The organism is Aliivibrio sifiae (assembly GCF_002954715.1).
Taxonomy (GTDB): Bacteria; Pseudomonadota; Gammaproteobacteria; order Enterobacterales; family Vibrionaceae; genus Aliivibrio; species Aliivibrio sifiae.
Genome location: NZ_MSCP01000002.1, coordinates 233,696 through 291,366 on the forward strand (window position 1 = coordinate 233,696; position 57,671 = coordinate 291,366).

At 38.7% G+C, this 57,671-nt stretch carries 48 protein-coding genes (2 of these 48 running past the window's edge); 28 read left to right on the forward strand and 20 right to left on the reverse strand.

Annotated elements, in window-relative coordinates; translation table 11 throughout:
* The 9 genes from BTO23_RS12375 to BTO23_RS12415 all read left to right on the forward strand — a co-directional run.
* Positions 1-1,452 carry the 3' portion of an IucA/IucC family protein gene (locus BTO23_RS12375; RefSeq protein ID WP_061012111.1) on the forward strand. The gene continues 324 nt to the left of window position 1, outside the view, so the window shows 1,452 of its 1,776 coding nt (coding positions 325-1,776); the start codon falls outside the window, past its left edge; it ends in the stop codon at positions 1,450-1,452.
* Positions 1,445-2,356: a GNAT family N-acetyltransferase gene (locus BTO23_RS12380; RefSeq protein ID WP_061003470.1), complete on the forward strand. Its 912-nt coding sequence runs from the start codon at positions 1,445-1,447 to the stop codon at positions 2,354-2,356. The genes BTO23_RS12375 and BTO23_RS12380 overlap by 8 nt, the downstream gene beginning before the upstream one ends.
* Positions 2,356-4,116, forward strand: coding sequence for an IucA/IucC family protein (locus BTO23_RS12385; RefSeq protein WP_105063663.1), 1,761 nt, complete (start codon positions 2,356-2,358; stop codon positions 4,114-4,116). Before BTO23_RS12380 ends, BTO23_RS12385 begins: the two co-directional genes overlap by 1 nt.
* A 12-nt stretch (positions 4,117-4,128) precedes the next feature.
* Positions 4,129-5,442 carry a lysine N(6)-hydroxylase/L-ornithine N(5)-oxygenase family protein gene (locus tag BTO23_RS12390; RefSeq protein WP_061003473.1) on the forward strand — a complete coding sequence of 438 codons (1,314 nt, stop codon included), beginning with the start codon at positions 4,129-4,131 and terminating at the stop codon, positions 5,440-5,442.
* A gap of 125 nt (positions 5,443-5,567) precedes the next feature.
* Positions 5,568-7,739 (forward strand): TonB-dependent receptor, encoded by a 2,172-nt coding sequence (locus tag BTO23_RS12395; RefSeq protein WP_060992051.1) that lies wholly within the window; start codon positions 5,568-5,570, stop codon positions 7,737-7,739.
* Positions 7,740-7,932: 193 nt separating this feature from the next.
* The gene (locus BTO23_RS12400) at positions 7,933-8,856 is read left to right on the forward strand and encodes an SPFH domain-containing protein (RefSeq protein WP_061012100.1); all 924 of its coding nucleotides are present in this window, start codon (positions 7,933-7,935) and stop codon (positions 8,854-8,856) included.
* 9 nt (positions 8,857-8,865) lie between these two features.
* Positions 8,866-9,318, forward strand: a complete 453-nt coding sequence (locus tag BTO23_RS12405) for an NfeD family protein (protein WP_061003475.1) — start codon at positions 8,866-8,868, stop codon at positions 9,316-9,318.
* 283 nt (positions 9,319-9,601) lie between these two features.
* Complete coding sequence (locus tag BTO23_RS12410) at positions 9,602-11,227, forward strand: methyl-accepting chemotaxis protein (RefSeq protein ID WP_060992054.1); 1,626 nt, start codon at positions 9,602-9,604, stop codon at positions 11,225-11,227.
* A gap of 538 nt (positions 11,228-11,765) precedes the next feature.
* A complete protein-coding gene (locus tag BTO23_RS12415) occupies positions 11,766-13,397 on the forward strand; it encodes a methyl-accepting chemotaxis protein (protein WP_105063665.1) in 1,632 nt (543 codons plus the stop codon).
* A gap of 136 nt (positions 13,398-13,533) precedes the next feature.
* Here the strand turns inward: BTO23_RS12415 and BTO23_RS12420 are convergent, their stop codons facing one another.
* The 13 genes from BTO23_RS12420 to BTO23_RS12480 all read right to left on the reverse strand — a co-directional run bounded on the left by BTO23_RS12420 (position 13,534) and on the right by BTO23_RS12480 (position 28,475).
* A complete protein-coding gene (locus tag BTO23_RS12420) occupies positions 13,534-14,469 on the reverse strand; it encodes a LysR family transcriptional regulator (protein ID WP_105063666.1) in 936 nt (311 codons plus the stop codon).
* A gap of 63 nt (positions 14,470-14,532) precedes the next feature.
* Entirely contained in the window at positions 14,533-16,371 is a 1,839-nt protein-coding gene (locus tag BTO23_RS12425) for an alpha-glycosidase (protein ID WP_105063667.1), read from the reverse strand.
* 89 nt (positions 16,372-16,460) lie between these two features.
* A complete protein-coding gene (locus tag BTO23_RS12430) occupies positions 16,461-18,434 on the reverse strand; it encodes an amylo-alpha-1,6-glucosidase (RefSeq protein WP_105063668.1) in 1,974 nt (657 codons plus the stop codon).
* An 84-nt stretch (positions 18,435-18,518) separates the two neighbouring features.
* A complete protein-coding gene (locus BTO23_RS12435; RefSeq protein WP_170066737.1) occupies positions 18,519-19,142 on the reverse strand; it encodes a hypothetical protein in 624 nt (207 codons plus the stop codon).
* Positions 19,143-19,231: 89 nt separating this feature from the next.
* Entirely contained in the window at positions 19,232-20,368 is a 1,137-nt protein-coding gene (locus tag BTO23_RS12440) for an ABC transporter ATP-binding protein (protein ID WP_105063669.1), read from the reverse strand.
* Positions 20,368-21,282, reverse strand: a complete 915-nt coding sequence (locus tag BTO23_RS12445) for a sugar ABC transporter permease (protein ID WP_061003489.1) — start codon at positions 21,280-21,282, stop codon at positions 20,368-20,370. The genes BTO23_RS12440 and BTO23_RS12445 overlap by 1 nt, the downstream gene beginning before the upstream one ends.
* Positions 21,282-22,580, reverse strand: coding sequence for an ABC transporter permease subunit (locus BTO23_RS12450; RefSeq protein ID WP_061003491.1), 1,299 nt, complete (start codon positions 22,578-22,580; stop codon positions 21,282-21,284). The genes BTO23_RS12445 and BTO23_RS12450 overlap by 1 nt, the downstream gene beginning before the upstream one ends.
* Positions 22,581-22,691: 111 nt before the next feature.
* Positions 22,692-23,825 (reverse strand): sugar ABC transporter substrate-binding protein, encoded by a 1,134-nt coding sequence (locus tag BTO23_RS12455; RefSeq protein WP_061003494.1) that lies wholly within the window; start codon positions 23,823-23,825, stop codon positions 22,692-22,694.
* Positions 23,826-24,315: 490 nt separating this feature from the next.
* Positions 24,316-25,209 carry an NAD(P)-dependent oxidoreductase gene (locus BTO23_RS12460; protein ID WP_281260286.1) on the reverse strand — a complete coding sequence of 298 codons (894 nt, stop codon included), beginning with the start codon at positions 25,207-25,209 and terminating at the stop codon, positions 24,316-24,318.
* A gap of 141 nt (positions 25,210-25,350) precedes the next feature.
* Positions 25,351-25,875: a DUF3087 domain-containing protein gene (locus tag BTO23_RS12465; protein ID WP_105063671.1), complete on the reverse strand. Its 525-nt coding sequence runs from the start codon at positions 25,873-25,875 to the stop codon at positions 25,351-25,353.
* 123 nt (positions 25,876-25,998) lie between these two features.
* Positions 25,999-27,375, reverse strand: coding sequence for an FUSC family protein (locus tag BTO23_RS12470; RefSeq protein ID WP_105063672.1), 1,377 nt, complete (start codon positions 27,373-27,375; stop codon positions 25,999-26,001).
* A gap of 12 nt (positions 27,376-27,387) precedes the next feature.
* Positions 27,388-28,251: an HlyD family secretion protein gene (locus BTO23_RS12475; protein WP_105063673.1), complete on the reverse strand. Its 864-nt coding sequence runs from the start codon at positions 28,249-28,251 to the stop codon at positions 27,388-27,390.
* An 11-nt stretch (positions 28,252-28,262) separates the two neighbouring features.
* Positions 28,263-28,475 (reverse strand): DUF1656 domain-containing protein, encoded by a 213-nt coding sequence (locus BTO23_RS12480; RefSeq protein ID WP_061012076.1) that lies wholly within the window; start codon positions 28,473-28,475, stop codon positions 28,263-28,265.
* A 357-nt stretch (positions 28,476-28,832) separates the two neighbouring features.
* On the opposite strand from BTO23_RS12480, the gene BTO23_RS12485 reads away from it, so the two are divergent.
* Both BTO23_RS12485 and BTO23_RS12490 read left to right on the forward strand, forming a co-directional pair.
* Positions 28,833-31,229, forward strand: coding sequence for a fatty acid cis/trans isomerase (locus BTO23_RS12485; protein ID WP_105063674.1), 2,397 nt, complete (start codon positions 28,833-28,835; stop codon positions 31,227-31,229).
* Positions 31,230-31,399: 170 nt separating this feature from the next.
* Entirely contained in the window at positions 31,400-32,296 is an 897-nt protein-coding gene (locus BTO23_RS12490; protein WP_105063675.1) for a LysR family transcriptional regulator, read from the forward strand.
* A 144-nt stretch (positions 32,297-32,440) separates the two neighbouring features.
* Here BTO23_RS12490 and BTO23_RS12495 read toward each other — a convergent pair whose 3' ends face one another.
* Positions 32,441-33,361 (reverse strand): permease, encoded by a 921-nt coding sequence (locus BTO23_RS12495; protein WP_105063676.1) that lies wholly within the window; start codon positions 33,359-33,361, stop codon positions 32,441-32,443.
* A gap of 106 nt (positions 33,362-33,467) precedes the next feature.
* Between BTO23_RS12495 and BTO23_RS12500 the strand changes: the two genes are divergently transcribed.
* Positions 33,468-33,773, forward strand: coding sequence for an ArsR/SmtB family transcription factor (locus tag BTO23_RS12500; protein ID WP_105063677.1), 306 nt, complete (start codon positions 33,468-33,470; stop codon positions 33,771-33,773).
* A 4-nt stretch (positions 33,774-33,777) separates the two neighbouring features.
* Entirely contained in the window at positions 33,778-34,251 is a 474-nt protein-coding gene (locus BTO23_RS12505) for a methylated-DNA--[protein]-cysteine S-methyltransferase (RefSeq protein ID WP_105063678.1), read from the forward strand.
* 14 nt (positions 34,252-34,265) lie between these two features.
* Here the strand turns inward: BTO23_RS12505 and BTO23_RS12510 are convergent, their stop codons facing one another.
* Positions 34,266-35,285 (reverse strand): LacI family DNA-binding transcriptional regulator, encoded by a 1,020-nt coding sequence (locus BTO23_RS12510; RefSeq protein WP_105063679.1) that lies wholly within the window; start codon positions 35,283-35,285, stop codon positions 34,266-34,268.
* 198 nt (positions 35,286-35,483) lie between these two features.
* Between BTO23_RS12510 and BTO23_RS12515 the strand changes: the two genes are divergently transcribed.
* The 4 genes from BTO23_RS12515 (at position 35,484) to BTO23_RS12530 (ending at position 40,436) form a co-directional block, all read left to right on the forward strand.
* The gene (locus BTO23_RS12515; RefSeq protein ID WP_105063680.1) at positions 35,484-36,944 is read left to right on the forward strand and encodes a glycoside hydrolase family 32 protein; all 1,461 of its coding nucleotides are present in this window, start codon (positions 35,484-35,486) and stop codon (positions 36,942-36,944) included.
* Between the two features lie 10 nt (positions 36,945-36,954).
* Complete coding sequence (locus tag BTO23_RS12520; protein ID WP_105063681.1) at positions 36,955-38,328, forward strand: PTS transporter subunit EIIC; 1,374 nt, start codon at positions 36,955-36,957, stop codon at positions 38,326-38,328.
* A gap of 84 nt (positions 38,329-38,412) precedes the next feature.
* Positions 38,413-39,339: an aminoimidazole riboside kinase gene (locus BTO23_RS12525; protein ID WP_105064262.1), complete on the forward strand. Its 927-nt coding sequence runs from the start codon at positions 38,413-38,415 to the stop codon at positions 39,337-39,339.
* Positions 39,340-39,389: 50 nt separating this feature from the next.
* Positions 39,390-40,436, forward strand: a complete 1,047-nt coding sequence (locus tag BTO23_RS12530; RefSeq protein WP_105063682.1) for an ion channel — start codon at positions 39,390-39,392, stop codon at positions 40,434-40,436.
* Here the strand turns inward: BTO23_RS12530 and BTO23_RS12535 are convergent, their stop codons facing one another.
* The 3 genes from BTO23_RS12535 to BTO23_RS12545 form a co-directional block, all read right to left on the reverse strand.
* Positions 40,437-41,774 carry a heavy metal sensor histidine kinase gene (locus BTO23_RS12535; RefSeq protein WP_105063683.1) on the reverse strand — a complete coding sequence of 446 codons (1,338 nt, stop codon included), beginning with the start codon at positions 41,772-41,774 and terminating at the stop codon, positions 40,437-40,439.
* Positions 41,775-41,777: 3 nt separating this feature from the next.
* On the reverse strand, positions 41,778-42,461 hold the full coding sequence (locus BTO23_RS12540) for a heavy metal response regulator transcription factor (RefSeq protein WP_105063684.1): 684 nt from the start codon (positions 42,459-42,461) through the stop codon (positions 41,778-41,780).
* 110 nt (positions 42,462-42,571) lie between these two features.
* On the reverse strand, positions 42,572-42,931 hold the full coding sequence (locus BTO23_RS12545; protein WP_105063685.1) for a DUF3316 domain-containing protein: 360 nt from the start codon (positions 42,929-42,931) through the stop codon (positions 42,572-42,574).
* Between the two features lie 236 nt (positions 42,932-43,167).
* Here BTO23_RS12545 and BTO23_RS12550 point away from each other — a divergent pair, with 236 nt between their 5' ends.
* The gene (locus tag BTO23_RS12550) at positions 43,168-43,833 is read left to right on the forward strand and encodes a response regulator transcription factor (RefSeq protein WP_060992075.1); all 666 of its coding nucleotides are present in this window, start codon (positions 43,168-43,170) and stop codon (positions 43,831-43,833) included.
* Positions 43,834-43,839: 6 nt separating this feature from the next.
* Positions 43,840-45,243 (forward strand): sensor histidine kinase, encoded by a 1,404-nt coding sequence (locus BTO23_RS12555; RefSeq protein ID WP_105064263.1) that lies wholly within the window; start codon positions 43,840-43,842, stop codon positions 45,241-45,243.
* 114 nt (positions 45,244-45,357) lie between these two features.
* On the opposite strand, the gene BTO23_RS12560 is transcribed toward BTO23_RS12555, so the two are convergent.
* Complete coding sequence (locus BTO23_RS12560; RefSeq protein ID WP_105063686.1) at positions 45,358-47,811, reverse strand: molybdopterin guanine dinucleotide-containing S/N-oxide reductase; 2,454 nt, start codon at positions 47,809-47,811, stop codon at positions 45,358-45,360.
* A 10-nt stretch (positions 47,812-47,821) separates the two neighbouring features.
* On the reverse strand, positions 47,822-48,913 hold the full coding sequence (locus tag BTO23_RS12565) for a NapC/NirT family cytochrome c (protein WP_061012067.1): 1,092 nt from the start codon (positions 48,911-48,913) through the stop codon (positions 47,822-47,824).
* A gap of 329 nt (positions 48,914-49,242) precedes the next feature.
* Between BTO23_RS12565 and BTO23_RS12570 the strand changes: the two genes are divergently transcribed.
* The 9 genes from BTO23_RS12570 to BTO23_RS12610 all read left to right on the forward strand — a co-directional run.
* The gene (locus BTO23_RS12570; protein ID WP_105063687.1) at positions 49,243-51,324 is read left to right on the forward strand and encodes a TonB-dependent siderophore receptor; all 2,082 of its coding nucleotides are present in this window, start codon (positions 49,243-49,245) and stop codon (positions 51,322-51,324) included.
* A 94-nt stretch (positions 51,325-51,418) separates the two neighbouring features.
* The gene (locus BTO23_RS12575; protein ID WP_105063688.1) at positions 51,419-52,186 is read left to right on the forward strand and encodes a DUF3450 domain-containing protein; all 768 of its coding nucleotides are present in this window, start codon (positions 51,419-51,421) and stop codon (positions 52,184-52,186) included.
* Position 52,187: 1 nt separating this feature from the next.
* On the forward strand, positions 52,188-53,543 hold the full coding sequence (locus BTO23_RS12580) for a MotA/TolQ/ExbB proton channel family protein (protein ID WP_105063689.1): 1,356 nt from the start codon (positions 52,188-52,190) through the stop codon (positions 53,541-53,543).
* The gene (locus BTO23_RS12585; protein ID WP_105063690.1) at positions 53,543-54,052 is read left to right on the forward strand and encodes a MotA/TolQ/ExbB proton channel family protein; all 510 of its coding nucleotides are present in this window, start codon (positions 53,543-53,545) and stop codon (positions 54,050-54,052) included. The genes BTO23_RS12580 and BTO23_RS12585 overlap by 1 nt, the downstream gene beginning before the upstream one ends.
* Positions 54,049-54,453, forward strand: coding sequence for an ExbD/TolR family protein (locus BTO23_RS12590; protein WP_060992082.1), 405 nt, complete (start codon positions 54,049-54,051; stop codon positions 54,451-54,453). Before BTO23_RS12585 ends, BTO23_RS12590 begins: the two co-directional genes overlap by 4 nt.
* Positions 54,453-55,073: an energy transducer TonB gene (locus BTO23_RS12595; protein WP_060992083.1), complete on the forward strand. Its 621-nt coding sequence runs from the start codon at positions 54,453-54,455 to the stop codon at positions 55,071-55,073. Before BTO23_RS12590 ends, BTO23_RS12595 begins: the two co-directional genes overlap by 1 nt.
* Positions 55,070-56,320, forward strand: coding sequence for a tetratricopeptide repeat protein (locus tag BTO23_RS12600; protein WP_245922107.1), 1,251 nt, complete (start codon positions 55,070-55,072; stop codon positions 56,318-56,320). The genes BTO23_RS12595 and BTO23_RS12600 overlap by 4 nt, the downstream gene beginning before the upstream one ends.
* A 160-nt stretch (positions 56,321-56,480) precedes the next feature.
* The gene (locus BTO23_RS12605; protein ID WP_105063691.1) at positions 56,481-57,125 is read left to right on the forward strand and encodes a PepSY-associated TM helix domain-containing protein; all 645 of its coding nucleotides are present in this window, start codon (positions 56,481-56,483) and stop codon (positions 57,123-57,125) included.
* 74 nt (positions 57,126-57,199) lie between these two features.
* Positions 57,200-57,671, forward strand: the 5' portion of a protein-coding gene (locus tag BTO23_RS12610; RefSeq protein WP_245922145.1) for a DUF2271 domain-containing protein. 11 nt of this gene lie beyond the right edge of the window; only the first 472 of its 483 coding nucleotides appear in the window; its start codon is at positions 57,200-57,202; its stop codon lies off the right edge, out of view.

Consider the following 57,671-nt stretch of genomic DNA (forward strand, 5'->3'; position numbering starts at 1 on the left):
ATCTTCCTTCAGCGAGTAACTGAGAGTTACACAAATACTTATACCGGTGTCAGTAGAAGTCCTTATGCTGAGAGATTATTTTCAGAAGCGCTGAATTTTCAGCAAGCAGAGCAAGGGTTACTGATTGGTCACTCTTTCCATCCTGCTCCGAAAAGTAGAGAGCAATTCAGTGCTGAAGATGCCAAAACGTATTCCCCAGAGCTAGGAGGTGAGTTTCCTCTGCTTTGGTTAGCCGTTAATCATTCTATTCTTATTTCTGGTTCTTCAGGAGAGAAAACGGCAGCAGAGAGATTGGATGAATTAGTCTTTGAAGATCAGTTACTGGCTTTAGCGATAAGTGGGATTGTTAATGAAAATGAAAGCGTATTCCCAGTACATCCATGGCAATGGAAAGTATTACAAGATCAAGAAGATATACAAGCTTATTTAGAATCAGGATTCATCAGAAAATTAGGGTCATTAGGCGCGACGTGGTACCCAACATCATCAACTCGTTCGCTTTATTCGCCTAAACTTCCTTATATGTTGAAGTTTTCACTTAGCGTTAAATTAACCAATTCTATTCGTAATTTATCACTTAAAGAGGTGGTCCGTGGCACTCGGTTAAACCAATTATTCACCGATACAGAAATCAGTGATGAACTAGGCTATCAACAAGGTTTTCAAGTGATGCAAGAGCCGAGTTATTTGGGGTTAATGGATAGAAATGGCGGTGTGATAGATGAGAGCCTTGTGGCGTTTCGTGATAATCCATTAAGCTCAAAACCGGAAGAAGAAGCCGTAGTGTTAGCGACATTAACTCAGCAAAACCCTTATGGTGGAGAGAGTTTGTTAGCTAAAAGAATCAAAGATTACGCTGATTCAAGTCCGTTGTCGTTATCTCAAATTGCTCAACAATGGTTTAGCGCGTATTGCCAATATGCTGTTGTTCCACTATTTAATCTCCAAGCGAATTATGGTGTTGTCTTTTTAGCTCATCAGCAGAATATTGTTATGCAGTTAAAAAGAGGGTTTCCAATTGGTATGTACTACCGTGATTGCCAAGGAACTGGCTACACAGACTTGGCTTTTGAACGTTTTCCTGAAGCATTAAATCAAACTAAGCAAGATATTGAAAATTATTGGAATAATGACAAAGTTCGTCGTTATTTTGCCTATTACCTCATTATCAATTCTACGTTTAATGTTATTGCCTCTATCGCTGCTTATTGTGACGTCAGTGAAAAGACATTAGTGAAAGAACTGCGTAAACAATTAGAAGTCTTAAGAGATAAAGGCGTTAGAGATCAACAATGTTTAAACTATGTATTAGACAGCGACGCTCTGTGTTGTAAAGGCAATTTCTATTGTTATTTACAGAACATGAATGAGAATTCAATTCTTGATCCTGCCGTTATTTATTTTGACTTGCCTAACCCATTACTTCATATAAAGGATGCTATGAATGTTTAATTATAAGACGCTACTATTAAGCTTAAATGCGAATCCAACAATTGCGATTACATTATCAAAACAGGATGTTAAAGACTCATCACTTATTACTCAATGCCTAAAAGAAATTGATCATATATTCAGTACGAATAAAACGGTTAATGAGCTTATTATCGAGTCAGAAGTCCCGATCCTGTTAGCTCATTCGTTACCATCACTTTATAAGAATAGCTTGTCACGCCAAGGCTTTTATCAACAAGTGCAACCGTGGCATTTGCATACGCCTTCTACCCTATTTCCTTGGGTAGAGGTGCAATCATCATTGCAATATCGACATCATCCCGTTCGTCCTGAAATGCCTGCGGGGAAGGTGTACCAGCGTTATGATCATAATATTGATGCGGAAATTAGCTTCAGATTGTTCGATCTCAACAAAGACATTGAGCGTTTTACTGCTTGGATGAATGATCCTAGAGTGGCAAATTTCTGGGAGCAAGCGTGGAGTTATGAAAAACTTGCCGAGTTTATTAAAGAACGTTTAAGTGATGATCATATCATTCCGTTAATTGGTGAATTTAATGGCGAACCTTTTGGTTATGTTGAAGCGTATTGGGTTAGTGAGGATAGATTAAGTCCATATTATGATGTTCAACCTTATGACCGTGGCATCCATCTCTTAGTGGGTGAGCAGGCGTTTCGAGGCCCTGATTATTTCAATTGTTGGATGAGAGCTATTAGTCATTATCTGTTTGTGGATGATGTAAGAACTCAGCGCATTGTTTTAGAACCGAGAGCGGATAACCAGCGTTTATTTAATCGTATTCAAGAAGTTGGCTATAAAAAATGTTTCGAGTTTAATTTTCCTCACAAACGCTCGGCATTAATGATGCTTGAACGAAAAGCCTTTTTTATGGAGCAATGTTGATGGATCAAATAGCATTACATGCTCACTGGCCAGCGGCAAACCGGAAAATGGTAGCAAAGTTGATCAGTGAATTGGCGTATGAACAAGCGTTTACTATTGAAGAAAATAACGCTGAGTTTTCGTTCACTCCTTCTCAAGGTGTTGGATATTATTTCTCTGGTAAACGCAATATTTGGGGGCAAATTGTAATTGTTCCTACGTCATTAGAGCGTAGAACGAATGGGAGTCCGTCAGAGATAACAGCAACGCAATTTATGCGTGATATTCAATGTTTAATTGATATTACTGATGATGCATTAGCCGAACATTTTGAGGATCTTAATGCGACCTTACTTGGCGACTGCAAACTTGCATTACGTAAAGCCAACATGTCGGCAAAAGATCTTGCTTTTTTGTCGTGTGAACAGCAACAGCTTTTGTTTGATGGACATCCTAAATTTGCTTTTAATAAAGGACGAAGAGGATGGGGAAGTGATGATCTTGCATTATATGCGCCAGAATCTGAACGTGCTTTTCAATTAAGCTGGGTTGCGGTGCATCATTCTATTTTACAGAAAGCAACAAATCATAAAGTAGAGTGGGAAGAGTTAATTGAATCGGCGATTAATGGCACTGAATTGTATGAGATAGATGCGTTACTTTCGTCGTTTAATGTAGATATTAGTAATTATATTTATGTCCCTGTCCATCCTTGGCAGTGGCGTCAAAAATTATCGATATTATTCGCACGAGAAATGGCAGAGAAAACGTTGGTCTATTTAGGTGAGTTCGGTGATGAATTTCTGCCTCAGTTGTCAATTCGAACATTGAGTAACACCACAAGACCAGACAACTATGACATTAAATTACCTTTAACTATTATGAATACCTCTTGTTATCGAGGTATTCCCGGACGCTATATTCTAGCTGGCCCAATGGCGTCTGATTGGCTTGATTCTATCTTTAAGTCAGACGAGTTGTTTATTAATAAGCAAGCAGAAGTATTGCAAGAACCTGCGGCTGGTTTTGTAGCTCAATCTGATTATAAATTATTGGTTGATGCGCCATATCGTTATCATGAGTTGCTTGGTGTGATATGGCGAGAATCTGCCCAATCTAAACTTTCTCATAATGAAACGGCAATTTTAATGGCGGCATTGATGGAGTCGGATGAAGAAGGGACTCCATTAATTTCGGAGTACATTACTGCGTCAGGGTTATCAATAGAAGAGTGGCTAAATAAGCTCTTTGATGCGGTGGTTATTCCTTATTATCACTTACTTTGTAAATACGGGGTTTCTTTAATTGCTCACGGGCAAAACGTGACGTTAGTGATGGAAAATGCTCAACCCAAACGAATTTTATTAAAGGATTTTCAAGGGGATATGCGTTTAATTGAACGAGATATTCCAGAACAAGAAGGCTTGGCTCCTTTGATAAAGGAGGTCACAGTCTCTCTGCCTGAAGAGCTGATTATTCATGATTTACAAACTGGACACTTTGTTACGGTACTTCGCTTTATTTCACCACTGGTTGAAAAATTAGGTTTATCTGAAATCGATTTTTATCAATTGCTTGGATTACGAATTAAAGCGTATGTAAAAGAAAATCCTGATTATCAAGATAGGTTTGAACGCTTAAATTTGTTTAAACCAAGAATATTGCGTATTGGGCTTAATCTTGCCAAGTTTAGGCACAGTACTGACTCTAGTGCATCTCGTATGCTTCCTGATATGGATGACCTATTAGATAACCCCTTATATATGGCATTAAATAAATAACAATAATATTAAATGGAGAATAATAACATGACTATCAGATTGGATTTGGCAGGTATCGGTGTAGGACCGTTTAACCTGAGCGTGGCTTCTCTTTTAGAGCCTAAAAAACAAATCAAAGCGACGTTTTTTGAGAGCCGAGATTCTTTTGCTTGGCACCCTGGTTTACTACTTGATAACACCAATATGCAAACCATGTTTTTAAAGGATTTAGTCAGTGCAGTATGCCCTGAAAGCTCTTATTCATTCTTATCTTACTTGGTTAAAAACAAAAAGTTTTATCGATTTTTATCAGCCGAGCTTAGTTGTATTAGCCGTCATGAGTTTTCTGATTACTTATCTTGGGTTGCTCAACAACTTAGTAATGTTCAGTTTTCTACTGAAGTTGAACAGGTCGAATTTAATGGTGATAGTTTTGAAATTCAAACGAACAATGGAATATACGAAGCGCAGAACCTTTGTATAGGAACAGGTAAAGTACCTTTCATTCCTGAATGCGCAATTCCTCATATAGGACCAAGCGTTTTTCATGCGGCTGAAATGGGATTGCGTGATCGTGATTTTACCGGAAAAAGAGTCATGATCGTCGGTGGTGGACAAAGTGGTGCTGATATTTTCTTAAATGTATTACGTGAAAAGTGGGGTAAGGCAGCTTCATTAGATTGGGTTTCTCGTCGTTCTAATTTCCAGCCTCTTGATGAAGCCTCATTTACTAATGAATTCTTCACTCCTGATTATGTAAATGCGTTTGTTCAGCTTAACCCTGAAGTAAAGCACTCAGAGGTTACTGCTCAGAAATTGACATCAGATGGCATAACTCAATTAGCGTTATTGGATATCTATCGAGAGCTATATCACCGTTTTGATGTGATGAAAGAAGACAAATGGGTGCGTTTATTACCACATCGAACGATGGATAAATTAGAACAAGCAGCATCAGGTTTTTCTCTTGAAGTACAAAATGCGTTAAGTCAAAAGTCAGAAATACATCAAGCGGATATTGTTATTTTAGCAACGGGATTCAAGTCCCCTTATCCTGCTTGTTTAAACTCAATCCTTCCTCTATTGGATTTAGATAACGAGGGGCGTTATCAACTTACGCCTGACTTTGAATTGAAATGGAAAGGCAGCAAGAAAAATAAGATATTTGCCGTGAATGCGGGCATGCACAGCCATGGCATTGCCGAACCTCAACTCAGTTTAATGGCGTGGCGAAGTGCCAGTATTATCAATCGATTATCAGAAAAAGAGATATACGACATTACTTCTGATAAAGGGATGATTGATTGGATTTCTGAATCGGTTGTTGATGAATTAGTAAATGCTTAGTTTGGTAAGTAAATCGACACTTATTTTTTAATCAATATTATTTTTTAATTAACAAATAGTTGAATACGGATTTTTATCATTCGTATTCATTTAAGTGCAACATCAATATAAAAAAGAGAACATAAATGAACGTTAAAAAAGGGAATTATCCGCTCACATTAGTGGCTATCGCAGTGGCAGCAGCAACCACTTTTGTATCAGTATCGGCTCAAGCAGAAGCGTATAAAAATACAGAAGAAACCATGGTGGTGGTATCAAGCCGTACGCCCAAAGCAATCAGTGAGATCCCAGGAACAGTTTGGTTTGTTGACTCCGAACAAATTGAACAAGAATACCGTGGTGGTAAAACACTGGGTGAAATTTTAGCAACAACCATTCCATCATTAGATGTGAGTAGTGGTGCAAGAACCAACTACGGTCAGAACTTACGTGGTCGTGCAATGCTCGTTATGATTGATGGAGTCTCACTTCAATCATCTCGCCCAATTAGTCGCCAATTAGATGCGATTGACCCATTTAATATTGAACGTATTGAAGTACTTTCTGGGGCAACCTCTATTTATGGTGCTGGTGCGACTGGTGGTGTGATAAACATCATTACCAAAAAATCAGACAGTGATGAATTGCAATTTGAAAGTTATGTTAGTGGCACGACTGGATTGAATGGTGGTGATGACTTTGATTACAAAGTGGCACAATCTATCTCTGGTGGAACAGAGAATGTAGCAGCGAGAGTATCAGCGGTTTATACCGAAACACAAGGCTATTATGATAGTGAAGGCGATATCATTACACCTGATATCTCTCAAGGTTCATTGCAATATAATAAAACAATAGATCTACAAAGTACGGTTGATGTTTCGATTTCTGATACTAAAAATATTAACTTTTTAGCGCAATATTACGATAGTCAGCAAGACTCACCCTACGGTCTTTATATTAAAAATTATAAGTTTATTGATGTACGAAAAGGCTTCGAATCTGATCGCCAACACGGTACAGAGCGTATCATGCTAAGTGCTGCTTATAGCGATTCTGAATTTCTGAACCATCAACTTGTAGTTGAAGCGTCTTATCGAAAAGAAGATCAAACCTATACACCATACTACCAAGGTGCTTCACAGCAAACGACGGATGTTATCTCTTTAAAAACCGCTCTAGCTAAATCGTTTGGTAAAGTGAATTTGGTTTACGGTGTGGACGCTTACATGGATAAGTTTGATAGTAATCAAGCGTTATTTGATCCTACGATTGCTAACAATTCAGGTAATTTAGTTAATAAAACCTATGCTGAAATTGGACGTTATCCTGGGGTTGAAGTTGGTTCTGTCGCCGGTTTTATTCAAGCTGATATGGATATTACGGATGACTGGTCAATTCAAGGGGGCTATCGCTACCAATATATGAATAATAAGATCGATGATTTTGTTGATTATAAAATTCAAAAGAATATTGCAAAAGGTAAGGGATCTTCTGCTGATGAGGTCCCTGGAGGAGAAACTAATTATTCTGTAGGCTTATTTAATATAGGTACTATCTATAAACTCACTTCTGATTCACAAGTGTGGGCAAGTTTCTCGCAAGGGTTCGATCTTGCTGATCCTGCGAAATATTATGGACAAGGAAGTTATTCAGCGGTTGATGCCAATGGACATTATGCGCTTCAAGATAGCATCAATGTATCTGGTTCAAAAATGTCAGGGATTAAAACCAATAGTTATGAAATTGGTTTTAGAACTGAACAAGATGCATTAAGTTTTCAAACAGCAGCGTATTTTTCACAATCGGATAAATCGGTTAAATACAATAAGCAGACATTGCTAATTGAAGATGTTGATAATGAAAAACGTGTCTATGGTGCAGAAGCATTAGTTTCTTATTGGGTGATGGATAACATTCAACTAGGGGCTTCAGGTCATTATGTTATTTCAGAGCTTCAAACTGACGGTAAGTGGGACGATTTAAGTGCGGGTGAAGCAAGTACATCAAAAGCCAGTTCATGGGTAGGATGGTATGAATCCGATCTTGCGCTTAAAGTTCAAAGCCAGACGATGTTTGATTATAAAGATGCGGATGATAACGAATTATCTGGTTATACCGTGTTTGATTTAGTTGGTAGTTATGAGTTACCAGTGGGTAGTTTAGGGTTTGGTATTCAAAATTTATTTAATAAAGACTATACAACGGCATGGGGCCAACGAGCTCAAATTCTATATTCTAGCCATTATGATGCAGCGGCTTATGATTACAAAGGCCGTGGACGAACCTATACGCTTAATTACCAAGTTAAATATTAATATTTAGTTACCTCTACATTTTATATTGCAATTAAATAAGACTATTTCGTAAGAGGTAGTCTTATTTTTCATTAATACTGCCGAATGTGCCCATACATTTATAATAAAGTTAGGTATGATTGAAAAATAAACATTTATTTGTAAGATGCGGATATATTTAGATAATTATCAATTAGACAAGGAAGAAAGAATAATGACATATGATACGTTAATAACAATTGGGGTACTGGTATTTCTGGTACTCATATTAATTGCACTTGGTGTAAAAACCGTTCCTCAAGGTCACAATTGGACAGTAGAACGATTTGGTCGATATACACAGACGCTACAACCCGGTTTGAATTTGATCATTCCATTTATTGATACGATTGGTCAAAAAATAAACATGATGGAGCAGGTATTAGATATTCCTGCACAAGAAGTGATTTCAAAAGATAACGCCAATGTAACGATCGATGCCGTGTGTTTTGTGCAAGTGGTTGATGCTGCAAAAGCGGCTTATGAGGTGAGTGATCTTCAACATGCTATTCGTAATTTAACATTAACGAACATGCGTACTGTGTTGGGCTCTATGGAGCTTGATGAAATGCTAAGCCAGCGTGACATGATCAACGTGAAACTATTGGCTATTGTCGATGCGGCAACCAACCCGTGGGGCGTAAAAGTCACGCGTATTGAGATTAAAGATGTGCAACCACCAGCGGATCTAACTGCGGCGATGAATGCTCAAATGAAGGCGGAACGTAACAAGCGTGCTGATGTTTTAGAAGCGGAAGGGGTACGTCAAGCAGAGATCCTAAAAGCAGAAGGCCATAAACAAGCATCAGTACTAAAAGCTGAAGGTGATAAGCAAGCGGCAATTCTTCAAGCTGAGGCTCGAGAACGTGCGGCTGAAGCAGAAGCCAATGCAACAAGAATGGTATCAGAAGCGATTTCTAAAGGTGATATGCAAGCCGTAAATTACTTTATTGCGCAAGGTTATACCGAGGCACTAAAATCAATAGGGCAAGCAGAAAACAGCAAGATTATTATGCTGCCTCTAGAAGCATCGGGCTTAATGGGATCAGTTGCAGGTATTGCTGAAATGTTTAAAGTAGACAAAGAGGGTTCTAAATAGGAGTTCATAATGGAATTTTTTGAACAAATGAATCACTGGCATTGGTTAACTCTTGGTTTATTACTACTTGCTGGTGAGTTACTAGGAACTGCGGGTTACTTTTTGTGGATAGGACTATCCGCCGTAACTGTCGGTGTATTGTATGCCGTTATTCCACTCAGTTGGCAATTGCAGTGGGTGAGTTTTGCTGTATTTTCTCTTTTTGCAACGTGGTTGTGGTGGAGATATCAGCATAAAAAAGATGAAACCTCGGATGCTAAGCGAGCATTGAACCAAAAAGATAAGCAATTAATTGGACAAACTTCTCGTTTGGAAGAAGACATTATTGCCGGTTCTTGTCGAATTGTTTTAGGTGATACCACTTGGTCTGCAAAAAGTTTTCAAGATATTCCAAAGGGTACGCTAGTCCATGTTGTGTCTGTTGACGGTATTATTTTGACGATTGAGCCAATCAAGAAATAAATTAACATTATATTAAATTAAAATGAGTAATTGATTAGCGCAATGCGTTAGTGAATTGCTCATTTTTTACATCTGCCATTCGAATGTTGATAACTCCTTTTTCTTACTAACTTTTTGTTGTGATTTTTAACGTACCGCACGTTATAAATTAGTGTGATTTTTGTGGTTTTTTATTTCATGTTTTTGAGATCCGGCCGATATAGATTCAAAGCGTTAAAAATTATTCTTATTATCGTAAATACTCATGGAACGAGTCATTAATAATTAGTTAAAGGTGTAAAGCATGAGTTACAAAAATTTAGCAGTAAGAAAGAAAATTGCCGTTGTTTTTTCTGGCATTGGATTAGTGATGATCGCGTTTGGCTTTTTCTTATTGCAAGAATTAAACAAAGTAGAAGCAGAGGTGATTAACTTTACTGACTCTACTGTACCAAGTGTGTTATCTGTTGAAGACGTATATTTTGAGATGAATGCTTATCGTCGAAATCAATATGCGGCTTTAACCTATCAAGAAAAAGATCTTCCTGGTTTATTGTCTATTTTGTCTTCACAAAAAAATGATATCAAAGTTGATCTTGCAAAGTACGAAGCGACAGTAGCAAGTGCTGATGAGCGTCGTGTATTTGATCGTGTTAATAATGGTTGGAAAGAATACTTACGTCTTTTAAATGGTTTTACTCAAAAAATTAGTGATGGTGAGAGATCTTTAGCTCAAGCTGAGTTAGTTGATTCATTCCGTCAATTTGAAGAAGTTGGTGCTGCAATGGATAAATTAGTTGAAGCGAACCTAGGATTTGTAGCAGACAATCGAACTTCAATTATGGGCAGTGTAAATAACGTAACAATGGCAACTAAAGTGTCATTTACTGCTTTAATCGCATTCATGATTTTCATTACTTTCTTCTTAGCACGCCAAATTTGTCGTCCTCTAAATTTAGTGGTTGAACAGTCTAAAGCGATTGCTGCTGGTGATTTAACTTTCCGTCTTCAACGTGAAGAGATTGGTAATGATGAGCTAGGTGAATTAGCTGATACTAATATTGAAATGCAAAACCAATTACGTGAGCTTATTGAAGATACTATTTCAGCGGTAACTCAGTTATCAGCAGCAGTAGAAGAAATGAGTGCGATTTCAGAGCAATCTGCGCGTGGTATGCAACAGCAACAATCTGACATTACAACGGTAGCCGCTGCAATGGAAGAAATGAAAGCAACGGTAGCAGAAGTTGCTAACAATACTGAAATGGCCTCTGCGTCGGCTCTAGAAGCGTCTGAAGAAGCAAAACAAGGCAACCAAGACGTTCAATCTAACATTGAACAAATTCAAGTGGTTTCTCGTGATATCGAACAAGCAGGTGAATTGGTTGAAGAGTTAGAGCGTGAATCTAACAACATCAGTGTTGTGGTTGAAGTTATTCGTGGTATTGCTGATCAAACAAACTTATTAGCATTGAATGCAGCAATTGAAGCGGCACGTGCTGGTGAGCAGGGTCGTGGTTTTGCCGTGGTTGCGGATGAAGTTCGTTCTCTTGCGGGCCGTACTCAATCATCAACGACAGAAATTGTTGAAATTATCGAGAAACTTCAAGCAAGTGCGACACATGCAAAAGCAGCAACCGATCAAAGTTGTTCTAAAATCCGTATCTGTGTAGAGCAAAGTGTTCAAACGGGTAATTCAATCCAAATGATTGAAGAAACGATGATGAAGGTAACAGATACAAGTATTCAAATTGCGAGTGCATGTAGCCAACAAGACTCAGTAACAGAAGAACTTGGTCGTAATATTCAGAGCATGAGTTTATCTGCAAGTGAAGTGGCATTAGGGGCTGATCAAACAGCACAATCTAGTGTTGAGCTAGCGCAATTAGCGACAACGCTACAAACGTCTTTATCACGCTTTAAAGTGTAATAAAAACGGCGTTAAACCAGTATTGGTATAACTAAGAAAGGAGATCATTAGATCTCCTTTTTTTGTATCGAAAGTAAATTATTTAGAATGAGTATCACGCTTGATTTTTAAGTGTAATGACATTTTGATGATATTTAGTGGTCAAACATCATTATTTGAAGAAAAAATTAAAATTTATTTTACTGAGTTATCGTCTTATTAATGATCTATTGGCGGTATTATTTTGACTGTTGAGCTAACTAGAAAGTAAATTGTGATGCTTTTCAAAATAAAATGAGTAATTAATTAACCTAATAAATCACAGCTTACTCATTTTATCACATCTTTAATTTAGCAATGGTTTGCTATCTCTATTTTAATCACAATGCATTGTTTGTATTTACATTTTGGCTGGTTATAAAATTATGTGACTTTTATAGGTTTTTATTTTATTTTCTCGTCGATTTGTCGTTATAAGGCAAAAAGAGTTAAGCAAATTTCTCTATAAAATAACACTCATGGATGAGTTATTAAGAACTATCTAAAGGTTGTCAAAGACATGAGTTATAAAAATTTAGCAGTGCGTAACAAAATTGCCGTTGTATTTTCAGCAATTGCTTTAGTGATGATAGCGTTTGCTATTTTCCTATTACAAGAATTAAATAAAGTAGAATCGGAAGTTATTAATTTTACTGATTCTACTGTACCAAGTGTGATCTCGGTAGAGAATTTATACTTTGAAATGTCAGTGTTACGTCGTAGTCAATACGCATCGTTAACATATCCTGAATATGATGATAGTTTAAAAGCATTATTTGGTCGTCAAGAAAAGACGAAACAAGAAATTCAAATAATGCTTGATCGCTATAATGCGACAGTAGGCAGCGGTGATGAACGTCGAGTTTTCGATAATGTATTGAATTCTTGGAATAATTACTCAAATATTCTTTCAGGTTTTAATCAATCAGTAAAAGAACGAGATTTACGTAAAGCCCAACAAGTTTTATCTGGCTCATTAGATGCTTTTAATTCTGTTGGTTCAGCAATGGATGCATTGATTGATATTAATCTGGGGTTTGTTGCTAATAACCGCATTAGAATTATGGGAAGTGTTGATAGTGTAACGACAGCAACGAAAGTATCATTTACTGCTTTAATTGCATTCATGATTTTCATTACTTTCTTCTTAGCACGCCAAATCTGTCGTCCTTTAAATTTAGTGGTTGAGCAGTCTAAAGCGATTGCCGCTGGTGATTTAACTTTCCGTCTTGCGCGTAATGACATTGGTAATGATGAGCTAGGTGAATTAGCTGATACCAATATTGAAATGCAAGATCAGTTACGTGTTCTTATTGAAGATACGATTTCAGCGGTAACTCAACTGTCTGCAGCTGTAGAAGAAATGAGTGCGATTTCAGAGCAATCTGCACGTGGTATGCAACAGCAACAATCTGATATTACAACGGTAGCTGCTGCAATGGAAGAAATGAAAGCAACCGTAGCAGAAGTGGCAAATAATACAGAAACCGCCTCTACGTCTGCTCTAGAAGCCTCAGAAGAAGCAAAACAAGGCAACCAAGACGTTCAGTCGAACATTGAACAGATTCAAGTGGTTTCTCGTGATATTGAACAAGCTGGAGAGTTGGTTGAAGAGTTAGAGCGTGAATCAAACAACATCAGTGTTGTGGTTGAGGTTATCCGTGGTATTGCTGATCAAACAAATTTATTAGCCTTAAACGCAGCGATTGAAGCAGCACGTGCTGGTGAGCAAGGTCGTGGTTTTGCTGTGGTTGCGGATGAAGTTCGTTCTCTTGCGGGTCGTACTCAATCTTCAACTAGCGAAATCGTTGAGATCATTGAGAAACTGCAAGCAAGTGCAGCACATGCTAAAAATGCAACGGATCAAAGCTGTTCAAAAATTCGTATTTGTGTAGAGCAAAGTGTTCAAACGGGTCAATCAATCCAAATGATTGAAGAAACCATGATGAAAGTAGCCGATACAGGGATTCAAATTGCGAGTGCGTGTAGCCAGCAAGATTCAGTAACAGAAGAACTTGGCCGTAATATTCAAAGCATGAGTTTATCAGCAAGTGAAGTCGCATTAGGTGCAGAGCAAACAGCACAATCAAGTGTTGAGCTAGCGCAGTTAGCGACGACGCTACAAACGTCGTTATCACGCTTTAAAGTATAATTTGACGAGCCATTGAATTGCGCTAGTTTGTACTAGAAACTAGAAACTAGAAACTAGAAACTAGAAACTAGAAACTAGAAACTAGAAAGGAGATCATATGATCTCCTTTTTTATATGTTAAGGATGAAGAGTAAAATTAAAACACACCATTGATTAGAGGATTATTTTTAATTAATTCTTTGAATTGTTCTAATAGTTCAATGCTTTGTTTATTTTGTAATTTATCTTTATGTAGATATGCGCCAATCGTTGCTTTACTAAAACACTCTTTCATCTGTAAAGGTACGAGATCAAACCCAGCAAAATAATCTCTCATTGTAATTGGATAAGGCAAAATAGCATCACTGTTTTGTAATAAATCAATTGCAGTCAACAGTGAGTTGGTATTATAGATAACCTTTTCTTGTAAATAGTGACGCTTTTGAAATGAGTTTAACTCTTCATTTTGTTTTTGAACTAAATGTGAATATCGTTTTTTTGATGCGCCTAAATCAACGGAAGGGAAACGAGCAATATCTTCATTACTGCAGTTAATTTCAAGTAAAGGATGCCCCTTTCTTACATAGACTTCTTCACTGCATCGAAAAAGAGGATGGAATAATATGTCTTCATATTGTGCTAGGCCGAGTATTTCATGACCGACAAAAATGGTGATTTCATCACTGAGTAATAAGTTCATTAATTGCAGATGATTACCAACATCAACCGAGATATTACTGTGGGGGTAAGTGTCTCTGAATTCTTGTACGCAATCACGAATAAATAAATGCCACCACGCATCACCGCACCCAATTTTGAGTTCGGTCTGGTGTCTGAGTTTGTTCTTTTCTAATTTATTGAGCGTATTTTCATACAGGTTTTGCATCATTTTCGCTTGCTCATAAAGTAACTCACCACTGGAGGTTAGGGTGATCCCTTTTGAGTTACGATTAAACAATTTGCTACCCAGCTTCTCTTCTAACTTCTGCATATTGTGGCTCAATGTCGGTTGACTTAAACAGAGGTTATTCGCGGCTTGGGTGACGTTTTGAGTTTTAGCTACTTGAATGAATTGAATCATTAATTTAAACATAATAGCTCTTTGCTTGAATAAGAAAGAGCTATTTTATGTGGCTTACTATTTGATATCTAGTGATTACTTCTCGTTTTGATACATGGCGAAGCTAAAGGGTGCCAATGTTAACGTTTCTTCTAATTTGCAAGCAGTATTGTTATAAATATCAGTGACATTACGATTCGATAATACATCAGGTAGAGTAATATCAACCGTGTTGGCGCTGTTATTCATAACCACGGTAATGCACTCGTCTTTTAAGACTTTTTGATAGATAAGGCATTGCTTTTCATCATCACTCATTAACCAGTTAATGTGATGAGCTCGTAGAGCTGGGTGTTGTTTGCGTAATTTGATGATCTGCATAATGTGATGTTTCATGTTCATATCATGCTTAGTTTCATTCCAAATCATGCATTTACGATTTAATGGGTCAGGCCCGCCATCTAAACCAATTTCACTGCCATAATAGATACAAGGTGTACCGCTATGAGTAAATTGGAATAAATAGGCCAGTTTTACTTTGTCTTTATTACCAGAACAACGATGAAGAATACGAGCCGTATCATGGCTATCTAATAATGAAAACGCCACTTCATTGACTGCAATAGGGTAGCTAGTATTTACATCATTTATTGCATATTTGAACTGATTAACACTTAGATTTCCGTTAGCAAAAAATCCAATCATTGCATCGGACAATGGGTAGTTCATCACGGCATCAAATTGGTCGCCAGCAAGCCAATTCATTGAGTCATGCCACGCTTCACCCAAAATATAGATCTCAGGTTTGATTGCTTTTAACTCATCACGGAAGCGTCGCCAGAAGCGTTGATCAACTTCGTTGGCGACATCTAAACGCCACGCATCGATATTGAAATTACGCACCCAGTAGCGACCGACTTCAAGTAAATATTCGATTACTTCTGGATTCTCAGTATTTAGCTTTGGCATGTTTTGCGCAAAAGCAAAGGCGCGATAGTTGAGATATTCTTTACTGTGTTGATCTTTTTTAGACTCGTCTATGAGTGGGAATTGTTCAACATAGAACCAACCAATATATTTTGAATCTTTGCCGTTTTTGATGACATCTTGCCATTGAAGAGAATCGGCACCAATATGATTGAATACGGCATCTAACATGACTTTCATGCCACGTTTGTGGGCTTCTTCAATTAGCGTTCTTACCGTGTCGTCGTTACCAAAGGCAGGGTCAACGTTTAAATAATCAACAGTATCGTATTTATGATTCGTTTTGCCTTGAGTGATTGGGGTGAAATATAAACCAGTAATACCAAGATCTTGCAGGTAATCCAGATGGTCAATGACGCCTTGTAAATCACCACCAAAGAAGCTGTTGGTTTTTGGCTCTTCAGAGCTCCAAGGAAGTGCATTACTCGGTGAGATTGAGGGATCACCATTGGCAAAACGCTCAGGGAATATTTGATACCAAATTGTCTCTTTTACCCAATGTGGTGGGGTAAATACATCGATAGGGTTCATGTATGGGAAGCAGTAAAAATTAAGTAATTGGCTTAATACTGGATCTGCATCATCGGTGATGGTGAAAATTTGTTTTTCAGTAACGAGCAGTTTTTCGCTCTCTTCACCTTCAAGAATAAAAGCATAACGAGCACGGAAAAAACGGGGTTGTGCTTCGCAGAACCAGTAATCAAACAATTCTGTTTCACACTCTTTTTCCATAGCAAAGTTTTCGCCGCCACTCCAACCCATTGCATCTTCTGCATTTAGGTTGCCGCCACCGCCACCGAATGTCCAATCGTATGGATCACCAATTCGTAATGTGGCGCTATTGACTTCGCCTTTTGCTGTGCGAATACGTAAATGAAGTGTTTCTTTATCATAAGTATAAGAATAACTTGAGTGAGATCTATGATAAATCGCTGCTTTTGTAATCATGATTAATACCGTTTAATGAAAGTACCAACCCGAATAACTATCTGACGTAATAGCCACTCAGGTTGGTATAATTATTTAAATATGAAATTCTATTTTTGGTGTATTTCTTCGTAATATTTCACGACGCGTAATACTTCACTGACGCTCCACGCTTGGGCGAAACAACCACGAGATTGACTTGGTGCGTAACCATCATAGATTTCAGCCAATTGACCAATACAGCCTTCGTATAGGCCATCTTGGTTATGCTCAATAAACTGCTCCACAATACGAACTAAGTCTTTATCTTGTGGGAATTGACGTAAGATCCCCATTAAAAATTGACCAATCATAAAGCCCCAAACGGTGCCTTGGTGGTAGGCCATGTCTCGGTCAAAATGCGAGCCTGTACACACGGCTTTAAATTCAGGATCACTCATTGCAAGCGAGCGTAAACCCAATGGTGAATATAGCTCTTTATAAATGGTAAGAATGACCGAACGTGCTCTTTCTTGACTTAATATTGGGAAAGGAAGGCCAACGGCATAAGCTTGATTTGGGCGAATTTGTTGGTTTACTTCACCTTCTTTAATCCAATCATTTAAATAACCAGTTTTGTTGTAAAACTCATCGTTAAAGGTGGTTTTTACTTGCTCTACCAGTGCAGGTAATTCTGGCATTGGTTTGTTCAGTTTTTGATTAAAGAAATCAAGAATAGATAATGCATTAAACCAAAGGGCGTTAATTTCTACTGCACAACCGTGCCTTGGTGTTGGTACGATATCGCCGTAACGAATGTCCATCCAAGTCAGCTGATCAAAACCGCTGCCGCCGCTGATCAAGCCGTTATCAAGCATTTTAATTTCAAAGTCAGTACCGTTACGGTAATGCTGATAAATGTTAGTCATGCACTCGTATGCTTCATCACGGATAAATTCTAGATCGCCGCTGGCTTGGTAATATTCATATAAGCTAACAATGAAGAGTAGCGAGGCATCAATGGTGTTATACATTGGCTCCACCCCAGCTTCAGGGAAAAGATTAGGAAGTACACCACGGCGTTCGTAACGGATAAAAGTACGGAAGATCTGTCTTGCGTCTTCAAATTGATTGGTTGATAAATTACAGCCCCATAATGCAATCATGGTGTCACGGCCCCAATCGGCAAAGAATGGGTAGCCCGCAATGATGGATTTTGATTCTGTTGAGTCACGATCTACCACAAACTGCTCACTGGCACGAACTAGTTGCTGTCCAAAAATACTGTGTAGTTTCGAGTGTTCAATGTAGGTTTGTTGGCGTTCAATTTCAGCGTTGATCATGTCATCGACAGATTGCATCTCTAGAGAAATGGCGCGTTTTTCTTCTGCTTCAAAAATAATATAAAACTGTTCACTTGTTTCTGTACCAACAAAAACCATAGTGTGAAGTGCCATTTGTGCATCTGTCGCAGGGCGACCATCGCGAGCATCATAAGAGAAGTAAAGACCTGACTCATAGCGAGGGGTCTCTAATGCTGAATCAGCACCATTGTGGCGATAGGTGAGAGCTTGACCGTTACTGCTGATTTTACCTTCTTGATGCGTAAATTCTTGCTGTCTTGATAGGTTCTGTCCTTTTGCACAGAAGTGGTATTTTGGTGTTACATTCAACGTAAATGCTTGTTTCAACGGATTGAATATCTGATATTTAACCGCAAGGCGGTTTACCCCTTGGGCCATCACAATCGTTTTGGTGATTTCAATACCACGGATACGATAAGTAAATTCTGGAAGATGAGTTTGAGTGAAATTATCAAACAGCAGTGTTGAGTCCACAGTATCATACGGATTTACATTGGCTTGCGAAGAGAGTGGGTGAGCTTCGCCACTCGGTAACGTAATACGGTCATCTAAATGACGAATAAAATTAAAGCGATTGTTTGGTGCAACAAGGCTTGCCATAAACAACGCATGATCATTTCGACTGCAAGAGCCAGCAAGGGTAAGAGAAGAATAACCGCCTAATCCATTCGTTAGTAGGTAGTTCGATTCTTCAAGGCGATCCATATCGCGAAAATTTGCTTTAGAAAGAGAGATTTTCATGTGAACCTTACAATTAAATATCAAATGTTATCCCGTGTTTATTTTATTCACGCATAGGTGATAAGTTAACGAGGGAGTTTATAGTTAGCTTTTAATTTCGTTATAAACGAGTAACAGTTTTTGCACTTCACCTTGGGTATACGCGAGATCTTGGCTCTCTTCGTATCCCCAAAGTGATGTAATTTGAACGTTATCTTTGGTCGGTGTTACTTTGAATGCCGCAATGCGTTCTTGCTCATTATCAGAAATGAAAAACAGATAAGGCTGAGGTTGCGTAAGTAGGGCGTTGTATTGAGAAGGCGTGGTATATACGGCATTCACGGCTTTTACGTTTTGAGTGCCATAAAAGCGCTGGGCTTCAGCTAATACAGGTAATGCCATTTCTTGCAGTTGTTCATAACTGCTTTCTACATGAAACGAGCCACAATCACTTGGGATCTGATCACGCAGTGCTTTGTATTGGGTATTAATGGTTTCTAGCGGCAGCGTTAAATAGTCATTTTCAAACTGTTGTGCTGAGGCAAATAACTCATCATTATTCACACATTGTTTAAAATTTTGCTGCTGCTCAGTAAAGGTTGAGTAGTCAAACGATGGCTTAGGAAGACTGCTGTAAGCAATGATAAAACCGGTAATGAAAATAACGACAGCGACTGCAATATGAAGCATATAGTCGTGAATGCGTTGAAGTTGGCCGCGAAAATTCAAAATGTGACTCCTTTTTACGGTGTGAGTATGTTCTATAAAGCATGATTTATTGCCCTCAATGACGAGAGGGCAATAAAAGTGGTTGTGTTCTATTTCTTAAATTCAGCAGATTTGATTGAATACTTTATGGATTCTTCCGTCTCAGTATCAAAGAAATGCAGCTTGGTATTGTCGAGAACTAAGGTGATTTTTTCATCAATCTCAACATCTGGTTCGCCAGTGCCTAATGTGCCCACAAACATGTTCATTGGAGCTGCATTAAAGAACACGTTAATAGCATCGCCCAAGTATTCGCTGTTAAGTGCGGTGACTTCAAAACAGCAATCAGGGAATGCATCGCGGTATTTTTTGCCAGAACGAATGGCACTAGAGCGAGCACCTAACGTGACAGATTTTCCGTTGTAGCCTGCATCGTTTAGGATCTGTTGGTCACTTTCATTTAAGGTAATAGTGAAGGAGTGACACATGAATTGGCCGCCTTCGTAGGTTCCTTCAATAAGGTTCATTGATGGCATACCCATGAAAGTCGCTACAAAACAGTTTTTAGGATTAGTAAATAACTCTTTTGGAGACCCAATTTGCTGAACTTCACCCATCGACATTAATACGATGCGATCCGCCATGGTCATTGCTTCAACTTGATCATGGGTTACGTAAATAGTGATTGCGCCCTTAGCTCTGTGCATGCGAGAAATTTCAGTACGTGTAGTAGTACGTAATTTCGCATCCAAGTTACTTAATGGCTCATCCATTAGATACAATTTAGGCGTACGAACCATGGCACGGCCTAAAGCCACACGTTGACGCTGTCCACCTGACAACTCTTTTGGTTTGCGCTCTAGGTACTCTTTTAAAAATAAATCGTCAGAAATATTATCAACCGAGTTTTTGATCTCATCACTTGGGTAATTACGTAATTTTAAGCCGTAACCAATGTTGTCACGTACCGACATGTGTGGGTACAGGGCGTAGCTTTGGAATACCATCGCAATATCACGATCTTTTGAGCTAACATCGTTTACCACTTCACCATCGATGATGAATTCGCCATCAGTAATGTCTTCTAAGCCTGCAATCATGCGTAGTGTGGTGGATTTACCACAGCCCGATGGGCCTACAAGAACAATGAATTCCCCTTCTTCAATATCGAGATTGAAATCACGTACCGAGCAGGTATCAGAATTTGGGTATTTTTTATTGATGTTTCTTAATGAAATTTTGCTCATTAGCCTTTTACTCCACCAGACGTTAAACCGCCCACGATATAATCTTGAAATTTATAGAAAACGATAACAGGCGGAATTGCTGCTAAGACCGCGCCTGCTGCGAATACGTTGTAGCTTGATTCTTTAATATTATTGATAAGACCCATAAGGCCAACCGCCAGTGTTTTTGCTTCTGAATCCATACTTGCAATCAGGAACTTAGGCATGATGATGTCGCCAATTGGACCTAAGAAACAGAAGATAGCGATAACCATGATCATTGGTTTGACTAGCGGCAACAGTATTTCTTTGAAGATCTGCATTTGAGTTGCACCATCAATTTTTGCTGATTCATCTAATGCGCGAGGAATCGAATCGTAGTAGCCCTTCATTAAAATCGTATTCATTGTGATGCCACCTGTGGTGTAGATGAGGATCATAAAGATATACGTATAAAGTGTGGCGTTGGCCGAGCTGTAAATACCGATAGAGTTCGCAATCGCATACAGAGCAATTAAGCCACTTCCTGATGGGATAATTTGAATGATCAGTAATGACATTAATGCACTCTTACGTGATTGGTAGCGATAACGAGAGTAAACAAATCCCGAAATTGTCACGATAAACGTAGAGAGGATCATGGTGATTATCGACACTAAGAAGGTATTTCGATACCAGCTTAAATAAGGCGTATCATTAAAAAGTTGAACAAAGTTCTCCGTTAAACTGAAATTTTCAGGGAAGAACGACGTAGAGTACAGTGAGTTACTGACGTTAAACGCACTCATTAATGTCACTAATATCGGGTATAGAATGATCACTGCCATCGAGATCAAAAACGCATAACAAAAAGCCACACCCATGTTCTTAGTGATGACATGACGATTAAAACGTTTCGCTTTGATTTGGCGTGCTAAAGGGATTGCTTTGTCCATTACATCACCTCCTCATTTTTAAAGGCACCCGCTTTCAACCATGAATACAAGACCACGGCACCAACAACAGTACTGGTGATTAAGGTATATACCGCCGCTTCGTTGTATTTAGCATCCATCATTAAGCGGAAACCAAGAGATGAAATCGTATCGAGTGGTTTGTAGATTGAGCCCACCGTTTGAACTGTTGCTTCACCTAACATGTAAACGATGGTGACGTTATTAAAATTGAAGGTAAATTGAGTAATAAATACCGGAGCAACACTTATTAATATCAAGGGTAGAGTGATGTCGAAGAAGTTGGTCCATGCATTACCACCATCGATGGCACTCGCTTCATATAAGTCATCGGGGATAGTTTGTAATACGCCTGTCACTAAGATAAATACGTAAGGGAAGCCTAACCATGCTTGAATTAAGATGATGGTGATTTTGGCGTAATCTGCGTTTAGGAAGAATCCAATGGCAGTGCTTACATCGTACTCGTTACCTGTGAAAAATGGGATAACCATAGTGTTCATTCCACCAATCTTTGAGAAGAAAAGTTGGAAAACAAGAATAGTTAAAAAAGCAGGAACTGCCCAAGGTAAAATATACACAGTACGGAAGAATTTTTTCCCTCTGATGTGTTTATTATTAGCGACAACGGCAAGAACTGTACCTAGAACAATCGTCAGGGCAGAAGCACAGAAAGTCCAAGTTAATGTCCAAGATAAGGTTTCTTGGAATGCAGCAGCAGTACGTTCGTTAGTAAATAAACGCTCAAAGTTGGTGAAGCCTTTCCACTCAATAAGAAACGCTGGTGGTAAAACAGGGCGTTTGAAGTTAGTAAAGGCCACGACAATGGAAACGATCGCAGGCAGTAGAGCAAACACAAACAGCAATATGAATTTAGGTGCGGTAATTAGATTAGGTACGATTTCGTGTGATAATCCACGTACTTTTTCAGTAAAGGTAATCGCAAAACCAGACTCATCTATTTGTCGTTTTACGTCTTTTGCATCGCGAGCAAAAGCGTAATGCAATGCGAAAAAGACTAAGATCATCATTGCGCCAACGGTTGAACCTACCATGATAAGGAAAGAATCATCGACAAAGCGTTCTGCGCCAATAGTGATTTTTCCATTAGGTTGTTCGACAGCTAAAAGACGGAAGTTAGGAAGGGTGAATTGAATAAAAACCAATATCTCTAAAGCCAATATAGAGAACCCAAATAAAGCCTCTCGCATTCGACGTAGTGCAAGGTGTCCACTACCAGGAATCAGCATAGAGAGCCAGAATACAAACTGTTGACTCATGTAAATAACCTACTTATTTATTAGTGTTGTGTAGATATGTCATGTCTTTGTATTACACGATGTCGAATATTCTCGACATCGTGCAGATAGATTGAAATCGAAGGAAGGAAATTACATGTCTTCGATATCAATTTCGATAGTATCAACGGCTGCATCTAGTACCGCTTTTACATCTTGACCTTGTGCAATTTGAGCAAGACCCGTTTTCATTGGTCCCCACACTTTCATGAACTCTGGAATGCTTGGCATAGGTTGGCCGATGTTTGTCGCATCAAAGATAGCTTTGTGTAGAGAGCCTTCTTTGTAATTAACAGATAAGCTAGGTGAAACTTCACGAGTGTCTGTATACCATTTGTTTGCATTTTCAGGCGTTGCTAGGAATTTAATAAACTCGCGTGCACCTTCTTGATTATCACTGTAACCATTTACGGTCATCCCTTTTGTGCCTGTTAGGGCTTTATATGGATGACTGCCATCCCAACTTGGAATTGGTGCAGCACCAACGTTGATACCTGCTTTTTCAATATCAGCAATAGCCCATGGGCCGTTGATAATTGCTTTTAGCTTACCTTCCATGAAGTATTTCATCATGATGTCATAAGCAACGGTGTCATCTTGCATTAGAGTCCAATGGCTCACACCACTCTTATATAACCCTTGAGCCGCTAAACCTGCTTTGATTGCGTCTGGTGTATTTAAACCAATGTCTTGTGGGTTATTGTCTTTGAAAATGTAGCCGCCATTAGACATAAATAGACCGCCAGTGAAGTAGAAATCAGTAAACTTTGCAGCCCACTCTGATGGTGGAATTTCTTTCAGTGTTTTTGGTGCTTCTTTTATCATGTCTTTGTTGTATAGAAATAAGGTTGTATCTGTAGACATTGGAAGCATGTAGGTTTGACCGTTATAGGTTGATGCGTTGGTTGCTGCATCGGTATAACCGTTAACAGTGAAATTGGTTGGGGCAATTAAATGTTGATCCGCTAATTCACCAATTCGGTCATTTGGGATCATGAAAATATCAGCAATATTGCCTTTTTGAGTTGGCAGTGCAGCTAGTAAATCAAACATACTTGTTGCAGTTACTTCTACTTTAAAGTCTTTGCCTTGGTTGAACTGTTCAGCCAGTTCGGTGAAGTAAGGTACGTAGCTTTTTTCTACACCGATAACAATGTTTTCTGCTGCCATTGCGGTATTGCTTAATAGTAGGGCGGCTGAAACGGCAAGCGATATTTTCTTAATCATTTTATTGCTCCTGAAAAGGGATAGAGTTTTAAACCGATAAAATCACGTTGGTATAATTTAATGGTATCAACAGCTTATATTTAGTATTAAGCGGTCTCTCTAGAGTGCTTCCTGCGATACATGTTGACCTGTTTATAAGGCTAACTTCATTGAGATAATCATAGGACTTTGGAGGTAGGTGGTGAAATGCAATTTATAAAGGCGAGCCATAGAAAAAATGCATATCACATAGATAAATGTTATCTACCGCAACGATATCCAAGGTATTCATGGTCTTTGATAAGTTAAAAATGTGAAGGCAATAACGGTCTGTAGGACGAGAGAGAAGAAAAGGAAAAAATGAGTAGGGTAAACAAAAGTAATCTTAGATCACAAGTTTAGGTAAGCTCATGACAAGAGGAGAAAAACGAGGGAGATTGAGTGGTGAGTTTACAATAAAAAAGGGTGACAATTATCTTCACCCTTTACGTTAATATGGTTTTTTTGTGGGTTACACTTTTGCTTTAATTGCCTTGATAAGCACTGACGTATCCATTCGACCTAAACCTTGTTCTTGTAGGTTTTTGTATTCCTGATCGACTTCTTCTGTCAGTGGTAATTTAATACCATTTGCTTTTGCTTCATCTAAACAAATACCTAAATCTTTTCTCATCCAATCAATGGCAAAGCCGAAATCGAATTTATCTTGTGCCATGGTACTTGCGCGGTTTTCCATCTGCCATGAACCCGCCGCACCATGTTTGAGCGTATCAACCACAAGATCAATATCTAGATTGGCTTTTTCAGCAAGGATAAGCGCTTCACTTAGGCCTTTTAACACACCAGCGATACAGATTTGGTTTGCCATTTTACAGCGTTGGCCTTGGCCATTTTCACCAAGAAGAGTAATCGCTTTAGCAAAACTTTGAATTACAGGTTTAGCGATATTAAACGCCTCTTTATTACCGCCGCACATTACGGTTAATACTCCGTTTTCAGCACCGGCTTGACCACCAGAAACCGGCGCATCAATAAATAGGTTTCCTTGTACTTCACATGCTTTTGTAAGTTCAAGAGCTAACGTTGCTGATGTGGTGGTGTTATCGATTAAGATCGCGCCAGGCTTTAACCCTGCAAGAACGCCATCTTCACCATAAATAACACTACGAACATCGTCATCGTTACCGACGCAAACAAAAACGATATCAGAACCTTCAGAGGCTTCGCGAGGAGTTGGAGCCGATTGACCTTGGTATTCCGCGGCCCATTGTTTTGCTTTAGCTTCAGTACGGTTATAAACCGTTGTTGAGAAACCTGCACTTTGTAAATGACGAGCCATTGGGTAGCCCATTACGCCTAAACCAATGAAGCTAACGTTAGTGATTTCCATGTCATTCCTTATTATGTGGTTATGCCAATCTGGATAAGTATTAGGAATTAAAACACAGCTTGTAACAATTTGACATAGGTCAAGATTGAGATTTTTATAATATCTCTATGAAATCAATTCATATCCGATAAACGTTCTATCGAGTAAATTTTATTATTAATACTTATCAAGTAAATCACTACTAAAATCATCAAGATCAAGCGTAAGGTTCATTTCTGTGGCTTGTTCATACACTTCATTTAAGCTTTTCTGAACGGCAGTAATGGTAAGCGTGTTGTTATCTAAGGTGAACACTTGTTGTTGAGTGGTGTAATAAAAAGCGAGGATCAGCAGAGAATCGTGATCATTTCTTGCTGCTTTTTCTTTAATCTTTGCTAGCTTACGATAGATGCGATTATGAATTTGCTTTAGCTGCCATACGTACATGATTTCATCAAAATATGGGTTACTTTTAACCTTGTTCATGACAACAGCACTTACTATTACCGCTAAGATAACGCCAAAAACATTGAGATGAAAGTTGCCAGTAGAGCCTGATTCAGTAATACCTTCAGATCCAAATAGAGCAATAAGAATTGAGCCGAATGCAAGGGCTAACACCGCAAGACACCCAACAAAACCCACCATGACCAAGTTGGTTTTTTTACGGTAGGTATCTTTATCGATATGTAATTTTTTCATTAGATTAGACCATATTTGCTATCATTTTTTAGATATAGACAGTGTACTTCTTTTTATTACATGAGCATAAACTCTCCACCATAATGATTGTGTTGGTCACATTTGTTTCATGCTTAATGGTGTTTAGTGAGGTAAACCGTAGCTGACTCTAGGGTTAAATAAAGAAGCAAACAGCTTGGCGATCATTAACACTAACAGTAAATACACCATCATCATTAATGGAATACTAATATTGTAACTTGGTGTCAAATTTAATGCTCCAGATGTAAATGTGAGTAACAGGTTTACGGAAAGTACTCGGAAAATAACCATCCTTGGAGACTTGAATAGCATCCATATTGCAAATACATTGATTAAATAAAAACTGGCAAGCTGCCATATTTCAGTAAACGAAGGCAGGATGAATACGAACTGCATAAGGTAGAAGCAACCAAATCCAATCGTGCCCCAAAATGCATCTTTTATGACACTTGGCGGCAATTGTGGAAGGTTGGCTGCCAATATTCCTGCAAGCATAGGGAAAATAAACCCGCCAGGTATTGGTAAATAAATCCAGAATAATATTGAAGCAATAAACATTGATACCCCTTGCGCCACTTTAAGCGAATCATCTTGTATGTGTTGCTTTAATGTGCGGTGATATGAACGCGGGTGGTGCGTCACACAATGTTTAGTCGACTCAAGTAAAGACAGTGGTAATAATGGCTGTGGTGGCTTAGTGGTACAAAACACCGATAAATTATGTTTAATGTATGGAAGGTATTTCATTAACTCGTCTGAATTAGCTTTGCTATTTTCTAATAGGTAAGCAATGATTTTTATTTCATAAAGACGCTCTAACCATTTTTTTTTATAAAAGAGTAATTCATAGCTGTCTTTATTTGGTAATAGTAAAAATTGATGCGGTTTATTTTCAGATTGACGAATATGTTTAATATCATCAGATGACAAGGTTCCGTCCTCGAATTTTTCTAACGCCAAGCTCAGTGTGTCACGTAATTTTATGTATTGTTGTATAAACACCGTTTGTGTTGTTATTGGCCATACTAGTTTATAAACAAGAGTGAACACCATAATGCCTAAAGCGGTTTCTTGAATTCGTAACACCATGTAATAAAAAGTATAATCGCTATTAAATCCTCCCATACAGCAGATAACAGTACACACCGTAAAGCCTTGAACAAAAATATAACCGAGCTTTTCATTGCTAGACATAAACAAACTTAGCCCAAGAAATAAAGTATAAAAAGCGATAAATAAAAAACGGTCTTGGGGAAAAACGGAAAGAAGAAATAGCGCATAACCAATGCCAAATATCGCCCCAAACACTCTATTTCGCCCTTTTTGTAATGAATGTGCGAACGTTTCATTAAGAGCCATTACCGCAACAGTCGTCGCAGCCCAATAAGACTTTTCTAATTGAAACCACATAGCAAGATACAAGGCAAGAGTCACAGCTAAAGCGGCTTTGATTGCTTCTTTTGTTGATGCGTTTAGCATGGTTACCTTCCTTTATTTCTTAATGATTTTGATAGAGGCGGTCATGCCAACACGAAGCTGAACACTTTTTGGTAATTGAGTTAATTTCACTTTAACTGGAATACGCTGAGCAAGACGAATCCATTGAAAGTTTGGATTTACGTTAGGAAGTAATTGGCTACCCGTTATTCCATCTGTTTTAGCAATGCCATAGCCAATGCTTTCAATTTGACCTTCAAGCACCTCATCAGTATTTGTAAGCAAAGTAATATAAGCAGTATCTTTAGGTTTTACGCCTTTTAGGTCGGTTTCTTTAAAGTAGCCTTCGATCCAAAAACTGTCTGCATCAATGAGTGCAACAACGGGTGTATTCGCGACAACTTGAGATCCTACTCGTAGATTGAGGTTAGTGATAAATCCATCAGTAGGTGCGTGGATTTTTGTGTATTCTAAATTGAGTTCGGCTTCTTCAACCATGGCGTGCATCATATTCAAATTGGCAGTCGCAGCCTTAACCGCATTATTTAAATTGTTCAGTGTTAGGACGGGTACCGCGCCATGAGTGCGTTTCTCAAGTGCTTTAGATCGTCTTTCTTGGTTAATCGCTTTATCAAGAGCGGCTTGAGCTTGATGCTGAGAAGCCATCGCTTTGTGATAAGCCACTTTGTAGAGTTGATCGTCAATTTCAAATAAAAGATCCCCTTTGTTTACTTTACTGTTATCAGACACGTGAACTTCGGTGATTTGTCCAGTCACTCTAGGAGTTATAGAAATAACATAAGCGCTGACACGACCATCTCGAGTCCATGGGTTTTGTGTATAAAGTTGATAAAAATGAGCAATAACAGAACTCGCACCAAGAACGAATAATAAAGTAATAAAATAACGTTTAAACACAACAAAACCCTTCAAAATATAGGAATAAATCGACTTATAGCACCAGTAAAAATGATGATTAAGCTGATCTCAGTAATCGCAGGGCAAGCGATATAACGATATACCCCAGTTTTCACAATGGCAGTGGTCACTAAGTTCGTGAGGCCATAAGCTAAAACAACGACTAACAATAATGGAGGGAAATAAATCTCCCCCCATACAATTTCATGCGGAATAGAATGCATAGTGGACCTCGGCGGTGATGCGACAACAAGTAGGTTATCTTAAGAGGATAAAAGTAAGTAATCGGTTATGTAGGATGTGATCCACCTATAGTGAATATTGGTAATTTAGAGCTGCGAGGGTGAAATAATACTTGTCTGTGAAGCCCTGAATTTTATCTGTTCTAAATGTTGTTTATGTAGGGTTAGATCCTGCAAAAGGGATTGGTTTACTGTTTGTTTTTCAATAATACTGCCTTATCTGCCTCCTAAATTTCTAGTGAGATAGAAAAAGGTAGACCTACCAAGGCGCAGCTCTAATTACGATTAGTGATTCGTTTTATCGACTACATTTAAAGTTTTAAAGGTTAATAATCAATAATGCATCAATATTCTTTCAAGATTTTTAGACGCGCAACAATAATCACTTTTGTCGTCATTTTTTCAGGTTGTGCTACTTATCTTGGTTTGAACTATGACTATTTATACGGGAAACAAGAACCACAGCCTCGCATAGTAGCAGCTACCGATGTACAAGCTGAACACTATACCAATGACATTAAGCCTATTATTGATAACCGATGTGTTGTTTGTCATGCTTGCTATGATGCACCTTGTCAGCTAAAGATGTCATCAGCTGAAGGCATCGATAGAGGGGCTAATAAAGATAAAGTATATGAAGGGACACGGTTATTAGCCGCAAAAACAACGCGTATGTTTATCGATGCTCAAACAACCGATGAATGGCGTAAGAAAGGCTTTACCCCAGTATTGAATGAACGATTGCAATCTCCTGAAGCCAATACACAAGCTGGGGTTATTGCCCGAATGCTTACCTTAAAGAAAAACCATCCTTTACCTAATGAACAAATCCTTGACGACTCGTGGGATTTTTCTATCGATCGAGATCAGCAGTGCCCAACGATTGAAGAAATGAGCACCTATGAAGATAAGTACCCTGAATGGGGAATGCCTTATGGTTTACCGCAAATATCAGACCGTGAAAATGATACTTTGATGCAATGGGTTTCTTCAGGAGCACCCATGACATCGGTCGCATCTCCTGCAAGCAATGAACTTGCCGAGGTGAACAAATGGGAAGCATTCTTAAACCTACCTTCATTAAAACAGCAGCTAACGAGTCGTTATATATTTGAACATTTGTTTGTGTCACATCTATATTTTGATACTGAAGATATACGTCAGCAAGGCACTCCGACTTTTTTTAAATTGGTAAGATCGAAAACAGCGCCCGGAGAGCCTATTGATATCATTGCAACACGTCGACCTTATGATGATCCAAAGGTCGATAGTTTTTATTACCGATTAGAACAAGTCCGTGAAACCATTGTAGATAAAACACATATGCCATACGCGCTCAGTGATGAAAAGCTTGATCGTATAAAATCATTATTTATTGAACCTGATTATACTGTTACAGCGTTACCAAGCTATGAGCCAACAGTGGCTGCAAATCCGTTGATGGCTTTTAATGAATTACCAGTAGAAGCACGTTATAAATTCATGCTTGATGACGCACAAAATACGATTATGGCATTTATAAAAGGCCCAGTATGTAGAGGGCAACTTGCTCTTGATGTCATTAACGATCACTTTTGGGTATTTTTTGTTGATCCAGATCTTCCTCATCTTTCTCAATCAAATGAATTTTATCGCTCACAGGCTAAGAACCTTACTCTTCCTGCTGAGAGGGAAAGTAATACGTTACGTCCGATTAGTAATTGGATTCATTATGCTAAACAACAAGGGCGCTTTCTTCGTAATAAGAACGCATTTATGGATGAACAGCTTGAAAATAATGAGCACTTAACAACTAAGCTGATTTGGGATGGTAATGGTAGCAATACGAATGCGAGCTTAACTATATTCCGTCATTTCGATAACGCATCTGTAGTTCAAGGCTTAATTGGCGAACAACCTAAAACGGCTTGGGTTGTCAGTTATTCATTATTAGAACGCATTCATTATTTACTTGTCGCTGGTTATGATGTTTATGGTAATTTTGGACATCAATTAATTACACGTATGTATATGGATCTTCTACGTATGGAAGGTGAATCAAATTTCTTAGCGCTTTTACCAACAAAAAACCGCGAGGAAGAATTTGCAGACTGGTATCAAGATGCAAATCTACATTTAGCTGAATATCTTGAAGGTGATGTAAATGAATTTGATAAGCCAACAGAGGTTATTTATAAGACAGACAACCCGAAAAAAGAATTATTACAAATGCTCAAGCAGCGTGTTGAAAAGGTAATGCCATCTCGTTATCTGCTTGAATCAAGTAAACTATCAAAAGAAAGTGAAAAGTATCTTCTAAAAATCAATCAGGTACATGGGGAGAGTGCATCTATTTTTCCTGAACTTACTTTTATTATGGTGGAACCTAAAGATCGTTCTCTAGATCCCCAGCTTTTTACTTTAGTAAGAAATAGTGCGCATAAAAACATATCTAGCTTGTTTGATGAGGAATCAAATCGGGTATATGAACGCGATACAATGACTCTGGTTAATGGCCTACTTGGTAGTTACCCTAACGCTTTTTGGCGAACAAAAGAAAGTGAACTTCCAGCCTTGGCTGAACAAGTATTAAAAGTGAAATCAGATGATGATTATAAAAGGTTATTAGATAACTATGGCGTTCGTAGAACAGATCCTGCGTTTTGGTCATTCAGTGATGCCTTGATAAAACAATACAAAAAGAATCACCCTATAAATGCGGGGGTATTAGATTATAATCGATTTCAAAATAGATAGGTTGGCTATTCTTAATAGTAAAATTTAATAGTTTGTTGGATACATGATAAGGCTCTTTGCTACTAAATTAGTTTAGTTTTGAGGAGCTCATACATATTATGACTTTCACTAGCTGTATAGTTCGTATTCATGTTATTTTTGATTTATTACTCCAGTGAATGAGAAATAATATGAATTTTAGTATTGAACAGCTTTTAGCCTTTGTTACGGTGTATGAGCAGCTGTCATTTAGTAAAGCTGCCGTCAAACTCAATAAACATCGAACGACTATGGGCCAGGTCATCACTAATCTGGAGGACCAATTGGCTCTTACTCTTTTTGAACGAGTTGGTCGTTCGGTAGAACCGACAGAAGATGCATATATTCTCTACCGATATGCAAAGCAAATTATCGAGCAAGCAAGAGTGTTTGATAAAATGGCACTGAGTCTCTCCTCTGGTGGTTTAGAGCGTATTGTTATTGCTTACCCAAGCTTTGTTCCTCACCAAGCTCTTTATCTTATTCGTCAGCAGTTAGTACAAGATTTCCCAACGATGTCTGTGGAATTTATTGTTCGTGATCGTGCGACGATTAAAAAAGGTATTTTCGACGGTTCTATTCATTTTGGATTGGCTAATATTCACGAAAGTAGTGCTATACATAGTATGGATTCAACTTTTTTGGGGCATGTTGAGTTTCTCCCTTATGTTCAAACTGGTGGTAAATTAGCAAAAATGGATAAGAATGCTATTTATGATGCCTTGCAAATAGAGCGTCAGCTAATATTAAAATCATTGGTTGATGAAGGGCTAGGTGACAAGTTTTTATTTTCTGCCAGTAATGAACAAATTGATCAGCTTGCTTTACTGATAAAAATGATTAAAGAAGGGATCGGCTGGGCGTGGTTACCTAAGGTTTTACCTGATTCTCAATCTTCTATTGAAGGAATATCGCCACTCAATCTGGATGCCATGATTAATGGGATTAAATTGCCAATATCGCTGTGGTGCCCTCATGCAAAAAACATCAAGGATATTAAAGTATCTATTATTAAAGCCATTAAAGCACATATTCAAGATTATAAATAAAAAATTGCTGTAAGAGTAGAGTGATAAAATAACGATTTATAATTGATTCATTGTTATTACGCAGCCAAAAAATAAATAGTCTCTTACTTTAATTGTGGTAAGAATTTATATTATTAGATGGCTGCGTCTGATTAGTTTTTTAGTTTAAAAGATAAATTGGTATAAGTAACCAGCACCTACTGCCATACCTAGAATTACCACTAAGAACGCCGCAATCATTTGGTTTTTGAAGATAGATTTAAGTAAAATTACTTCAGTCAAACTTGCGCCGGCACTACCAATGATTAACGCCATGACTGCACCAAGACTCATTCCTTTTGCTGCTAATGCCGCACTTAGTGGAATTACCGCTTCAGCTCGAATATACAGTGGAATACCAATCACGGCTGCGACTGGAATGGCAAATGGGTTATCTTCACTTGCAATTCTTGCGACAAACTCAGTAGGCATGAAACCATAAATCATTGAACCAAGAGCGATACCACCAATTAAGTAAGGTAATACTTTTTTGAAGTCAGCCCATGTGCTTTTCCAAATTTTCATCCACTTACTTTGTGGCGCTTTTTTCGCTCCGCCACAGGTTGACCCACAACCTTTTGATTCTGGTTCTATATATGCTGTTTCTTTCACGTATTTTTCAAAGCCCAGTTTTTCTAAGGTGTAACCAGCAATAATTGATACACCCATTGCAATTGCAAAGTAGAACACAGTTACTTTAAGACCAAAGGTGACAGCGAATAGTCCAATAATTATTGGGTTTAATAGTGGACTTGCAAATAAGAACACCATCATGGTACCGAAACCGGCTTTAGCTCGCAGTAGACCTTTCAAAAAAGGAATGGTTGAGCATGAGCAAAACGGCGTAATAGCACCAAGTAAACCGGCAACAATATAGCCTCGGCCATTTTTTCCACTCAGAATGCTTTGGATCTTCGCTGGTGGAATGTATTCCTGTAAGACGCCAACAAGGTAGCTAATTAATAGGAACAATACGGTTAATTCAGCCGCTAAGAAAGCGAACATATTTAAGGTGTCCATCACCATGTCTTGTGTAATTGTAAACATAATTCAAATCTCTATATTTCTGGAATAATCGAAATATACTCGTAAGAATTAGCATGATCAAGTTATTTCTAGTATTATCGAAATATAAATTTAAGAGGGAATAAGCATGGACATTGAAATTGTTGCTAAAGCACTGAAAGAACTAGGGCATCCCACTCGTTTAGCTATTTATAAAAGCGTAGTAAGAGCGGGTTATCAAGGCATCGCTGTTGGTGGGCTTCAAGAAAAATTGGATATTCCGGGTTCTACATTGTCTCATCATGTGTCAGGTTTGGCTTCTGCTGGGTTAATTTCTCAACGCCGTGAAGGACGCACTCTGTTTTGTGTGGCTGAATATGAGAAACTGGCGTCAGTGATTGGCTTTTTGCAAGACGAATGTTGTTTTGATGAAACGTGTGGTAACGAGGATTAATGAAATGAATGTTTATACTCAATTTGAAAGTCCAATAGGGACGATTACGGTTAATGGCAATGACGATGGCTTGTTGGGCGTTTGGTATGAGAGTCATGCTAGGGATCTGAATGATTTTGGAGCACAGGCAGATGATCACCCTATATTGAAATTAACCGTCACTCAGTTACGAGAATATTTTAATGGTGAACGTTGTGAGTTTTCTATCCCATTAGCGGCGAATGGCACTGAGTTTCAAAATAAAGTATGGCAAGCACTAACTACCATACCTTATGGTGAAACCTGGTGTTATAAAGATCTTGCTATTGCGGTAGGGAACCCAAAAGCCTCTCAAGCAGTTGGCGGCGCTAATGGTAAAAATCCAATTTCAATTATTGTTCCATGCCATCGTGTGATTGGTAAAAATGGTAGCTTAACTGGCTATGCTGGTGGAGTTGATATTAAGCAAGCATTATTGGAGTTAGAGGCGAAATCGTAAATAAAATAGATCACTTACTCTGTCTCTTCTTTGAGGATCTCATTAGGGCGATCTTGTAGCGTTATCATTGGAGAAGATCGCAATACTAATGTGGGCTCTAATAAGTGCTCTAATGATTTCTTGGCCCCATTCTGTTCTATATATTCGCCTTTAAGAGCATCAAGCATTAATTCAAAGCCACGAAGGGCAATTTGATGCATCGGTTGGTGAACACTAGAAAAGCCGAATGATTGTGCAATAAAGGTGTCATCAAAACCAACAACCTCAACGAGCTTACCCATATTAGTATTAGTGAGTAGGCTATATAAATGGCTAGCAGATATATCATCAGAGCAGAAGATAGCTTCTAATGGTGTGACAGAATCCAGTATTTGCTCTTGTACGAAATTTTTTAGAGATTCAGTCGTATAAGGAGTAAGAATATACTCGGCATTCAGCGCTCTATTTTTGCTTAATAAAGTGTTTTTGAAGCCAATAAATCGGTCTGATTGTTGGCTGGTACTGCCAATAAACCCAATGCGTTGATGACCTTGTTTGATAAAGTGTTGAGCTACTAAGTTGCCACCATGCTTATGGTGCGTTCCAATGCTCAAGCAGAGTGGTGAAGTTACCGTTAATAGAATAATAGGAAAGGAAGCGTTCTGAAGAGGACGAATATGTTGATCTCTTAACGAGCGAGGAATAAGAAATACCCCATCCACATTATGATGTTTACACTCCTCTAAAAAAGTCTGCTCAAGCTTTAAATTATTACGACTATTGAACAACAGAATACTGCGCCCGTGCTTATAAGCTTCCTCTTCTAATACATCAATCAATTTAGCGAAAAACGGATTACTCATATTACGTACAATCACACCAAATAGCTTGGTTGCTTTCTTTTTCTTAGGCTCTGGTTTTTGGTAATTAAATTTAGCAATAGCAGCTTCTACTGAGTGTCGTGCGGCGTCAGATACCTTGCCATTGTTATTGATCACTCTTGATACCGTAGCGATAGAAACGCCTGAATATTTTGCAATGTCTCTGATGGTCATTTTCTATCTCTTGAAAGGCGATTTGGTGGTGGCGCTCATCATACGATTATTTGTGTAACAAGTTTTTGTGTTACATCACATAAATTTAGTCAATATGCGTAAATGATAACTTACTTATCTATTGGGTCTTGTTTATAGTTTCTAAAGTGAAGATGAGACTCTATTATCAACTCAACAAGTTAATGATTGGGTATCACCGTGGATTTAGATAAATATAAAACGATTAACGCTGCAACGAAGCAAGACAGTGAAAAGTTTAATGCTATTCGTTGCAATACAGTATATCGACCACAATTACATATTACGCCACCGCATGGATTATTAAATGACCCAAATGGATTTTGTTATTTTAATGGTGAGTATCATTTATTTTATCAGTGGTATCCATTTGGTACTTTTCACGGAATGAAACATTGGATGCATTTAACATCGAGTGATTTATATTCTTGGAATGAACATGGAAGTAAAATAACTCCAGTAGACAAATACGAGTCACATGGTGCTTATTCTGGAGCGGCTTTTGTTGAGGATGGTTCTGCGTATTTATTCTATACAGGTAATGTAAAAAATGGCGAAGAGCGTGATGCAAATCAGTGCGTCGCTATTTTAGGTAAAGATAATCAAGTGACAAAATCAGAACATAACCCAATTATAAAATCGTTCCCTAAAGGATATACAGGTCATGTAAGAGATCCCAAAATCATTAAAGACGGTGATGTTTATTACATGCTGCTTGGCGCTCAAAGAGAGGCCGATCTAAAAGGTTCTATTATTGTTTATAGCTCTGATAATTTGCTTGAGTGGGCATTGAAAGGGAAGTTATCCATTGATATTGGTGCTGATTTTAATGACGCCTATATGTTTGAATGCCCTGATTTACTAGAGGTCGATGGTCAAGATGTACTTATCTTTTCTCCACAAGGGATTTCACCAAAGCAAGAGCGATTCCAGAACCGTTATAACGTGGTGTATTGCATTGGTCGGATTGATTGGGCATCACTAACGTTTACTGTAACTCATTGGGATGAACTTGATCGAGGGTTTGATTTTTACGCTCCACAAACCATGAACAACAACCCAAATGAGCCAACATTAATCGCATGGGCGGGAACGGATGGTGATTTACCATCAGAGCAATACGGTTGGGTTAATTGCTTAACCGCACCAAGAAAACTGTCGATTAAAGAGAATAAGCTATACCAAGAATTAAAACCGATTAATGAGACTAAACTGAATTCGGTATTAGTAAATTTAAATATAAAGACTGAGAGAATAATTAAATTAGAGTCATTGTCCTTTTTATTAGATATTGATTTTAGCCAAGCTGAAAATATAGCAGTGGTTATTTTTGACGACTTTAATAATGAGTTTTTATTTACGGTTGATAATGAAAGTAAACAACTAACACTAGACAGATCAAATTATGATCATAATGAAAAAGAGTATGAATTTGGATCAATTCGTTCTTGTTCATTAACTGAAAAAAGTAAAAATCTGACATTATTTTGTGATCAAAGCATTGTCGAAATATTTTCAGACCAAGGACGTAATGTATTTACGTCACTGTTTTTCCCATCAAAAGGAAACCAATACTTAAAAATAACTTTTGATGAGCCTGCTGAAATAAAAGCAACCCTACAATATGTGAATGGAATTTAGGTATAACACTATGAATTATGACGCTATTACCAATGAGATACTCGATAGTATCGGTGGAATCGACAACATAAAAAACGCAGAGCATTGTGCAACACGCTTACGTTTAATCTTAAAAGACAATGATAAAGTTAATGTTGATGAAGCCAAAGCGATTGAACAGATCAGCGGTTATTTTTATCAATCAGGCCAGCACCAGTTTATTATTGGCACAGGTAAAGTTACTCACGTTTACAATGTACTGAAGCAGAGACTGGGTGGTACAGCTGAAGGTGGTGATTTTAAGCAAGACGCTTTCTCGGACATGACTGCAAGCCAAAAAGTGGTTCGTACTTTAGCTGATATTTTGGTTCCATTAATCCCAGCGCTAGTGACAACAGGCTTGCTAATGGGATTACGTGGCATGCTTCTGCATTCAGGTGTGGAATTTTCACCTGAGCTATTGGCACTGTTTAGCATGTTAACTGACACTGCTTTTGCCTTCTTACCAGTATTGATTGCTTTTTCTGCCTCGAAAAAATTTGGTGGTAACCCAGTTATTGCGATAGTGGTTGGCTTGATGATGGTTGCACCGCAACTGCCTAACGCGTGGGCAGTTGCGAGTGGTGGTGCAGAACCGATGATGGTCACTTTATTTGGACTCTCTTTCCCATTAGTCGGTTATCAGGGCACGGTGTTACCTGCTATTTTTGCTGGTTGGTTTACCTCTTACCTTGAACGTAATCTGAGAAAGTTTGTTCCAACGAGTATGGACTTAATTATTACGCCATTTATGACCATCACCATCGCTATTGTGGTTATCTTGTTTGGCTTTGGTCCTTTACTACAAAGTATTGAGCATGGTTGTACATCATTGGTACGTTTGGCGCTTGATCTTCCATTAGGTATTGGTTACATCTTATATGGTGCTTTCCAACAAATGATTGTAATCACCGGCCTACATCACGCGTTGGGTGTGATTGAAATTGGTTTATTAAATGACACAGGACTGAACCCGTTACAACCATTAGGTACAGCGTCTATGGCTGGTCAATTTGGTGCAGCAATTGCGGTAGCGACACTGTTGAAGAACAAACAGAAAAAGAGCAATGCGTACGGTGCATCAATGTCGACACTGTTTGGTATTACAGAGCCACTATTGTTTGGTGTAAACCTTCAATATGGCAAAGTCTTTATCTTCGGGATGGTTGGTGGTGCAGTCGGTGGTTTGGTTACTTATGTATTAAATATCAGTGCAACAGGTATGGGCATTACCTTTATTCCAGGTATCTTATTGTACTCACACTCACTAACTGCGGTATTAGGATACTTAACGGTAATTGTGAGTGCATTTGTTACTGCCTTCATGTTAACTAGAATTTATAACCCGATTAGAAGAATAAAATAGTAGATTATAAATCCCCTTATAATCCTGTTATTACTTGCCTCGATGGTTTGCCGTTGGGGCCTTTTTGTACGAGTGAAGATGAATATGAATAAAGTTTGGTTAACGGGTGATGCCGTGGTGGATCTTATCCCAGAAACAGCAAATACCTATTTGAAATGCCCTGGTGGTGCTCCAGCGAATGTGGCGGTGGGTGTTGCTCGTTTAGGTGGTGATTGTGCTTTCTTTGGCCGTGTTGGAGAAGATCCATTAGGCCGATTTATGCGTGAAACACTAAGCTCTGAAGGGGTAGATGTCACTCATCTTCAGCTTGATAAAGCGCAACGAACCTCTACCGTGTTGGTTGATCTAGATGACACAGGTGAGAGAACCTTTACTTTTATGGTAAAACCGAGTGCTGATCAGTTTGTTGAAAAATCGGACGTGCCTTCTTTCTTGGCGGGTGAGTGGTTGCATACTTGTTCAATTTCATTAGCTAATGAGCCAAGCCGAAGCTCTACATTACACGCTCTGGCAGCTATTAAATCTGTGGGTGGTTTTGTTAGTTTTGACCCTAATCTACGTGATGAAGTTTGGAAAGATCCATCAGAGATTAAAGATGTCGTGATGAAAGCGGTCGCATTAGCAGATGTGGTTAAATTCTCTGAAGAAGAGTTATTGTTTTTAACTGATACAACGGATTTACAGCAAGGTTTAGCGTTTATAGAATCACTGAATATCCCATTAGTAGCGATCACTTTAGGAGCTAAAGGCGCATTAGTTGTATTTGATGGTAAGCAACAAGTTATCTCAGGCATCTCTGTTGATGTTGTAGATACAACCGGTGCCGGTGATGCGTTTGTATGTGGTCTTTTAGCACAGCTTTCTTTGCATACTGAATGGAAAGAGCAAGCGGTGATCGAAAAAGCGGTGATGTGGGGGAATATTTGCGGCGCTTTGGCGACAACCCAAAAAGGGGCGATGACCGCACTTCCGACCCAACAAGCATTATTAAAGTTAGAAGGTATACGTTAATTTTGTAGTACGCTACACTGATCGGAATTATGGACGATGAAGGAACAACAATGCACGCAATATTAAAAGTCATTGCTAACTTAATTAATAAGCACTTTATGGCGATTAATATGTATACGCTGATGTTTCTTCTTATCAGTTACGTCGCGTTAAGTTGGTTAGGATTAACTGTTGCCAATGAACCTCACCTAACAGATAACCTAGCTAGCTTTTTTTACTATATCGTTACCACCAGTAGTACCGTAGGGTATGGTGATTTAAGCCCAACAACCGATCATGGTCGACTCTTTTCAGCCTTGTTTATTATTCCATGTGGTGTGGGATTATTTGCATTGTCTGTAGGTAGAATGGCGGTGTTTTTTACTGATTTTTGGCGAACAAACCGAAGAGGGAAACAAAATTTGAACTTAGAGAATCACATTATTGTTATTGGTATTAACAGTGCCAGAACCCCTCATTTGATTGAAATGCTAAAGCGCGAAGAGCAAGGTCGTCGTGAAGTGGTGGTGGTTTCTTGTGAATATGAAGAGTCTCCATTTGATTCTGATGTGCACTTTGTTCGTGTTAATTCATTTACTGATGCAATTGAAATGGAGCGTTCTAATTTATCAAAAGCCAGTGCGGTGATTGTGGATACAGATTTGGATGATGCCACCTTAACTATCAGTTTGTTTGTCGCAGAGCAAAACAGCGATGCTCACTTAGTGGCTCACTTTGAAGACCCGATTAAGCGTGATTTATTACATAAGTATTGCCCAAACTCTGAGTGTATTTCATCATTATCGACAGAGCTGGTTGCGAAATCGGTAATGGATAAAGGCTCAAGCTTTATTCACTCAGAATTAGTTAGTGCTCACGAAGGCCAAACACAATACTCCATTGAAATCCCAAAAGGGGTTGAATCGTTCACTATAGAATCCGTTTATTCACCATTCAAAGCCCAATATGAAGCCATTATTATTGCAATTCAGAGTAAGAATACCGGTTGTAAAATTAATCCAAGTTTAGATACGGTGTTATCGGTTGGTGATGTGATTTATTACATTGCTGATGAACGAATTATTGATCTTGATTGGGATAGCATTACAGGCAATTAACTATTTGTTGAACGCAACTGTAAATGTGGTATTGCCGTTTAGTGATTGAACGGTAATATTGCCATTGTGAGCGTTCACTATTGCTCTGACTATCGTAAGTCCTAGCCCAGCACCTGAACTGCTTAAATGTTGTCGAGATTTATCTGCTCTATAAAAACGCTCAAAAATAAAAGGTAAATCCTTTTCATCAATAGTATCGCCCATGTTTGATACGGCGATAACCACGTTATTGGATGTTTCTTTGATATCTATTGTTATGTCTGTGTTTTTTTCAGAATGTCTAATCGCATTAGAGAGTAAGTTATTTATGATCCGCTGAATCATCGATTTATCACCAAATAACGTCCCTTGCCCTGAAAGATAGATAGGATTGCCTGATTCTTCTGAAATGATGCTGTAATACTCAACAATAGGGGCAAATAGTTCATTTAGATCTAATTGAATATTATCTTTTAATAATAAATCATTCTCTGATTTTGCCAGATAAAGAGTGTCGTTTATGGTTTTATTAATTCGTTCTAACTCTTCTAGATTTGACAATAATATTTCTTGGTATTCGTGGGGCGTTCTTGGCTGCGCAAGTGTGACGTGTGTTTGAGTGACAATGTTAGCTAAAGGCGTTTTTAGCTCGTGAGCAATGTCGGATGAAAAATCACTTAGTCGTTCAAATCCAAGTTCTAATCGTTCAAGCATTTGATTTTGTATTTTGGCAAATTCAATAAGCTCATTAGGTAGACTGGTATCAGAGAGTCGAATGTTTAACTTATTCGGCTGCACTTGCTTAATGCGATCTTGTAAAGATTGAAGGGGCTTAAATCCCATATTTACAATCATAAAGCTATAAAGAAAAGAAAGTAGGCTAGCAATGCCGACAGACCACATCAAAATGCCATTGAGTCTTTTATTAAACCTAATGTGATGGTCAATATTAATACCAATCAGAAATCCCATGTAATTGTCATTATCTAATGGGTAATACAGAGTTCTAAATGTACCGTCGTTATAGCTCCATTCGTTTATTTTTTTAGACTGTTTAAACGCACTGTCATTAGGAATGATATTGGTATTTTGGCTGAGAGTAGCATCATTCTTTTCAAGCCAAATATATATCCCTCTGCTTTTGAGTGAGGCAAAAATTTCAGAGCTGCTAATTTTTTTATTCTCTAACAATACGAAAATAGAGGTACGATTAGACTCAATTAAACGAAGGTCTTCTTCATAAAAATGAGATTGAACTAGATATTGAATAGCAAAACCTAAACCGATAAAAACAAACACTGAGGTCGTAAAGAACATCAGTGTTAGTTTGGATTTCATTGAAAGATAATGCTTTTTCATTAGTTACAGTTCATCCATTTTATAACCCATTCCACGGATGGTATGAATGAGCGGGGTATCGTAAGGCTTATCGATTTTTGCTCTGAGGCGTTTAACGGCAACATCAATAACGTTTGTATCGCTGTCGAAATTCATATCCCAAATAAGAGAGGCAATGGTTGTTCTTGATAGTACCTCTCCTTGTTTTCGCATGAATAATTCAAGCAGTGAAAACTCTTTTGCCGTTAAAGTTATATTATCGTGATCTCTTGTTGCTGTGTGTTTTAAAAGATCGAGTTTTAAATCACACAACACTAATTCATTCACTTTCTGTGGATGTGAATTGGTTGTTTGGGCTCTAAGGGCATTGTCAATGCGAGCTTTTAATTCTGCGAAAGCAAAGGGCTTGATTAGGTAATCATTTGCACCGAGTTCAAACCCTTTCACTCTGTCGTCTATTTGGTCTTTTGCTGTCAGCATTATAATGGGGGTGCTATTTTCACAATTTCTAAGTGTTTGCAAAATTTGCCACCCATTTAATTTTGGCAGCATGACATCCAAGATAATTAAATCGTATTGATATGTCGTGGCGTTATACAAACCATCAACGCCATCACGGGACAGATCAACAGTGTAACCAGATTCTGTTAATCCCTTTTTTAGATAATCTCCAGCTTTTTTTTCGTCTTCTATTATAAGTAGTTTCATTGTGCCACTTCTTTCAATCTGGAGAATAATTATGGGTATCAATACAATATAGTCGTATATCTCTTATATGATATCTTTATTAATAAATAATAGGGCAAAAAAATCAACCATTAGTTAGAGGTATGTTCTAAATAATGATAGTTCGCGTGTATTAACCCTGTGTATTGTATTTGCCCTTGCATGTTCATGGTTTCTTGAACAGTAATATAACTCTGGTCATCTAAATTTATGTTTTGGGAAGTGACTTTTAATATTTTTTTCAACTCAGCAGGTGAGCTGTTATCAAGGGTGTTTAACTGAGTTAAGGCTTGTTTGTAGGCAGCCTGTTTGGTGGATACATGGTCTGTATAAAGAATAGTGTGGCTTGCTTTACTAATGTAGTTACCACTAGTCACAATCGGATTCGCCATTGCATTTGAGCTTGCAAGAATAATGATGGTTGATAGAGCAAGCGTTTTAAATGATTTCATAATAGATTCCTTAATGAGCTGTTTTGTTTAAGTAGGATCATAATAGCTGAGTGAAAGTGACATAAAGGGGTCTGCTATATGACATTTTTGTCATGTTTGTTTTTTACTTAATCCACTTTGTTTTATGACCAATATCATTGAGAAGGAAGAAACCGCCATCATTTGAAATTCTTTATTGCACTGATGTAATGCTGAGATTAGAATGCGAACGATTTTCATTTAATTGGTAAGTAAACGTGTCCCGTATTTTAGTGGTCGATGACGACATTGAACTGTGTAATTTATTGCAAGAAGTATTACAAGATGAAGGTTACGATGTTGATTGTGTGCATTGTGGCGAAAGTGCTCTAGAGTTTATTCAGAGCCATTCTGTTGATCTTGTTTTATTAGATGTAATGCTTCCTAAGCTTGATGGATATCAGGTGGCACGCCGCATTTGTCAGCGCTTTGCTACGCCTATTCTTATGCTAACGGCATTGGGTGACGAAGCGTCGATGCTTGATGGTTTACAGGCTGGTGCTGATCATTTTATTGCTAAGCCTTTTAATGTACCTGAGTTGTTGGTTCGTATTACGGCTATCTTGCGTCGTGTAGGCTTAGAGCGTCAGCGTCAAAGTTATGTGGGAGCAGCAGAAGATCTTTCTGAGCAATTTTTACGTTTGCCTCTTACTGAAACTGAATCTGAGTTATTGCAATATCTGATTAAGAATATGGATGTGGTTGTTTCTAAATCTGATCTTCAAGTGAATATTCTGAAAAAAGAACTTTGTCCATTTGACCGAAACTTAGATATGCACATCAGTAATATTCGTCGTAAATTATTGCAATCAGGTTTATCAAAGCAGCATATAAAAACAGTGCGTGGTCGAGGATATAGCTTTATTAAAGTGGTTAATGGATAAATGGCGATGATTTCTCGTTGGTTCAGTTCTTGTCCTCCTTTTATACGTAAGCATAAGAACGGATTAGCGTTTCGCTTATTTAGCGCATTTGCGGTGAGTTTGTTTCTTATTATCTCATTGCAGAGTTTAGCTGAGATAGCGTTGATGAAATCGATGTTGCGTATTCCATCGTCAATTCAAGAGGAAATGTTGGATCTTGCTTATCAAGCTAATGTGTTGATTGATGAGGGAGACATGGATGAGTTAGCTGACTGGGCTAATGCTCAAGAATACTATTTGTTTGTATTGGATAAGAACAATCATCCAATTACACACAGAGACATGCATCCTCATTTTGAATTTAAGTTAAAGTATTTACGTCCATTAAATACTCAGCTTGATAATGAAGTTAATCAACCAATCATCGGGATCCCATTAAATAATAGATTAACGATAGTGATGCAAATGCCGTATCAATATCATCCTGCCCGTAATTTCTCTTTATATTTTAGTATCATAAAAATTCTGATATCTGGCGCGATATTAGGGTTGTTTTCATGGGTTATTGCTCGCTATTTACAAAAACCATTAGATAAACTGAGAGAGGTCAGTCATCGTTTATCTGAAGGGGATTTTACGATTAAGGTTGCTGATGAGATTGGTCATTCAGTAAGAGAATTCAGTGAACTTGCCCATGATTTTGATAATATGACGAGTGAAATACATTCTCTTGCTGAGAAACAAAAACGGTTGATACGTGATGTTTCACATGAATTAAGAACACCACTCGCACGACATAATTTGGCATTGCATTTATTAAGAAAGAAAACGGATAACGAACATGCTCATTTGTTGGATCGCTTAGAGAATGAATCAACGGAAATGAATACGTTAGTTGGTGAGATTTTAGAGTTTAGCCAGTTAGAGAATGCACGTTATTCGACAGAATTAGAGCGACTAATGATTGATAGTTATTGTGATGCTCAAATTACGCAATTACGTTCAGATTTAAAAGCAAATCAAACGCTTGACGTTATATTTTCTCATAATAGCCAGATGGTGATGGCTGACCGCCGTTTATTAGTTCGAACGGTTAGTAACTTGATCAGTAACGCAATAAAATATGCGGGAGATAATGCAAAAATACAACTATCAACAACGAATTATGAAGAAAAAGATCAGCAATACGTGGCGATAATTGTTGAGGATGATGGCTTAGGGATCCCTGAACATCAACTGTCAGACATATTTTCCCCTTTTACTCGATTAGAATCCGCCAGAGATAAGCAATCTGGTGGTTATGGGTTAGGTCTTGCGATTGTGAAAGAAGCGATGTCTGTGATGAAAGGCAAAGTGATGGCTGAGAATAGAAAAGAGGGCGGCCTGAGGATCTCTTTGCTGTTTCCTATTTCATTTTCGTGTAATAAATAGAGCACCTAATTAATTACATTGGTATAAGAACTTAGAAATTACGATGAATATAAAAATAAACCCGAGCATATTACGTGCTCGGGTTTGTTATTTATAAGTATGAACTAAATCATATTACCCATTCATTGGTGGCGTAAACGCCGTTAATGTTGGCGCAACACCGGTGTATTTTTCAACTTTTACAACCCCAGAGTTACCACAGTTACCATTACCTAAACGAGAGGTTGGAATGTCCATCGTTAGTACGTTTGGTCCGCCGTTTTTACACATACCTGTTTTAGGGTCTAAATCAGGCCATGCACCTTCGTGGATACATACGCTGCCTTTTTTGATGCCATCAGAAACAAAAGCACCAACCAGAACTTGACCACGTTGGTTGTAAGCGCGAACTAAATCACCATCTTTAATACCGCGAGCTTTTGCATCTTCAGGGTGAATCGTAATTGGTTCACGGTTTTGTACCGCGTATTCCTTACGAAGATCTGCATAGTTAAATTGACTGTGCAAACGGTGTGCTGAGTGCGATGTCATTAACTGCAATTCACCATCTGTGTAGTTGAACATCCACTCAGTTGGTTCCATCCATACTGGGTGCGGAGGACAATCATCCAGTTTGTAACTTTCGATGGTTTTAGAGAAGATCTCAATTTTACCACTTGGCGTGCCTAGTGGATTCATGATCGGATCTTTACGGAAGTCACCAAAACGTACAAACTCTGCGTTTTTCGCATTCCATTTCATTTCGATAAGCTTGTTTGCTTCCCAGAACTTAGAGAAATTCATCATTGGTACACGTGCGTTACGACCGCCTTTTTGTGCTGTTTTATAGAAATCACGAAGCCATTCCATCTCCGTTTTGTTTTCCATATACACATTTCGGCCACCTGGTTTTAGGTGCTCAGCCATATCTGCGAATACGTCTAAATCACTACGAGCTTCGTTTTGTGGCTCAACCACTTGCTTCATAGGAACAAGGTGTTGGTTAGAGTAATCGCCCGTCATCGTCATATCATTACGCTCAAATGAGGTCGTAATTGGTAGAACAATATCTGCGTGTTTAGCTGCAGCAGTCCAGTACGGTTCTGAAATAACGATCAGCTCAGGTTTCTGCCATGCTTTGATCAAACGGTTAGTATCTTGGTGATGCGTAAAGTTAGCACCGCCCGCCCACCAGATCATTTTCAGCTCTGGGAAAGTTAGCGTATGGCCATTGTGTTGATATTCTGTTCCCGGCTTTTCTAAACACTCAACAATGCGAGCAACAGGGAAAGCCGTAACAGAACCTTGAACAGCCCAGTCATTACCGCCTGCAGAGCTGCCACCTAGCGATGGAGACATTGCGGGTAGTACACCTGCGTCACGTGTTGGGTTACCGCCATTTGAGTAATGGTATGAATAACCAAAACCACCGCCAGGTAAGCCAACTTGACCTAACATAGAAGCAAGAACCGTCAGCATCCAGTGACGTTGTTCACCGTGCTGTTGACGTTGCATACCCCAACCAGCCATTAGCATGGTGCGGTTTTCTTTGAAGATCTTAGCCAGAAGTTCGATTTGCTTTGCAGGAATACCACAGATCGCTTCTGCCCATTGTGGGGTTTTCTCGATGCCGTCTTCTTTGCCCATTAAGTACGCTTCAAATTGCTCGAAGCCTACTGTGTATTTAGCTAGGAATTCAGTGTCGTGCTGTTGTGTTTTGATTAACTGGTAAGCAATACCCATCATCATAGCGACATCAGATTGTGGGTTAGGTGCGATCCATTCTGCTTTATCACCAAAGAATTCAGCGGTTTCTGAACGCATTGGGTCAATGATAATAACGGTCTTACCCGATTTTTTCAGTTGGTGGAAAAACTCAAGGCCTTGACCATCGGTTGAAGACCATGCGATTTTTAAGGTGTTAATTGGGTTCAATCCCCATAACACAACCACTTCACTGTTTTCTAAGATCACAGGGTAAGTCGTTTGTTGTTCATATACTTCGATAGAGCCAACAACGTGCGGCATGATAACTTGAGCTGCACCCGTTGAGTAATCACCTAGGTGACCTGCATAACCACCAGACATACTCATGTAACGTTGCAGTAGTGTTTGAGCTTTATGTAACACACCACTTGAACGCCAACCGTAAGAACCAGCAAAGATTGATTCTGGACCGTAGCTTTCACGAATACGCATATGTTGCTCGTGGATTAGCTTGTAAGCATCATCCCATGACACTTGCACAAATTCATCACTGCCACGTAGACCTTGAGGGTTGCTTGGGTTTTCTAAATAGCCTTTACGAACCATTGGGTATTTAACACGAGCTTTAGTGTAAACCTGTGATGGACCCGTTTGTTGCAAGCTGTTTGGTACCGTTTGCGCTAAGCCACTTTTGGTTGAGATAAGCTGTCCATCTTTGACTTCACAAAGTAATGGACCCATACGACCTGCAGTTAGAATTAATGAATCTGTACGACCAAGCGTAGAGGCGTTCACAGATAACGGAGCGATTGACGTGATCGCTAATGCACCAGCAGATGCACCTGCGCCTTTTAAAAAGCCGCGACGAGTAATAGTAGTCATAGTCACTCCCTTATTTATGGTTTGCCACGTCTTTCGCGTGGTTTTGGAAGAATTTAGTTAAGATCTCAAGATTTAGCTCAGAGATATCAGTACGTGCGCCCATGCTTTTTGCAACGGGACCCCAAGAGTTAACCGTGAAGTGATTTGCCGGAATTTTAGCGTGGCATGTTGCACAATACACGTTGTCTAGTTCTTCTGCGTAATCCCATAGTGGTTGATTTGATGCAAGAACTGGTGCTTCGATTGTGCCTGTTAGCTCAGCGGTACGCCACTCATTGCCATAAGCATCTGTGTTCGCTTCGCCTAATGTTAGTGCTTTAATACCCGTATCTGTCAGGCTTGCAATGATTGAACGTTGGCCTTCACCCATATAGATAACAGATTCTGCGCCCTTCATTTGGTAGCCAGAAACAGTCACTGTACGTTTGCCTTCATCATTACTTACGGTAGTTAGTTCAACCGTTGGATTGATTGTTGCTAAGTCAGCCATTTTGATGCTTTCGATAGGGTAAACTTTTTCTGCATCAGCTTTGGTGTTTTTCGCCATGTCAAAAAGGTGGTCAAACGCAGAGGTATCTAATGTTGCTTGTGGTGCAAAGTGAGCGACGCCTTTGTGACAATCAATACAGGTTTGATTGTTTTCTCTTCCGTAAGCATGCATTTTTTGTGCACTTGCTGATTGGTCGTAAGTTTCCATCGCATCAAAGCTGTGGCAAGAACGACAAGTAGCAGAATCATTTGCACGCATTTGCTCCCATACAGTTTCAGCCATCGCTAAACGATGTTCTTCATACTTTTCATCGGTGTCAATTTTGCCAGTAACAAACTCGTGATAGATGTCTTTCGACGCACGAATTTTCGTAATTAGGTAATCAATTGGTTCTTCAGGAATATGACAATCAGCACATTCGGCACGAATGCCTTTTTGGTTACTGAAGTGAACAGAACCTTGGTATTCATGTAATGGTTTTTCCATCGTATGGCATGAAACACAAAATTCAGTGGTTGATGTTGCGTGGAGTACGGCTTGTGTACCGCCCAAGGTTATCCAACCAATGGCAATACCAACGGCAGCGATTAAAGCGATATAGCGTTTGTTCATAATATGATCCTTTAATTAGCCACATTCTGTGTGTGGTCAACTTAGAATTCTACCACTTTAGTAGTGAGTTGCTATTAATAAAATTGTTTTTATTTTAATAAATGTAAGGTTTGGCTTTTAATTGAGAATTCTATTAATAATATTTCATTTTAATACATGTTTTTTTAAGCATTACATTTTTATTTGTTATGTCTTTCTTCTTTTTATTTACAAAACTTTACGAATGCAAAGAATGTAAATTTAATACAAATGGAAACGATTATCATTTATATTCCATCTCAGAATTTAATCACCCGTTTTATTAATAAAAGATTTGGAGATAATGGAATATGTTTTCTAAAAGTCAGTTGGCTCTCGTTATTGGCGCAGTTTTATCTACCCCTCTTGCTTACGCTGAAACAGACACATCAACTACTGATGAGCACATGGTCGTAACTGGTCGTGATTACGGTTATAAAGTAGACACAAACTCAACGTCAATGCGTATGGAAGCAACGCAATTAGAAACTCCTGGACAAGTAACGGTTATTGATGAGCAAATCATTGATGAACAACGTGCGAGTACACTAGGTGAAGTATTAAAGAATGATTCAAGTATTTCTGAAGGTTCTAAATCAACTAACCGTGAGCGTTTCTATTTACGTGGTTTTGAGTTAAGCAGCAGCTCAAGTTTTTTACGTGATGGTGTTCAGCACTGGTCGCATTACCGTCAACCAATTGAGTTATTAGAACGCGTAGAAGTGGTAAAAGGCCCTGCAGGTTTACTTTACGGTAAATCGACACCTGGTGGCTTAGTTAACATGATCTCTAAAAAGCCGACTTATGAAACGCAAGTAACAATTAGCCAAGATATCGGTTCAAATAATTACATGCGTTCAATGGCTGATGTTAGCGGTGCATTGAATGAAGATAAAACATTACGTGCTCGCGTTATTTTATCTCAAGAAAATCAAGATTCATGGCGTACACGTTTTGATGGTACTGATGTAGAAACGGAACGTACTGTTGGTGGTCTTTTTGTTGATTATGATATTAATGAAGACATCATGCTATCTGCTCACTATGACAGAACTAATGAACTAGGTGATTTGGATAACGGCTCAAAAGTGGATACAACAACGGGTGAAGTGATTGACCCAAATACAGTTAAAGACCAAAACTGGGCAAAAACAGATAATGACGTTGCAAACTATGGTGTTGGTTTAACAGCAAACTTAACTGATTCATGGTCTGTTAAGACAGGTATTAGTCGTCAGTTTTATGAGCGTCAACGTACAGAGTCAGATATACATAAAGATGGCAGTAGCTATAAATCATCAGATCGTCATGATGAATGGACATTCGATACTGCGTATGTGGACTTTACTGGCGATGTTGATGCTTTAGGTGTTAATCACCGCTTATTAGTAGGAGGTAACGGCCTGCATTATGATTATAAACGTCAATATGATAGCTATAAGTCGTGTACGTCAGGTACAGATACATGCAGTGATGGTTTTAATCGTCCGGATGGTTTGAATTCAAATAATGATACGGTTGGTTCTCATTCTAAGAGCCAACATTACGGAATTTACTTACAAGATTTAGTGACATTTAATGATTCTTGGCAGTTACTTGCTGGTGCTCGTTTTGCTGTTGATAAAACAGAAGATAGCAAAGGTAGAAAAGAAGATTACAGCAACATTCTACCTAAGCTTGGTGTGATTTATCACCCTGCAGAAAATGGTTCTATTTATGCTGTTTATTCTGAAAGTTTCGAACCTGTAGCAACCATTAATGATGCTGATGATGTGAATGACGGTCAAAAACAAGATCCAATGAAAGGTAACTTATACGAGTTAGGGTCTAAGTGGGAACTATTAGATAACAGCTTGTATGTATCTGGTGCTTTATTCCAAATTGTACAATCAAACATGCAAGTGTCTGAAGATATTAATGGTGGTTCGAATACTCGTACTTCACAAGTGGGCGAACAAATTCATACTGGTATTGAATTAGCGGCGACGGGTTACCTGACAGAAGCATTCTCATTAAGCGCATCAACGACGTTACTCGATGCAAAATATGAAAATGATCCTGCGTTAGAAGGTAAAACGCCTGCGGATGTACCTGAATTTAGCGCAAGCATTTGGTCTCAGTACGATTTCAATAATGGCACAGGAATCAACCTTGGTATTTATCATGTAGGTGAGCGTTACGGTGATTCTAAGAATGAATTCAAAAAAGATGCTTACACACGAGTAGATATGGGTATTTCACATACTATTAAATATGATGAAAGCTTAGATTTTGTTGCTCGATTTAATGTAGAAAACTTATTAGATACAGATTACCTAGCTGGAGGTAGTGCAAGTGGTGTAGTGGTTGGTGAAGGCCGAAACTATATGGCGACACTACAAGTTAAATACTAATTTAGCGTAATAAATATAAGGGAGACTTCGGTCTCCCTTTAGTGCGTTTATTTGAATGTAAATTTTAAGAACATAGATAGTTAAGATAAAAAATATGAATATTCTAAAAGTCAGTATTGGATTAGCGTTAGCTACTCTAATGACCTCAGCTCAAGCCTCTACGCTTGATCAAGCTCGATCTATCGAGAATAAATCAAATACAGCTTCAGCAGTTAGCCAAAGCAAAATTGATAAAAGTGCAGAAGCCACATTGACCTATAAAGCAGAGATCGAACAACTGCAAGAAGAAGTAAAAAATCTTGCGGTTTATCGTAATCACTTAGTTGGCTTGGTGAATAGCCAACAACAAGAAATGACAAATTTAAACAGCCAAATTGAAACCATAAAAGACACTCGTCAAGGTGTAGTGCCGTTGATGTATAAGATGCTGTCAGGTCTTACGCTATTAGTTGAACAAGATAAACCAATCAAGATCTCAGAGCGCCAACAGCGTATTGAAAAACTAGAACACATGATGACAAGAGCCGATGTTAGTGATGCTGAAAAATACCGCCGTATTCTGGAAGCGTATCAAATTGAGATGGATTACGGCACAAAGTTAGGAACATACCAAACTCAAATTACGGTTGAAAATGATGAACTAATCGATGCCGATATGCTGCATCTAGGGCGTGTGTCTTTGCTTGCTCGTCGCTTAGACTCTTCGCAATATTGGAGTTGGAATACTTATAACAATCAATGGGCATTATTGGATTCATCATTCAATGATGAGTTAGCAAAAGCCTATTCAGTGGCTTATAAGCAAGTCGCGCCAAGTTTATTAACTTTGCCTGTTTCTCTATCACTGAAAGAGGTGAAATAATATGACAATCAAACCACTTATTTTAGCTATTTCATTATTAGGTTTCTCACTTAATACAATGGCTGCGAATAGCACATTACTTCAAGAGACTAAGCAGGCAAGCCAAATTCAGAAGCAACACAATACACAGCGAGAAGCTAGCTTTGCGTTGACTGAGAAAGAATTTAAAGCACAAAAGAACGCCTTGATTGCAGAGCGTAAAAAACTGCAAAAAGAGAGCGATGAATTGAGTTCAACCTTCAGTAAAAACGAACAATCACTTGCCACGCTAGAGCAACAATTGCATTTAGAAACAGGCAGTTTAGGTGAGTTGTTTGGCGTGGTAAGACAAACGGCAAAAGATCTTAATGCTGAATTAAAAAACTCAGTGACAGGTTCAATTAATGCTAATAATGCACAAGTGATTAATGACATTGTAGAGGCTAAATCATTGCCATCAATGACTCAGTTAACAGGGTTATGGCAAACAATGACTCAACAAGTGCAGGCGAGTTCAGCGTTGGAATTAATGTCAGTGACGCTAATCAATGGCGCAGGGCATCGTTCTGAAATCAATGCGTATCGCGTAGGTAATATGGCGCTTGTTGGTGACGAAGGTTTCCTACGTTGGGATAATAAAAAGAACGTAGCAACATATTATGCACAACAACCTGAATTAGCGCCTTCTGTAGCTACATTATCTACGATGGAGCAACAGCAAGTAATGATGATGGCAGTTGATCCATCGCGTGGCATCATGTTAGAGCAACTAGCAAATTCACCAACACTTAAAGATCGTCTTCAAGCGGGTGGTGTGGTTGGACAAATCATTATCGCTCTATTAGTTATTGGTCTACTTATTTCTTTATTTAATGGTGTAAGGTTACTGGTGATTCGTCAGCAAATTCGTACTCAATTAAAAGATCCTGCACAAATCGGTAATAACCCTCTAGGCCGTGTGTTATCTGTTTATGATGCAGAGAAAACTCGTTCGGTAGAGGCATTAGAACTTCGCTTATTAGAAACGATTGTTGATGAGCAGCAAGGCTTAGAAAAAGGCCTATCAATGCTTAAACTTCTTGCAGCATTAGCACCGATGTTAGGTCTGTTAGGTACTGTTACCGGTATGATCGAAACATTCCAGGTGATCACGCAATTTGGTAATGGCGATCCTAAAGTGATGGCGGGCGGTATTTCTATGGCATTGGTAACAACCGTATTGGGCTTAGTTGCAGCGATGCCTCTGTTATTAACTCACAATATTTTAAGCTCTCAAGCGGAAAGCATTCGTACCATTCTTGAAAAACAAGGCTTGAGTTTGGTGGCAGAGCAAGCAGAAAAAGAAACCAATAATACACCAGTAGGAATGGCAGCGTAATGACGGCTTTTCTCTCTCATTTTATGGCACAAGGCGGTCCCATTTTATGGTGGTTGGGCGCAGTTGTTGCCGTGTGTTGGTTATTGGTGGTTGAGCGTGTGTTTTTCTTATTATTCACTTTTCCTGAACAACGAAAAGTATGGTTAGAAAAGTGGCAACAGCGAGACGATCACGATTCGTGGTATGCGAAAACCATGCGTGATGGATGGATAAGTGAAGCCCATCTTCAATTAAATCAATATCTGAATTTTATCAAAGTTCTTGTGGCAATTTGCCCAATGCTCGGTTTGCTAGGTACAGTAACTGGCATGATTTCTGTGTTTGATGTAATGGCAAATCAAGGCAGCAGCCAGCCTAAATTGATGGCTTCTGGTATTTCATTGGCAACATTGCCTACGATGGCAGGAATGGTAGCAGCTTTAGCGGGTATGTTTGTTCATGCTCGTTTAGCCAAAGTGTGTCGTCGTAAAGAACATAATTTAGAAAAAGCATTAAGGAGTCAGTCATGAGACTTGGCCGTCGCTCTTCAAATCAAGAAGAAGCACAAATCGATTTAACATCCATGCTCGATATCGTATTTATCATGTTGATATTTTTTATTGTGACTAGCTCATTTGTGCGTGAATCAGGGGTAGAAGTGAATCGCCCTCAAGCAAGCAATGTATCGAGTCAAAAAGACGCGGGTATCTTTGTTGCTATTACGGCTTCAAATGATATTTTCATTGATAAACGCATGGTGGATGCAGAGCGAGTTCAAGCAACCTTAGAGCATTTATTATTAGAACAACCAGATGCGTCGCTCGTTATTCAAGCTGATGAACATGCCTACAATGGCACGGTTGTGAAAGTGATGGATGCGGCAAAAGGGGCTGGTGTTAAAGGCATCGCATTGGCTGCGGAGAAAGGTTAATGTGGCGATTATTGTTGGCAGTGCCAATTGCGCTTTCTATGACGGTAGGGCTATTCACGTTTATGGCGTGGATGGTAGACAACGGTCATAACGGCAAACCAGAAAGTGGTGAGACGATTCGCTTTGATATGGTGATGGTAGAGCAAGAACAAGATGTTCAGCGCCGTCAACGTCGTGTGCCTGAAAAACCAGAAACACCAGAGCCTCCGCCAGAGGCAGAACCAATGTCTTCTCAAACACAAACCGCGATGACAACACCACAAAGCTCAATGCCACCAATGAATTTGGATTCTGGTATTTCAGGGTTAGCGATTAATGCACCGAGTTTTGCAGATTTTACCGGTAATCAACAAGCGATGCCTTTGTATCGTGTTGAGCCTCGCTATCCTTCAAAGGCGATGAAAAGAGGTGCTGAAGGCTTTGTTGTTATGTCATTTACCATTGATGAACAAGGGCGTCCAACCAATGTGAAAGTAAAGGATGCAAAACCACGTCGAATGTTTGAAAGAGAAGCGGTTAAAGCGTTGAAAAAATGGAAATATCAGCCAAAAGTGGTGGATGGAAAAGCCATTGCTCAAATTGGACAAACGGTGAAATTGGAGTTTACGTTAGCAAAATGATGAAATTATCTTTATCTCATACTTCAGATTCGTTGAGATCTTTACGCGGCTTTATTTTAAAGCTGAGTTCTGTGTTCTTACTTTGCTTAGCATTTCTATTTAGTTGCGTTTCTCAAGCACAACAATTGAGTCAATATAACGCAGCGAAAGTACAGCGAGCATTGCAATTACAACAGCAAGAGAAGATGACAGAGGCGATTAATGTATTGGCAGTACTCACGCCTTCTAACGATTACGATAAAGCTTATATTCAACGTATGTTGGGTGTTTTTTATTGGCAATCAGGCAACAGTAATTCAGCGGTTAGTTATCTTTCAAAAGCGGTGAATAGTAAGCAGTTAGCCGATGAGCAGGCATGGGTAACTCAGCGTATGTTGGCGGATCTTTTACTTACTGAGCAACGCTTTTCTGATGCCTTACCGCATTATTACCAATTAACAAAAACACTCCCTGAAAAGCAGAATATTGGGGATTTATGGTTCCGTATTTCTCAAACCCATTACCAGTTGGCTCAATGGGAAAAGGTCCTTTCTGCATTAAATAAGCATGAACGTGTTGCTAAATATAAGAAAGAAAGCGAAAAAAGCCAATCGTTAGTGCTTAAGCTAGGCGCACAATTACAATTAAAACAATGGAAATCGGCCATCCCAACATTAAACAGCTTATTGGAATTAGAACCAAATAAAGCGACGTGGTGGCAGCAGTTATCAAGTATTCAACTTCGCTTAAATCAACCTAAAGAGGCGTTAAATACCTTGGTTCTCGCTCAACGACAAGGGATAGAATTGAGTCAATCAGAACTGAAGTTATTGGCTCAACTTTATGCTCAACGCGGTATCCCAGAGAAAGCCGCTGAAGTACTAAGTCAGTTAGATGAAGCGCAAAGTGATATTGATTTACTGACCATGCAAGCAAGTTATTGGCAAGCAGCAAAAGAGTGGGATAAAGCCATTGTTACTTGGTCAAAAGCCGCGACGCTAGATTCACGTTTTTATTGGCAGGTTGCACAATTGCAAATTCAAGAAGGTCGCCACAAACAGGGCTTGAAAACTTTAGATAAAGTAAAAGATTACAAAAAGACCGAGGATATCGCGTTAGCGAAAGTAAGAGCTTATTACAAATTGAACCAAATAGATTCAGCGTTACTTCATGCGAAAAGAGCCAATGATTTTACCCCATCAAATGAAGCAAAAGGATGGATAAAGTATTTGTCGCAACTGAGAAAAACAGCCAATAATTCAGTGTAAACTTTCTTTAATGCCCTTATTTAATGATGAGGGCTTTCACTTCTTCAATAAATATAGACGTTAACAATTTCCACAAACGTAAATAATGTAAATTGAATGTCAACGCAAATCATTATCAATTACATTGGCATCCATTATAATTAATTGATCCTGTCTATTCATGCTGCTTAAAAATAAACAAGTACAATTGTGGGCGCGTCGCTTACATGTCTACGTATCAATGGCGCTTCTACTCGTTGTCTTATTTTTCTCGATCACAGGGATCACGCTAAATCGCCCTGATTGGTTTGTCAGCAGCTCTCCAGACATCAAAAACACCACTATTTCTGTTCCTAGTGATGTGCTTTTTTCTCTAGATGAAACACACCACGTTCTTTGGAATAAACCAAACACTGCCGCTTTGCTTAATTACTTAAATCAGCATTCCGACCTCTCTGGAACGCCTTCTAATATCGATGTTTTTACCGAGGTTGAAGACGGTGAATTAGTCGAGGGTGAATTGTCATTAAACTATAAAGGGCCGGGTTATAACGCGTCTGTTTATATTGATTTAACGACAGGCATAGCAGACATCGAAAGCTCAAATTATGGCGTTGTTGCGTTATTAAATGATTTACACAAAGGACGAAACAGCGGTGAGGTCTGGAAGGCATTCATTGATATTACCGCGCTATTAATGGTCTTTTTTGTACTTACGGGCGTGTGCTTAATTTTACCGAAAAAAAGAACACTGATGACATCAATGAAGTGGATGGCATTTGGCTCATCAATCACGCTTGCATTGTATTTTATTGCCGTACCTTAACCCTTTTATCTTGTATCCATAAGGACATCACAATGGCTTCACTCTCTACCTATTTACGTCATTCAATTGCAGCGATGATAGTAACGACGCCTCTTTTGGTTAATTCAGCGACTATTTCTGAGAGTGCGAAAGTCGATGTTACTTTTGAGCTTCCGACGATTACGACAACCATGTACGCGCGTCCTTATGTGGCGGTGTGGATTGAAAACAGCGAACGTAAATCAGTAAAAACGATTGAGCTGTGGGTAGGTAAAGATGAGTGGCTAAAAGATCTAAGAAGTTGGTGGCGCAAAGTCGGTCGTTACGATCGTGAATTAGTTGATGCTGTTACTTCTGCAACTCGACCAGCAGGAAAATATAAATTCAGTTGGGATGGAAAAGACGACTCAGGCCAGACGCTACCACAAGGTGACTATACGTTACATATCGAAGTGGTTCGCGAGCATGGTGGCCGTAACTATTTACGTCAAAAAATGACGTTAGCGAATAGTGATATGACTTACCAATTAAAGCCAACAGAAGAGACTGGCGAAATCACCATTCATT

Bases quoted from the DNA above. Each gene is read 5' to 3' on its own strand.
- BTO23_RS12380 (WP_061003470.1), top strand. From the start codon at position 1,445: ATGTTTAATTATAAGACGCTACTATTAAGCTTAAATGCGAATCCAACA.
- BTO23_RS12385 (WP_105063663.1), top strand. From the start codon at position 2,356: ATGGATCAAATAGCATTACATGCTCACTGGCCAGCGGCAAACCGGAAA.
- BTO23_RS12390 (WP_061003473.1), top strand. From the start codon at position 4,129: ATGGAGAATAATAACATGACTATCAGATTGGATTTGGCAGGTATCGGT.
- BTO23_RS12395 (WP_060992051.1), top strand. From the start codon at position 5,568: ATGAACGTTAAAAAAGGGAATTATCCGCTCACATTAGTGGCTATCGCA.
- BTO23_RS12400 (WP_061012100.1), top strand. From the start codon at position 7,933: ATGACATATGATACGTTAATAACAATTGGGGTACTGGTATTTCTGGTA.
- BTO23_RS12405 (WP_061003475.1), top strand. From the start codon at position 8,866: ATGGAATTTTTTGAACAAATGAATCACTGGCATTGGTTAACTCTTGGT.
- BTO23_RS12410 (WP_060992054.1), top strand. From the start codon at position 9,602: ATGAGTTACAAAAATTTAGCAGTAAGAAAGAAAATTGCCGTTGTTTTT.
- BTO23_RS12415 (WP_105063665.1), top strand. From the start codon at position 11,766: ATGAGTTATAAAAATTTAGCAGTGCGTAACAAAATTGCCGTTGTATTT.
- BTO23_RS12420 (WP_105063666.1), bottom strand. From the start codon at position 14,469: ATGTTTAAATTAATGATTCAATTCATTCAAGTAGCTAAAACTCAAAAC.
- BTO23_RS12425 (WP_105063667.1), bottom strand. From the start codon at position 16,371: ATGATTACAAAAGCAGCGATTTATCATAGATCTCACTCAAGTTATTCT.
- BTO23_RS12430 (WP_105063668.1), bottom strand. From the start codon at position 18,434: ATGAAAATCTCTCTTTCTAAAGCAAATTTTCGCGATATGGATCGCCTT.
- BTO23_RS12440 (WP_105063669.1), bottom strand. From the start codon at position 20,368: ATGAGCAAAATTTCATTAAGAAACATCAATAAAAAATACCCAAATTCT.
- BTO23_RS12445 (WP_061003489.1), bottom strand. From the start codon at position 21,282: ATGGACAAAGCAATCCCTTTAGCACGCCAAATCAAAGCGAAACGTTTT.
- BTO23_RS12450 (WP_061003491.1), bottom strand. From the start codon at position 22,580: ATGAGTCAACAGTTTGTATTCTGGCTCTCTATGCTGATTCCTGGTAGT.
- BTO23_RS12455 (WP_061003494.1), bottom strand. From the start codon at position 23,825: ATGATTAAGAAAATATCGCTTGCCGTTTCAGCCGCCCTACTATTAAGC.
- BTO23_RS12465 (WP_105063671.1), bottom strand. From the start codon at position 25,875: ATGAAAAAATTACATATCGATAAAGATACCTACCGTAAAAAAACCAAC.
- BTO23_RS12470 (WP_105063672.1), bottom strand. From the start codon at position 27,375: ATGCTAAACGCATCAACAAAAGAAGCAATCAAAGCCGCTTTAGCTGTG.
- BTO23_RS12480 (WP_061012076.1), bottom strand. From the start codon at position 28,475: ATGCATTCTATTCCGCATGAAATTGTATGGGGGGAGATTTATTTCCCT.
- BTO23_RS12485 (WP_105063674.1), top strand. From the start codon at position 28,833: ATGCATCAATATTCTTTCAAGATTTTTAGACGCGCAACAATAATCACT.
- BTO23_RS12490 (WP_105063675.1), top strand. From the start codon at position 31,400: ATGAATTTTAGTATTGAACAGCTTTTAGCCTTTGTTACGGTGTATGAG.
- BTO23_RS12495 (WP_105063676.1), bottom strand. From the start codon at position 33,361: ATGTTTACAATTACACAAGACATGGTGATGGACACCTTAAATATGTTC.
- BTO23_RS12500 (WP_105063677.1), top strand. From the start codon at position 33,468: ATGGACATTGAAATTGTTGCTAAAGCACTGAAAGAACTAGGGCATCCC.
- BTO23_RS12505 (WP_105063678.1), top strand. From the start codon at position 33,778: ATGAATGTTTATACTCAATTTGAAAGTCCAATAGGGACGATTACGGTT.
- BTO23_RS12510 (WP_105063679.1), bottom strand. From the start codon at position 35,285: ATGACCATCAGAGACATTGCAAAATATTCAGGCGTTTCTATCGCTACG.
- BTO23_RS12520 (WP_105063681.1), top strand. From the start codon at position 36,955: ATGAATTATGACGCTATTACCAATGAGATACTCGATAGTATCGGTGGA.
- BTO23_RS12525 (WP_105064262.1), top strand. From the start codon at position 38,413: ATGAATAAAGTTTGGTTAACGGGTGATGCCGTGGTGGATCTTATCCCA.
- BTO23_RS12530 (WP_105063682.1), top strand. From the start codon at position 39,390: ATGCACGCAATATTAAAAGTCATTGCTAACTTAATTAATAAGCACTTT.
- BTO23_RS12535 (WP_105063683.1), bottom strand. From the start codon at position 41,774: ATGAAAAAGCATTATCTTTCAATGAAATCCAAACTAACACTGATGTTC.
- BTO23_RS12540 (WP_105063684.1), bottom strand. From the start codon at position 42,461: ATGAAACTACTTATAATAGAAGACGAAAAAAAAGCTGGAGATTATCTA.
- BTO23_RS12545 (WP_105063685.1), bottom strand. From the start codon at position 42,931: ATGAAATCATTTAAAACGCTTGCTCTATCAACCATCATTATTCTTGCA.
- BTO23_RS12555 (WP_105064263.1), top strand. From the start codon at position 43,840: ATGATTTCTCGTTGGTTCAGTTCTTGTCCTCCTTTTATACGTAAGCAT.
- BTO23_RS12560 (WP_105063686.1), bottom strand. From the start codon at position 47,811: ATGACTACTATTACTCGTCGCGGCTTTTTAAAAGGCGCAGGTGCATCT.
- BTO23_RS12565 (WP_061012067.1), bottom strand. From the start codon at position 48,913: ATGAACAAACGCTATATCGCTTTAATCGCTGCCGTTGGTATTGCCATT.
- BTO23_RS12570 (WP_105063687.1), top strand. From the start codon at position 49,243: ATGTTTTCTAAAAGTCAGTTGGCTCTCGTTATTGGCGCAGTTTTATCT.
- BTO23_RS12575 (WP_105063688.1), top strand. From the start codon at position 51,419: ATGAATATTCTAAAAGTCAGTATTGGATTAGCGTTAGCTACTCTAATG.
- BTO23_RS12580 (WP_105063689.1), top strand. From the start codon at position 52,188: ATGACAATCAAACCACTTATTTTAGCTATTTCATTATTAGGTTTCTCA.
- BTO23_RS12585 (WP_105063690.1), top strand. From the start codon at position 53,543: ATGACGGCTTTTCTCTCTCATTTTATGGCACAAGGCGGTCCCATTTTA.
- BTO23_RS12590 (WP_060992082.1), top strand. From the start codon at position 54,049: ATGAGACTTGGCCGTCGCTCTTCAAATCAAGAAGAAGCACAAATCGAT.
- BTO23_RS12595 (WP_060992083.1), top strand. From the start codon at position 54,453: ATGTGGCGATTATTGTTGGCAGTGCCAATTGCGCTTTCTATGACGGTA.
- BTO23_RS12600 (WP_245922107.1), top strand. From the start codon at position 55,070: ATGATGAAATTATCTTTATCTCATACTTCAGATTCGTTGAGATCTTTA.
- BTO23_RS12605 (WP_105063691.1), top strand. From the start codon at position 56,481: ATGCTGCTTAAAAATAAACAAGTACAATTGTGGGCGCGTCGCTTACAT.